The sequence below is a fragment of the Streptomyces sp. NPDC041784 genome (genome assembly GCF_055591025.1).
The window spans coordinates 3,314-58,029 of sequence record NZ_JBVJAB010000027.1 but is presented as its reverse complement, the minus strand read 5'-3'; the positions used below and the strand labels follow the sequence as shown (position 1 = coordinate 58,029).

At 72.4% G+C, this 54,716-nt stretch carries 55 protein-coding genes (1 of these 55 cut by a window edge); 31 read left to right on the top strand and 24 right to left on the bottom strand.

Going from position 1 to position 54,716, the window contains the following annotated elements; all coding sequences use genetic code 11:
• From ACZ6D7_RS37850 to ACZ6D7_RS37840, 3 genes are all read left to right on the top strand, one after another.
• On the top strand, positions 1 to 1,116 hold the 3' portion of the coding sequence (locus ACZ6D7_RS37850) for an ABC-F family ATP-binding cassette domain-containing protein (protein WP_469500836.1). Its footprint begins 483 nt before the window's first position; 1,116 of the gene's 1,599 nt are visible here — the last part of the coding sequence; the start codon falls outside the window, past its left edge; the stop codon is at positions 1,114 to 1,116.
• Between the two features lie 335 nt (positions 1,117 to 1,451).
• On the top strand, positions 1,452 to 1,673 hold the full coding sequence (locus ACZ6D7_RS37845) for a helix-turn-helix domain-containing protein (RefSeq protein ID WP_004002281.1): 222 nt from the start codon (positions 1,452 to 1,454) through the stop codon (positions 1,671 to 1,673).
• A gap of 164 nt (positions 1,674 to 1,837) precedes the next feature.
• Positions 1,838 to 2,641 carry an enoyl-CoA hydratase/isomerase family protein gene (locus ACZ6D7_RS37840; RefSeq protein ID WP_469500835.1) on the top strand — a complete coding sequence of 268 codons (804 nt, stop codon included), beginning with the start codon at positions 1,838 to 1,840 and terminating at the stop codon, positions 2,639 to 2,641.
• 186 nt (positions 2,642 to 2,827) lie between these two features.
• Here the strand turns inward: ACZ6D7_RS37840 and ACZ6D7_RS37835 are convergent, their stop codons facing one another.
• Positions 2,828 to 3,535: a nucleopolyhedrovirus P10 family protein gene (locus ACZ6D7_RS37835; protein WP_469500833.1), complete on the bottom strand. Its 708-nt coding sequence runs from the start codon at positions 3,533 to 3,535 to the stop codon at positions 2,828 to 2,830.
• Between the two features lie 88 nt (positions 3,536 to 3,623).
• Between ACZ6D7_RS37835 and ACZ6D7_RS37830 the strand changes: the two genes are divergently transcribed.
• Genes ACZ6D7_RS37830 through amaP form a run of 5 tightly spaced genes read left to right on the top strand, consistent with a single transcriptional unit; the run spans position 3,624 to position 5,939 of the window.
• On the top strand, positions 3,624 to 4,109 hold the full coding sequence (locus tag ACZ6D7_RS37830) for an Asp23/Gls24 family envelope stress response protein (protein ID WP_469500831.1): 486 nt from the start codon (positions 3,624 to 3,626) through the stop codon (positions 4,107 to 4,109).
• Positions 4,110 to 4,139: 30 nt separating this feature from the next.
• Complete coding sequence (locus ACZ6D7_RS37825; protein WP_124002412.1) at positions 4,140 to 4,325, top strand: hypothetical protein; 186 nt, start codon at positions 4,140 to 4,142, stop codon at positions 4,323 to 4,325.
• Entirely contained in the window at positions 4,322 to 4,705 is a 384-nt protein-coding gene (locus ACZ6D7_RS37820; protein WP_469500829.1) for an Asp23/Gls24 family envelope stress response protein, read from the top strand. Before ACZ6D7_RS37825 ends, ACZ6D7_RS37820 begins: the two co-directional genes overlap by 4 nt.
• The gene (locus ACZ6D7_RS37815; RefSeq protein WP_469500827.1) at positions 4,702 to 5,355 is read left to right on the top strand and encodes a DUF6286 domain-containing protein; all 654 of its coding nucleotides are present in this window, start codon (positions 4,702 to 4,704) and stop codon (positions 5,353 to 5,355) included. Before ACZ6D7_RS37820 ends, ACZ6D7_RS37815 begins: the two co-directional genes overlap by 4 nt.
• Positions 5,352 to 5,939 (top strand): alkaline shock response membrane anchor protein AmaP, encoded by a 588-nt coding sequence (gene amaP, locus ACZ6D7_RS37810; RefSeq protein WP_469500825.1) that lies wholly within the window; start codon positions 5,352 to 5,354, stop codon positions 5,937 to 5,939. Before ACZ6D7_RS37815 ends, amaP begins: the two co-directional genes overlap by 4 nt.
• A 19-nt stretch (positions 5,940 to 5,958) precedes the next feature.
• Here amaP and ACZ6D7_RS37805 read toward each other — a convergent pair whose 3' ends face one another.
• From ACZ6D7_RS37805 to ACZ6D7_RS37785, 5 genes are read right to left on the bottom strand one after another with little or no spacing between them, the layout of a single operon-like run.
• Positions 5,959 to 6,714 carry an SDR family oxidoreductase gene (locus ACZ6D7_RS37805; RefSeq protein WP_469500823.1) on the bottom strand — a complete coding sequence of 252 codons (756 nt, stop codon included), beginning with the start codon at positions 6,712 to 6,714 and terminating at the stop codon, positions 5,959 to 5,961.
• Between the two features lie 5 nt (positions 6,715 to 6,719).
• Positions 6,720 to 8,507: a glycoside hydrolase family 15 protein gene (locus ACZ6D7_RS37800; RefSeq protein WP_469500821.1), complete on the bottom strand. Its 1,788-nt coding sequence runs from the start codon at positions 8,505 to 8,507 to the stop codon at positions 6,720 to 6,722.
• A 34-nt stretch (positions 8,508 to 8,541) separates the two neighbouring features.
• A complete protein-coding gene (locus ACZ6D7_RS37795; protein ID WP_469500819.1) occupies positions 8,542 to 8,850 on the bottom strand; it encodes a hypothetical protein in 309 nt (102 codons plus the stop codon).
• The gene (locus tag ACZ6D7_RS37790; RefSeq protein ID WP_469500818.1) at positions 8,847 to 9,428 is read right to left on the bottom strand and encodes an RNA polymerase sigma factor; all 582 of its coding nucleotides are present in this window, start codon (positions 9,426 to 9,428) and stop codon (positions 8,847 to 8,849) included. The genes ACZ6D7_RS37795 and ACZ6D7_RS37790 overlap by 4 nt, the downstream gene beginning before the upstream one ends.
• Positions 9,425 to 10,981 (bottom strand): sodium:solute symporter family protein, encoded by a 1,557-nt coding sequence (locus ACZ6D7_RS37785; protein ID WP_469500816.1) that lies wholly within the window; start codon positions 10,979 to 10,981, stop codon positions 9,425 to 9,427. The genes ACZ6D7_RS37790 and ACZ6D7_RS37785 overlap by 4 nt, the downstream gene beginning before the upstream one ends.
• Before the next feature lie 226 nt (positions 10,982 to 11,207).
• On the opposite strand from ACZ6D7_RS37785, the gene ACZ6D7_RS37780 reads away from it, so the two are divergent.
• Together ACZ6D7_RS37780 and ACZ6D7_RS37775 are read left to right on the top strand one after the other, a co-directional pair.
• Positions 11,208 to 13,364: a carbon starvation CstA family protein gene (locus tag ACZ6D7_RS37780; RefSeq protein WP_469500814.1), complete on the top strand. Its 2,157-nt coding sequence runs from the start codon at positions 11,208 to 11,210 to the stop codon at positions 13,362 to 13,364.
• Entirely contained in the window at positions 13,361 to 13,552 is a 192-nt protein-coding gene (locus tag ACZ6D7_RS37775; protein WP_469500812.1) for a YbdD/YjiX family protein, read from the top strand. Before ACZ6D7_RS37780 ends, ACZ6D7_RS37775 begins: the two co-directional genes overlap by 4 nt.
• A 66-nt stretch (positions 13,553 to 13,618) precedes the next feature.
• Here ACZ6D7_RS37775 and ACZ6D7_RS37770 read toward each other — a convergent pair whose 3' ends face one another.
• From ACZ6D7_RS37770 to ACZ6D7_RS37755, 4 genes are all read right to left on the bottom strand, one after another.
• On the bottom strand, positions 13,619 to 14,413 hold the full coding sequence (locus ACZ6D7_RS37770; protein ID WP_469500810.1) for an SURF1 family cytochrome oxidase biogenesis protein: 795 nt from the start codon (positions 14,411 to 14,413) through the stop codon (positions 13,619 to 13,621).
• Positions 14,414 to 14,532: 119 nt separating this feature from the next.
• Complete coding sequence (locus tag ACZ6D7_RS37765; protein ID WP_469500808.1) at positions 14,533 to 14,766, bottom strand: hypothetical protein; 234 nt, start codon at positions 14,764 to 14,766, stop codon at positions 14,533 to 14,535.
• 80 nt (positions 14,767 to 14,846) lie between these two features.
• On the bottom strand, positions 14,847 to 15,878 hold the full coding sequence (locus ACZ6D7_RS37760) for a DEDDh family exonuclease (protein ID WP_469500806.1): 1,032 nt from the start codon (positions 15,876 to 15,878) through the stop codon (positions 14,847 to 14,849).
• 117 nt (positions 15,879 to 15,995) lie between these two features.
• Positions 15,996 to 18,596: an MXAN_6230/SCO0854 family RING domain-containing protein gene (locus ACZ6D7_RS37755; RefSeq protein WP_469500804.1), complete on the bottom strand. Its 2,601-nt coding sequence runs from the start codon at positions 18,594 to 18,596 to the stop codon at positions 15,996 to 15,998.
• 198 nt (positions 18,597 to 18,794) lie between these two features.
• On the opposite strand from ACZ6D7_RS37755, the gene ACZ6D7_RS37750 reads away from it, so the two are divergent.
• Both ACZ6D7_RS37750 and ACZ6D7_RS37745 read left to right on the top strand, forming a co-directional pair.
• Positions 18,795 to 19,517, top strand: a complete 723-nt coding sequence (locus ACZ6D7_RS37750; protein ID WP_469500803.1) for a VIT1/CCC1 transporter family protein — start codon at positions 18,795 to 18,797, stop codon at positions 19,515 to 19,517.
• Between the two features lie 104 nt (positions 19,518 to 19,621).
• On the top strand, positions 19,622 to 20,665 hold the full coding sequence (locus ACZ6D7_RS37745; RefSeq protein ID WP_469500802.1) for a zinc-dependent alcohol dehydrogenase family protein: 1,044 nt from the start codon (positions 19,622 to 19,624) through the stop codon (positions 20,663 to 20,665).
• A gap of 262 nt (positions 20,666 to 20,927) precedes the next feature.
• On the opposite strand, the gene ACZ6D7_RS37740 is transcribed toward ACZ6D7_RS37745, so the two are convergent.
• Together ACZ6D7_RS37740 and ACZ6D7_RS37735 are read right to left on the bottom strand one after the other, a co-directional pair.
• Positions 20,928 to 22,307: a CoA transferase gene (locus ACZ6D7_RS37740; protein WP_469500800.1), complete on the bottom strand. Its 1,380-nt coding sequence runs from the start codon at positions 22,305 to 22,307 to the stop codon at positions 20,928 to 20,930.
• A 118-nt stretch (positions 22,308 to 22,425) separates the two neighbouring features.
• Complete coding sequence (locus tag ACZ6D7_RS37735) at positions 22,426 to 23,955, bottom strand: S8 family peptidase (RefSeq protein ID WP_469500798.1); 1,530 nt, start codon at positions 23,953 to 23,955, stop codon at positions 22,426 to 22,428.
• 367 nt (positions 23,956 to 24,322) lie between these two features.
• On the opposite strand from ACZ6D7_RS37735, the gene ACZ6D7_RS37730 reads away from it, so the two are divergent.
• From ACZ6D7_RS37730 to moaA, 3 genes are all read left to right on the top strand, one after another.
• Positions 24,323 to 24,679, top strand: a complete 357-nt coding sequence (locus ACZ6D7_RS37730) for a DUF485 domain-containing protein (protein WP_469500796.1) — start codon at positions 24,323 to 24,325, stop codon at positions 24,677 to 24,679.
• The gene (locus ACZ6D7_RS37725; protein WP_469500795.1) at positions 24,676 to 26,301 is read left to right on the top strand and encodes a solute symporter family protein; all 1,626 of its coding nucleotides are present in this window, start codon (positions 24,676 to 24,678) and stop codon (positions 26,299 to 26,301) included. Before ACZ6D7_RS37730 ends, ACZ6D7_RS37725 begins: the two co-directional genes overlap by 4 nt.
• Before the next feature lie 146 nt (positions 26,302 to 26,447).
• Entirely contained in the window at positions 26,448 to 27,437 is a 990-nt protein-coding gene (moaA, locus tag ACZ6D7_RS37720) for a GTP 3',8-cyclase MoaA (RefSeq protein ID WP_469500793.1), read from the top strand.
• A 46-nt stretch (positions 27,438 to 27,483) separates the two neighbouring features.
• On the opposite strand, the gene ACZ6D7_RS37715 is transcribed toward moaA, so the two are convergent.
• Entirely contained in the window at positions 27,484 to 27,705 is a 222-nt protein-coding gene (locus tag ACZ6D7_RS37715) for a hypothetical protein (RefSeq protein WP_469500792.1), read from the bottom strand.
• A gap of 187 nt (positions 27,706 to 27,892) precedes the next feature.
• Positions 27,893 to 28,339 carry a DUF3099 domain-containing protein gene (locus tag ACZ6D7_RS37710; protein WP_469500789.1) on the bottom strand — a complete coding sequence of 149 codons (447 nt, stop codon included), beginning with the start codon at positions 28,337 to 28,339 and terminating at the stop codon, positions 27,893 to 27,895.
• A gap of 202 nt (positions 28,340 to 28,541) precedes the next feature.
• Here ACZ6D7_RS37710 and ACZ6D7_RS37705 point away from each other — a divergent pair, with 202 nt between their 5' ends.
• Positions 28,542 to 28,823, top strand: coding sequence for a GlsB/YeaQ/YmgE family stress response membrane protein (locus ACZ6D7_RS37705; protein ID WP_469500788.1), 282 nt, complete (start codon positions 28,542 to 28,544; stop codon positions 28,821 to 28,823).
• Positions 28,824 to 28,935: 112 nt separating this feature from the next.
• Here the strand turns inward: ACZ6D7_RS37705 and tyrS are convergent, their stop codons facing one another.
• The 3 genes from tyrS to ACZ6D7_RS37690 are packed head-to-tail and all read right to left on the bottom strand — an operon-like array spanning position 28,936 to position 33,175.
• Complete coding sequence (gene tyrS / locus ACZ6D7_RS37700; protein WP_469500787.1) at positions 28,936 to 30,204, bottom strand: tyrosine--tRNA ligase; 1,269 nt, start codon at positions 30,202 to 30,204, stop codon at positions 28,936 to 28,938.
• 56 nt (positions 30,205 to 30,260) lie between these two features.
• Positions 30,261 to 31,655, bottom strand: coding sequence for a metallopeptidase TldD-related protein (locus tag ACZ6D7_RS37695; RefSeq protein WP_469500785.1), 1,395 nt, complete (start codon positions 31,653 to 31,655; stop codon positions 30,261 to 30,263).
• Positions 31,652 to 33,175 (bottom strand): TldD/PmbA family protein, encoded by a 1,524-nt coding sequence (locus ACZ6D7_RS37690; protein ID WP_469500783.1) that lies wholly within the window; start codon positions 33,173 to 33,175, stop codon positions 31,652 to 31,654. The genes ACZ6D7_RS37695 and ACZ6D7_RS37690 overlap by 4 nt, the downstream gene beginning before the upstream one ends.
• 258 nt (positions 33,176 to 33,433) lie before the next feature.
• On the opposite strand from ACZ6D7_RS37690, the gene fabG reads away from it, so the two are divergent.
• The 3 genes from fabG to ACZ6D7_RS37675 all read left to right on the top strand — a co-directional run bounded on the left by fabG (position 33,434) and on the right by ACZ6D7_RS37675 (position 35,449).
• Positions 33,434 to 34,138, top strand: coding sequence for a 3-oxoacyl-[acyl-carrier-protein] reductase (gene fabG, locus ACZ6D7_RS37685; RefSeq protein WP_469500781.1), 705 nt, complete (start codon positions 33,434 to 33,436; stop codon positions 34,136 to 34,138).
• Between the two features lie 5 nt (positions 34,139 to 34,143).
• A complete protein-coding gene (fabI, locus tag ACZ6D7_RS37680) occupies positions 34,144 to 34,911 on the top strand; it encodes an enoyl-ACP reductase FabI (RefSeq protein ID WP_388401711.1) in 768 nt (255 codons plus the stop codon).
• Between the two features lie 187 nt (positions 34,912 to 35,098).
• A complete protein-coding gene (locus ACZ6D7_RS37675) occupies positions 35,099 to 35,449 on the top strand; it encodes a hypothetical protein (protein WP_469500779.1) in 351 nt (116 codons plus the stop codon).
• 30 nt (positions 35,450 to 35,479) lie between these two features.
• Here the strand turns inward: ACZ6D7_RS37675 and ACZ6D7_RS37670 are convergent, their stop codons facing one another.
• The gene (locus ACZ6D7_RS37670; protein WP_469500777.1) at positions 35,480 to 36,169 is read right to left on the bottom strand and encodes a FadR/GntR family transcriptional regulator; all 690 of its coding nucleotides are present in this window, start codon (positions 36,167 to 36,169) and stop codon (positions 35,480 to 35,482) included.
• 70 nt (positions 36,170 to 36,239) lie between these two features.
• Here ACZ6D7_RS37670 and ACZ6D7_RS37665 point away from each other — a divergent pair, with 70 nt between their 5' ends.
• The 4 genes from ACZ6D7_RS37665 to ACZ6D7_RS37650 all read left to right on the top strand — a co-directional run bounded on the left by ACZ6D7_RS37665 (position 36,240) and on the right by ACZ6D7_RS37650 (position 38,926).
• Positions 36,240 to 37,649, top strand: a complete 1,410-nt coding sequence (locus ACZ6D7_RS37665) for a CynX/NimT family MFS transporter (RefSeq protein WP_469500775.1) — start codon at positions 36,240 to 36,242, stop codon at positions 37,647 to 37,649.
• Between the two features lie 43 nt (positions 37,650 to 37,692).
• Positions 37,693 to 37,803 (top strand): SGM_5486 family transporter-associated protein, encoded by a 111-nt coding sequence (locus ACZ6D7_RS37660; RefSeq protein WP_254876575.1) that lies wholly within the window; start codon positions 37,693 to 37,695, stop codon positions 37,801 to 37,803.
• Between the two features lie 289 nt (positions 37,804 to 38,092).
• Positions 38,093 to 38,302 (top strand): hypothetical protein, encoded by a 210-nt coding sequence (locus ACZ6D7_RS37655; protein WP_469500773.1) that lies wholly within the window; start codon positions 38,093 to 38,095, stop codon positions 38,300 to 38,302.
• A gap of 105 nt (positions 38,303 to 38,407) precedes the next feature.
• On the top strand, positions 38,408 to 38,926 hold the full coding sequence (locus tag ACZ6D7_RS37650) for a SixA phosphatase family protein (protein ID WP_469500771.1): 519 nt from the start codon (positions 38,408 to 38,410) through the stop codon (positions 38,924 to 38,926).
• A 126-nt stretch (positions 38,927 to 39,052) separates the two neighbouring features.
• On the opposite strand, the gene serB is transcribed toward ACZ6D7_RS37650, so the two are convergent.
• Both serB and ACZ6D7_RS37640 read right to left on the bottom strand, forming a co-directional pair.
• Positions 39,053 to 40,264: a phosphoserine phosphatase SerB gene (serB, locus tag ACZ6D7_RS37645; protein ID WP_469500770.1), complete on the bottom strand. Its 1,212-nt coding sequence runs from the start codon at positions 40,262 to 40,264 to the stop codon at positions 39,053 to 39,055.
• 127 nt (positions 40,265 to 40,391) lie between these two features.
• Positions 40,392 to 42,572, bottom strand: coding sequence for a streptophobe family protein (locus ACZ6D7_RS37640; RefSeq protein WP_469500768.1), 2,181 nt, complete (start codon positions 42,570 to 42,572; stop codon positions 40,392 to 40,394).
• A 244-nt stretch (positions 42,573 to 42,816) separates the two neighbouring features.
• Between ACZ6D7_RS37640 and ACZ6D7_RS37635 the strand changes: the two genes are divergently transcribed.
• A complete protein-coding gene (locus ACZ6D7_RS37635) occupies positions 42,817 to 45,330 on the top strand; it encodes an ABC transporter ATP-binding protein/permease (protein ID WP_469500766.1) in 2,514 nt (837 codons plus the stop codon).
• Positions 45,331 to 45,399: 69 nt separating this feature from the next.
• Here ACZ6D7_RS37635 and ACZ6D7_RS37630 read toward each other — a convergent pair whose 3' ends face one another.
• From ACZ6D7_RS37630 to ACZ6D7_RS37620, 3 genes are all read right to left on the bottom strand, one after another.
• The gene (locus ACZ6D7_RS37630) at positions 45,400 to 46,134 is read right to left on the bottom strand and encodes a transglycosylase SLT domain-containing protein (protein WP_469500764.1); all 735 of its coding nucleotides are present in this window, start codon (positions 46,132 to 46,134) and stop codon (positions 45,400 to 45,402) included.
• Positions 46,135 to 46,415: 281 nt separating this feature from the next.
• Entirely contained in the window at positions 46,416 to 47,522 is a 1,107-nt protein-coding gene (locus ACZ6D7_RS37625; RefSeq protein ID WP_469500762.1) for an S-adenosylmethionine:tRNA ribosyltransferase-isomerase, read from the bottom strand.
• Positions 47,519 to 48,217, bottom strand: a complete 699-nt coding sequence (locus ACZ6D7_RS37620; RefSeq protein ID WP_469500760.1) for an SDR family NAD(P)-dependent oxidoreductase — start codon at positions 48,215 to 48,217, stop codon at positions 47,519 to 47,521. The genes ACZ6D7_RS37625 and ACZ6D7_RS37620 overlap by 4 nt, the downstream gene beginning before the upstream one ends.
• A 240-nt stretch (positions 48,218 to 48,457) precedes the next feature.
• On the opposite strand from ACZ6D7_RS37620, the gene ACZ6D7_RS37615 reads away from it, so the two are divergent.
• The 4 genes from ACZ6D7_RS37615 to ACZ6D7_RS37600 all read left to right on the top strand — a co-directional run bounded on the left by ACZ6D7_RS37615 (position 48,458) and on the right by ACZ6D7_RS37600 (position 51,102).
• Positions 48,458 to 49,603, top strand: a complete 1,146-nt coding sequence (locus ACZ6D7_RS37615) for a GAF domain-containing sensor histidine kinase (RefSeq protein WP_469500758.1) — start codon at positions 48,458 to 48,460, stop codon at positions 49,601 to 49,603.
• On the top strand, positions 49,596 to 50,237 hold the full coding sequence (locus ACZ6D7_RS37610; protein ID WP_469500756.1) for a response regulator: 642 nt from the start codon (positions 49,596 to 49,598) through the stop codon (positions 50,235 to 50,237). The genes ACZ6D7_RS37615 and ACZ6D7_RS37610 overlap by 8 nt, the downstream gene beginning before the upstream one ends.
• A gap of 192 nt (positions 50,238 to 50,429) precedes the next feature.
• Positions 50,430 to 50,675: a chaplin ChpE gene (chpE, locus tag ACZ6D7_RS37605; protein WP_469500754.1), complete on the top strand. Its 246-nt coding sequence runs from the start codon at positions 50,430 to 50,432 to the stop codon at positions 50,673 to 50,675.
• A gap of 187 nt (positions 50,676 to 50,862) precedes the next feature.
• Positions 50,863 to 51,102 (top strand): chaplin family protein, encoded by a 240-nt coding sequence (locus ACZ6D7_RS37600; protein ID WP_469500752.1) that lies wholly within the window; start codon positions 50,863 to 50,865, stop codon positions 51,100 to 51,102.
• A 99-nt stretch (positions 51,103 to 51,201) separates the two neighbouring features.
• On the opposite strand, the gene ACZ6D7_RS37595 is transcribed toward ACZ6D7_RS37600, so the two are convergent.
• Positions 51,202 to 52,035: a hypothetical protein gene (locus tag ACZ6D7_RS37595; protein WP_469500750.1), complete on the bottom strand. Its 834-nt coding sequence runs from the start codon at positions 52,033 to 52,035 to the stop codon at positions 51,202 to 51,204.
• Between the two features lie 154 nt (positions 52,036 to 52,189).
• On the opposite strand from ACZ6D7_RS37595, the gene ACZ6D7_RS37590 reads away from it, so the two are divergent.
• The 3 genes from ACZ6D7_RS37590 (at position 52,190) to ACZ6D7_RS37580 (ending at position 54,577) form a co-directional block, all read left to right on the top strand.
• Entirely contained in the window at positions 52,190 to 52,987 is a 798-nt protein-coding gene (locus ACZ6D7_RS37590; protein ID WP_469500748.1) for an ABC transporter ATP-binding protein, read from the top strand.
• A 53-nt stretch (positions 52,988 to 53,040) separates the two neighbouring features.
• Positions 53,041 to 53,472: an NfeD family protein gene (locus ACZ6D7_RS37585; protein WP_469500746.1), complete on the top strand. Its 432-nt coding sequence runs from the start codon at positions 53,041 to 53,043 to the stop codon at positions 53,470 to 53,472.
• A gap of 151 nt (positions 53,473 to 53,623) precedes the next feature.
• Complete coding sequence (locus ACZ6D7_RS37580) at positions 53,624 to 54,577, top strand: SPFH domain-containing protein (RefSeq protein ID WP_469500745.1); 954 nt, start codon at positions 53,624 to 53,626, stop codon at positions 54,575 to 54,577.
• The last annotated feature ends 139 nt before the right edge of the window (positions 54,578 to 54,716 follow it).

Sequence of the window (54,716 nt, the reverse complement as noted above, 5' to 3'; positions counted from 1 at the left end):
GGTCAGCGCCGCCGTGTGGAACTGGCCCGCATCCTGTTCTCCGACGCGGACACGCTCCTCCTCGACGAGCCGACCAACCACCTGGACGCCGACTCGATCGTCTGGCTGCGCGACTACCTCAAGACCTACCGCGGCGGCTTCATCGTCATCAGCCACGACGTCGACCTGGTCGAGACGGTCGTCAACAAGGTGTTCTACCTGGACGCCAACCGCTCCCAGATCGACGTCTACAACATGGGCTGGAAGCTCTACCAGCAGCAGCGCGAGGCTGACGAGAAGCGCCGCAAGCGCGAGCGGCAGAACGCCGAGAAGAAGGCCGCCGCCCTGCACTCGCAGGCCGACAAGATGCGCGCCAAGGCCACCAAGACGGTCGCCGCGCAGAACATGGCCCGCCGCGCCGACAAGCTGCTCTCCGGCCTGGAGGCGGTCCGCCAGTCCGACAAGGTCGCCAAGCTCCGCTTCCCCGAGCCCGCGCCCTGTGGCCGGACCCCCCTGATGGCCGAGGGCCTGTCGAAGTCGTACGGCTCCCTGGAGATCTTCACCGACGTCGACCTGGCCATCGACAAGGGCTCCCGGGTCGTCATCCTCGGCCTCAACGGCGCCGGCAAGACGACCCTGCTGCGGCTGCTGGGCGGGGTGGAGACGCCGGACACCGGCGAGGTCGTCCCGGGCCACGGCCTCAAGCTCGGCTACTACGCCCAGGAGCACGAGACCCTCGACCCCGAGCGCACGGTCCTGGAGAACATGCGCTCCGCCAACCCGGACCTCGACCTGGTCGAGGTCCGCAAGACGCTCGGCTCGTTCCTGTTCTCCGGCGACGACGTCGACAAGCCGGCCGGTGTGCTCTCCGGCGGCGAGAAGACCCGGCTCGCCCTGGCGACCCTCGTGGTCTCTTCGGCGAACGTCCTGCTCCTCGACGAGCCCACCAACAACCTCGACCCCGCCAGCCGCGAGGAGATCCTCGGCGCGCTGCGCACCTACAAGGGCGCGGTGGTCCTCGTCACCCACGACGAGGGCGCCGTTGAGGCGCTCCAGCCCGAGCGGATCATCCTGCTGCCCGACGGTGTCGAGGACCTGTGGGGCGCCGACTACGCGGATCTCGTCGCCCTGGCTTGATCGAATGCGTGATCCACGGCGTATGGATCATTCGGCCTACCGGTGATCCATCATCTGTGTGAGATCTCCTCGTATCGAGGTGTGTCCTACATCGATTTCGCGGCCGATCCCTTTGTCGACAAGGGGTCGGCCGTTGCGCGTCCCTGACCTGCTACTTCGTGGATCAACCCGTTCGGCTGTACGAACGCCGCTTGGCGGAATCACAAGTTCCATTCGTGGAGACGCGCTCCTGTCGTCAAAACCCTGTCGCACGGACCTTGCCGAATGGGTGGCCATCGCGCCCCGGAGGGGTGATCATGAGGGGACCAGAGCGCACTTCCCATGAGGAGGCACGGGTGGCCGAGACTCTGAAGAAGGGCAGCCGGGTGACCGGCGCCGCGCGCGACAAGCTCGCGGCAGACCTGAAGAAGAAGTACGACTCCGGTGCGAGCATCCGGGCGCTGGCCGAGGAGACCGGCCGCTCGTATGGCTTCGTGCACCGGATGCTCAGCGAATCGGGCGTCACGCTTCGTGGGCGTGGCGGAGCGACCCGGGGCAAGAAGGCCGCCTCGTCCTGATCCCGGGCGGCCCGCCGGCTTCGATGGTGGCCACCCGGTCGGTCTCCCCCAGTGTCCTTAAGGGGGCCTGGGGGGACCCTGGATCGGCCGGGTGGTTACTGTGCAGTCACTTAGCTGTTCATCTGGCATGACCGCTGACTGACCGCACTCATCGGAGGCTCCCCATGGCCACGCCCGCCCAGGAACTCGTTCCCTTGCTCGACAAGGACGGCGTACGGCTCACCGTCGACGACGCGCTCGCCACGGTGACGCTGACCAACCCGGCCAAGCGCAACGCGCAGAGCCCCGCGATGTGGCGGGCGCTCGCCGAGGCCGGGCAGCTGCTGCCGGGCTCCGTCCGAGTGGTCGTGCTGCGCGGCGAGGGCAAGTCCTTCTCCGCCGGCCTCGACCGGCAGATGTTCACGCCCGAGGGGATCGAGGGCGAACCGTCCTTCATCGACCTCGCGCGCAGTGGCGACGCCGAACTCGACGCCGCCATCGCCGGGTTCCAGGAGGGCTTCACCTGGTGGCGGCGGAGCGACGTCGTGTCCATCGCCGCCGTCCAGGGCCACGCCATCGGCGCGGGCTTCCAGCTCGCCCTCGCGTGTGACGTGCGCGTCGTCGCCGACGACGTGCAGTTCGCCATGCGCGAGACGAGCCTCGGGCTCGTCCCCGACCTCACCGGCACGCATCCCCTCGTCTCGCTCGTCGGCTACGGCCGCGCGGCCGAGATCTGCCTGACCGGGCGGTCCGTCGGGGCCGAGGAGGCGGTGACCTCCGGGCTGGCGAACATCGCCGTACCGGCGGCGGAGCTGGACGCGGCGGCGGCGGACCTCGCCACCGCGATCCTCGCCGCGCCCCGGGACGCGGTGATCGAGACCAAGGCGCTGCTGCGCGGTGCGCTGGGCCGGGACTACGACGGTCAGCGGGCCGCCGAGCGGGCCGCCCAGGGACGGCGGCTGCGGGACCTGGCCGGCCTGGGCGAATGAGCCCTGCCCGGCGGCGGTTTCGCCAGGGGGTGTCGTTTGGATCAGGTCGGATCAGGCCGCGGCGTCTGGTGCGGTGCATCGCAAGGCGGAGCGTGACCCGCGTACCGGGCGTACTCGGGTGACGCGACAACGCGGCGAGGTGCCGTGCCAGTCGCCGCGGACCCGGGCTGATCCAAACGACACCCTCTAGGTCACCGCGGTGACCAGCACCGCCACCGTCGGGTGATCCGGCAGGGCGGCTCCCACCGCCGTACGGACCTCCCGGGCCACGTCCAGGGCCCGGAGGTCCGCCGCGACCGCGATCTCCACGCGCGCGTGCCCGCGCGGCAGGGCGGTCGCCCCCTGATCGTGCTCCTCCAGGCGCACCGCCCGGCCCAGGACAGCCGTCAGGCCCGTCACCCCCGGCACGGCCAGCGCCGCCGCCGCGGCACGCCCCTCGTCGCCGACGAGCGCCGGCCCGGCCGGGGCCGCCTCCGCGGACACCGCGGGCTCCGGTTCCGGTTCCTCGTCCAGCAGGGCCGTGATCCGCAGGTCCACCTCCGCCACCACCAGGCCCAGCCGCCGCGCCGCGGCCCGCGCCAGCGCGTCCCGCACCCGGCCCGCCGCCGTCGGCAGCGGCTCGGACGCCACCGTCGCGAAGTCCGCCGTCAGCTGCAACGGACCCGGCGGCAGCCCGCTCGGCGGCGGCGGTACGACGGGCTCCCGGGCGTCCGCCGGATCCGCCAGGGCCAGCCGCAGCACCCCCAGTCGCACCCCCGGCAGCTCCCGTACCGCCTCCCGCAGCACCGTCCGCGCCGCGCTCTCCGCGATCCACGTGCCGTCCCGGGGTCCGCCCAGGGGAAGGAGCCTGCCCAGGTCCAGTTGGTGCCGTACGGCACTCGTCCACCCGTCCATTCCTCCAGACTGCCGCATCCCCGGGGCGTGGCGGGGCAACCGCGCTTACCGTGGTCGAAGGGACGACGACCACAAAGGACGTACGGCCATGACTGAGGCAACGGAGCAGAACCGGACGCAGACCACCGACGGCGGCACGGAGACCGTGTCGACCCGCAAGGCCGCCGCCAGGCGCGGCGGCGGGGATCCGGGAACCCGTGGGCGGACCACCATCGCCGACGGGGTGGTGGAGAAGATCGCGGGCCTCGCGGCCCGGGACGTCATCGGCGTCCACGCCATGGGCAGCGGCATCAGCCGCACCTTCGGAGCCGTACGGGACCGGGTGCCCGGCGGGTCCAAATCGGTGACCCGCGGTGTGAAGGCCGAGGTCGGCGAGGTACAGACCGCGCTCGACCTGGAGATCGTCGTCGACTACGGCGTCTCCATCTCCGATGTGGCGCGGGACGTGCGGGAGAACGTGATCGGGGCCGTGGAGCGGATGACCGGCCTCCAGGTCGTCGAGGTCAACATCGCGGTGAGCGATGTGAAGCTGCCCGATGAAGAGGACGAGGAGCCGGAGCCCCGGATCCAGTGACGCGCCGGTCCCTGAGCGGAGGAACGCAGCATGAGCATGGCCGTGGTCGGCATGATCGCCGGTATGGCACTGGGCTTCGCCGGATACTTCGGCGGGTTCGGGGCCTTCCTGCTGGTGGCGGCGCTGGGCGCCATCGGGTTCGTCGTCGGGCGGTTCCTGGAGGGGGACCTGGAGATCGGCGACTTCTTCCGTACCCGTGACGACCGGCGCAGGTGACGCCGGTGAGCGAGGGGGCGGACGCCGTCGTCGGACGCCCCGCCGTCGTCCCGCCCGGTGAGCGCGGCGCGACCCGGATCGCCGACCGGGTCGTCGCGAAGGTCGCCGCGCAGGCCGCCCGTGAGGCGGTCGGCCCGCTCTCGCCGGCCGCATCCCGCCCGCACGCCACCGTCGTCGTCCACCATGGTGCCGCGCACGTCCGGGTCCACCTCGAACTGGACTACCCGACCGACATCGGTACCCGCTGCCGCGAGGTGCGTCGACAGGTCACCGAGCGGGTAGGCGCGTTGGTGGGAATGGACGTCCCGGAAGTCGCCGTCCAGGTCGAACGCCTGCACCGGACGGCGGCCCACGGCGAGGCACACGGGAGGACGCGATGAGCGAGCCCCGGGGCTCGGAGAGCACACTGCCCGTCCTGGAGAAGGCGACGGGGGAGGCACCGGCGCATCCGCCGGAGGAACCGGCCGCCGCCCCCGACCTCGGCGGAGGCGGCCGGTTCTGGTCCGCGCGCCGCGTCCCCGCGGGCATCGTCGCGGCGGCGCTGCTCGTGGTCGCGGGTGCCTTCCTGTACGACGTCGTCGCCGTCCGCGCCGACCGCGAGGCCTCGTCCTGGCGGCGCGGACTGGCCAGGCAGCTCGCCGAACGCCCTCTCGACGACATCTGGGTGCTGGTCGGCGCCGGCGTCGCCGCCGCCCTCGGCCTCTGGCTGATCGTGCTGGCCGCCACCCCTGGCCTGCGGGCCGTCCTGCCGATGCGGCGCACCCACCCCGACGTCCGCGCCGGCCTGCACCGGGACGCCGCCGCCCTGGTGCTGCGCGACCGCGCCATGGAGGTCGCCGGCGTGCAGTCGGTCCGGGTGCGCACCGGGCGGCGCCGGGCCGACGTCCGCGCGGTCTGCCACTTCCGTGACCTGGACGTCGTACACACCGACCTGGACACCGTCCTCACCGAGGCGATCCGTGGTCTGGGCCTGACCCGTCCGCTCGCGCTGTCGGTGCACGTGCGGCGGCCCGGGAAGAAGAAGGGGTGAGGGCCGTGCTCAGGACCGTCAACCGGGTGCTGCTGGGAGTCGTCGGGCTGGTGCTGCTCGCCGTCGGCGGCGCGGTCCTCGCCGTGGGGCTGGGCGCGTCCCCGCCGGCCTGGTGGATCCACGACGGCCCCCACGACGTGCTGCTCAGCACCGCCGAACGCACCCGCTGGCGCACCGAGACCTGGTGGTGGCCGACGGTCATCGCCGTTCTCGCGCTGCTGGTGCTGCTGGCCCTGTGGTGGCTCACGGCGGTGCTGCGCCGCCGCAGGCTCGGCGAGGTCCTGGTCGACACCGGCGACGGCGCGGGCGCCCTGCTGCGGGGCCGCGCCCTGGAGGGCGTCCTGGCGGGCGAGGCGGCCGATCTGGAGGGCGTGGCCCACGCCCATGTCCACCTGACCGGCCGCAGGGACGCCCCGGCGACCCGCGTACGGCTCCAGCTGGAGCCGCACGTGGACCCCGGAACGGCCCTGGACGACCTGACGGCCCAGGCCCTGACACACGCGAGGGACTCGGCGGCCCTGACGTCACTCCCGGCGGAGGTACGGCTCAGGGCGGCCAAGCACAAGGCGGAGAGGGTCAGTTGAGCGTCGGCCGCGGCGCCCCTCAGAACCCGTGCCGCATCCCGCCGTCCACCGGCACCATCACACCGGTCAGGTAGGAGGCGGCGGGGGACAGCAGGAACGCCGCGGTCCGCCCGAACTCCTCCGGCGTCCCGTACCGCCGCAGCGGGATCCGGGACTCGTTCGCGGCCCGGGTGGCCTCCGGATCGGCGGACAGCCCGTCCAGCTCGCGCACCCGATCCGTGTCGATCCGGGCCGGCAGCAGCCCGACCACCCGGATCCCCCGCGGCCCCAGCTCGTCCGCCAGCGACTTCGCGAAGCCCGCGAGCCCCGGCCGCAGCCCGTTCGAGATCGTCAGCCCGGGGATCGGCTCGTGCACCGACCCGGACAGCACGAACCCGATGACCCCGCCCGCCTCCAGCTCGGCGGCGGCGGCACGCGCCAGCCGCACCGCGCCGAGGAACACCGACTCGAACGCCGCCTGCCACTGCTCGTCGGTGTTGTCCGCGACGAACCCGGGCGGCGGCCCGCCCACGCTCACCAGCACGCCGTCGAACCCGCCGAAGGCCTCCCGCGCGGTGGCGATCAGCCGCGCCGCCGCCTCGGGGTCGGCGTTGTCGACGGCGACGCCGACCGCGTTCGGCCCCAGCGCGGCCGCCGCGTCGGCGACCCGCTGCTCGTCCCGCCCGGTCAGCACGACCCGCGCGCCGTCCGCGACCAGCTCGCGCGCGGTGGCGTTGCCGAGGCCGCGGGTGGCTCCGGTGACGACGTACACCCGGTCCTTCAGTCCAAGATCCATGGCGCCTATCCTGCCTCCTCGCCGCCGAACAGGGTGAGGGCGGTGTTCACCAGGCCGATGTGACTGAAGGCCTGCGGGAAGTTGCCGAGGTGGCGGCCGGTGCCGGGGTCGTACTCCTCCGGCAGCAGGCCCACGTCGTTGGCCAGGCCCACCAGCCGTTCGAACAGCTCCCGCGCCTCCTGCGTACGGCCCGTCAGATGCAGGGCGTCGGCGAGCCAGAACGAGCAGGCGAGGAAGGCGCCCTCGTCGCCCGGCAGGCCGTCGACGGCCGTGGTGTCGGTGCTGTACCGGCGCACGAGGCCGTGGTGGCCCAGCTCGGCGCGGATCGCGTCGACGGTGCCGATGACCCGCGGGTCCTCCGCCGGCAGGAAGCCGACGCGCGGGATGAGCAGCAGGGAGGCGTCCAGTTCGAGCGAACCGTAGGACTGGGTGAAGGTGTTGCGCCCGCGGGCGAAGCCCTTCTCGCACACCTCCCGGTGCACCTCCTCGCGCATCGCCCGCCAGCCCGCCAGGTCGCCGGGCAGCTCCGGGTGGTTCTCCAGGGTGCGCACGGCCCGGTCGGCGGCCACCCACACCATCACCTTGGAGTGGACGAACTGGCGCCGGCCGCCGCGCACCTCCCACAGCCCCTCGTCCGGCTCCCGCCAGTGCGCGGCCAGCCACTCCATGAGCGCGCACTGCACCGCCCAGGCGTGCGGTTTGGCCGGCAGGCCCGAGCCGCGGGCCAGCGACAGGGAGTCCATGACCTCGCCGTAGACGTCCAGCTGGAGCTGGTTCACGGCCTCGTTGCCGATGCGTACGGGCAGGGAGCCGGCGTGTCCGGCCAGCCAGGGCAGTTCGAACTCGGGCAGCCGGCGTTCGCCCGCCAGCCCGTACATGATCTGGAGGTCGGCGGGGTCGCCGGCGACGGCGCGCAGCAGCCAGTCCCGCCAGGCCTTCGCCTCGTCCTGGTAGCCGGCGGACAGCAGGGCGTTCAGGGTGAGGGTGGCGTCGCGCAGCCAGCAGTAGCGGTAGTCCCAGTTGCGCACCCCGCCCGGCTCCTCGGGCAGGGAGGTGGTGGGGGCGGCGACGATGCCGCCGGTGGGCCGGTAGGTGAGGGCCTTGAGGGTGATGAGGGAGCGCACGACGGCGTCCCGGTGGGGGCCGTCGTAGCGGCACTTCGCGGCCCACGCCTGCCAGTCCGCGACGCTCACGCGCAGGGCCTCGCGCGGGTCGACGAGGGGCGGGCGGGTCTGGTGGGAGGGGTGCCAGGTGAGCACGAACGCGACCGACTCGCCCGGTCCGACGGTGAACTCCGAGTGGGTCGCGAAGTCCTCGCCCCAGGTCCGCACGGGCGGTTCGCTGCGCAGCCAGACCGCGTCCGGTCCGGCGACGGCCACCCGATGGCCGTCGGACCGGCGCATCCAGGGGACGACCGAGCCGTAGTCGAAGCGCAGCCGGAGCCGGCTGTGGACCGTGACCCGGCCGCGCAGGCCCTCGACGACGCGGACGAGGTCCGGGGCGCGGTCGCGCTGCGGCATCAGGTCGGTGACCCGGACCGCTCCCTCGTCGGTCTCCCACTCGGTGTCCAGGACCAGCGTGTCGGGGCGGTAGGCGCGGCGGGTGCAGGGGCCCTCGACGCCTCTGGGCGCGATGCGCCAGTGGCCGTTCTCCTCGTCGCCGAGGAGGCGGGCGAAGCAGGCGGCGGAGTCGAAGCGGGGCAGACAGAGCCAGTCGACGGAGCCGTCCGTGCCGACGAGGGCGGCGGTCTGTTCGTCGCCGATGAGCGCGTAGTCCTCGATGTGGGGGTGCACGGGGTTGCGGGTTCCCGCCGTGGCCGGGGGGCAATCAGGGGTGCGGCCGGGTGAGTGAGGTGGACCCCACGCCGTCGCCGGTGCCCGAGAAGATCACGCCCGGGTGGGACGGGGCCTGGTTCAGCACCCACAGCCCGATCAGCGTGGCCAAGGTGAAGACGACGGCGACGAGCACGGTGAGCACGAGCCGCCGCCGGCGTTCGCGCCGCACCCATGCGCCCCGGGCCGTGCGGTAGGCGTCGGGGGCGGCCCGCACACCGCCGGCGAGCGCCTCCAGCGCCTCGCGCAGCTCCCGCTCGGTGCGCTCGGTGCGTTCGGTGCGGTCGGGTCCGGTGTCGTTCATCGCCGGGCCTCCATCGCCTGGGTGAGCGCGGCGAGGCCGCGTGAGGTGTGGGTCTTGACGGAGCCGCAGGAGATGCCCATCGCGGCCGCGATCTCGGTCTCCTTCAGCCCGAGCCAGTGGCGCAGCACCAGCGCCTCCCGCTGGCGCGCGGGCAGCTGCTGGAGGGCGTCGATCAGCACCCGCTGGTCGTCGCGGAGCAGTGCCGTGCTCTCGGCGGAGGCGACGAGGTCGTCCGGGAGTTCCAGCGGGGTCTCCGCGTGCCGCCGGGCGACCTGGAGGTGCCGTATCCGCATCCGGGTCAGATTGCAGACGGTGGAGCGCAGATACGCCTCGGCCGCCTCGACGTCCCGCAGCCGCCGCCACTTGCGGTAGATCTGGTAGTACGCCTCGGCCACCACGTTCTCCGGGTCGTCGGCGCCGAGCAGCACGGCGAGCCGCAGCATCGAGGAGTAGTGCAGCTCGAACAGCCGGGCCAGACCGGCCTCGCGTTCCAGGTGGTCCGGGTCGGCCACCGGGACGGCGAGCGGCCGCGCGTAGGGCTCCGGCGCGGGAACGGGTATCGGGGGTCTGCGTCTCACGAGTGGTGCGCTCCCGTCTCGCGGGGCCGCCCCAGGGTCAGCCGGGGCGGCAGGTCGGTCGTGTCGGCGCCGCGCGGGACGCCGAGGCGTTCGAGGGCCGCGGTGCCCGCCACCGCGACGGCCAGATTGAGCAGGAGGGCGGGCAGCCCGGCGTAGACCTCCAGCGGTCCGAAGCCCAGCGGGACGATCGAGGAGAACCCCTCGTGGACGACGAGGAAGGTGCCGGCCGCCATGCCCGCCGCCCACCCGGCGAGCAGCGCGCGCGGATGCAGCCGTCCGGTGAACAGGCCGACGACGACGGCGGGGACGATCTGCAGGATCCACACCCCGCCGAGCAGCTGGAGGTTGATCGCGTCCTGGTCGCGCAGCCCGAACACGAAGGCGACCGCCCCCGCCTTCGCGGTGAGCGACACCGTCTTGGCGATCCGCACCTGCCGTTTGGGCGTGGCCGTCGGATGGACGTACTCGACGTACACGTTCCGCACGAAGCTCGTCGCGGCGGCGATCGACATCACGGCGGCCGGGACCAGCGCGCCCACGGTGATCGCCGCGAACACCAGCCCGGCCAGCGGCGCCGGCATCAGCCGGTCGACCAGCATCGGTACGGCCGCCTCGGCGCCGCCCGCCGGAGCCCGCACGCCCGCCGCGAGCGCCGCGAGGCCGAGGAAGCCGAAGAGGGCGAGCAGACCGGTCCAGGCGGGCAGCGCCACGGACACCTTGCGCAGGGTGCGCTGCCCGTCGGCCGCGAACCCGGCGGTGAGCACATGCGGGTACATCAGCAGCGCGAGCGCGGAGCCGAGCGCGAGCGTGGCGTACGCGGGCTGCTGCTGCGGCGTCAGGACCAGGGGGGAGTGGGCGACGTCCGTGCCGCCCAGCCGTCGCGCCGCGCCCTCGAAGACCGGTCCCGGACCGCCGAGCCGGACCAGGACCAGCCAGCAGACGGCGGTCAGCGAGACGAACACCGCCACCGCCTTCAGCGCGGAGATGACCGCCGGCGCCCGCAGTCCGTGCCGGTACGTCGCCACCGCGAGGCCCGCGAACAGCGCCACCATCACCAGGTCCCCGGCCGCGCCCCGCGGGTACCCGCCCCCGGCGGTCAGCACGGCCCGTATGCCCAGCAGTTGCAGCGCCAGGTACGGCATCGTCGCGAGGATCCCGGTCAGCGCCACCACCAGGGCCAGCGGCGGCGACCCGTACCGCCCGCGCACGAAGTCCGCCACGGTCACATAGCCGTGCCGGCGGGCCACCGCCCACAGCCGGCTCAGCAGGACGAAGGCGAGCGGACAGACGATCACCGTGTACGGCACCGCGAAGAACGCCGACGCGCCGTTGCCGTACGCCAGTCCCGGGACGGCCGTGAAGGTGTACGCGGTGAAGATCGTTCCGCCGAGCAGCAGCCAGGTCCACACCGGGCCGAGCGAGCGGTCGGCCAGTGCCCAGCCCTCCAGGGAGGGGAGCCGGTCGCTGGGGCGCAGCCGGCGCGCGGTCACGGCGAGCAGCGACGCCCCGCCGATCACGGCGAGGAACGTCGTGGTCATGGCGCCGTCGGCCATGGGTCACCGTCCTTGGTGTGCCTGTGCCCTCGCCTCTTGGTTGCGCGGGGGGCCGGTTCGGATGACACGGAACCGGCGGGAAATCTTCTGGAAATCCGCTGTCAACCGTTCTCGGGGGGCGGGCAACTCTTGCACAGACCGACAGCGAACGGGAGTGCCGACCTCGCTGATCTCCGTCGCACCTCGGGTTCCGAGGTGCACCGCCCCGCCCAGGTGAGGAGCCGCCGTGCCTGAGTCCACCCTGCCCGGAAACAGTCGTCCGGTGCCGGAAAAGTCTCGTAAGTCACTTAAGTCCGTGGTGTTGTGGACCGCTGTCGCCCTGCTCGGCGCGGTCGGCTGGGGCGTCCTCGCGCTCTCCCGCGGTGAGGAGATCTCCGCCGTCTGGTTGGTGGTGGCCGCGCTCGGCTCGTACGCCATCGCCTACCGCTTCTACTCGCGGTTCATCGCCCGCCGCGTCCTGGAGGTCGACGACAGCCGCGCCACCCCGGCCGAGCGGCTCGAGGACGGGGTCGACTACCACCCGACCGACCGCCGGGTGCTGTTCGGCCACCACTTCGCGGCCATCGCCGGCGCCGGCCCGCTGGTCGGCCCCGTGCTGGCCGCGCAGATGGGCTATCTGCCGGGCACGGTCTGGATCATCGCGGGCGTGATCTTCGCCGGCGCGGTCCAGGACATGATCGTCCTCTTCCTCTCCATGCGCCGGGACGGCAAGAGCCTCGGCCAGATGGCCCGGGACGAGATCGGCAGGGTGGGCGGCGCGGCCGCGCTGATCGGCGTCTTCGCCATCATGATCATCCTGCTCGCGGTGCTGGCGATGGTCGTCGTCAACGCGCTGGCGGAGTCCGCCTGGGGCACCTTCTCGGTCGCCATGACCATCCCGATCGCCCTCTTCATGGGCTTCTACCTGCGCTATCTGCGGCCGGGCCGGGTCGTGGAGACCAGCTTCATCGGTGTCGGACTGCTGCTCCTCGCCATCCTCGGCGGCGGCTGGATCCAGGACTCCTCCCTCGCCGAGTACTTCATCTGGAGCCCCGAGACCCTGGTCTTCTGCCTGGTCGGCTACGGCTTCGTCGCCTCCGTGCTCCCGGTGTGGATGCTGCTGGCGCCCCGGGACTACCTGTCGACGTTCATGAAGGTCGGCACCATCGCGCTGATGGCCGTCGGCGTCGCGATCGCAGCGCCCACCCTCAGGGCCGAGCCGGTCACCGAGTTCGCCTCGACGGGCGCCGGGCCGGTCTTCGCCGGATCCCTCTTCCCCTTCCTCTTCATCACCATCGCCTGCGGCGCCCTCTCCGGCTTCCACGCGCTGGTCTCCTCCGGCACCACGCCGAAGCTGATCCAGAAGGAGTCCCAGGTCCGGCTGATCGGCTACGGCTCCATGCTCACGGAGTCCTTCGTCGCCGTGATGGCGCTGATCGCCGCCTGTGTCCTCGAACCGGGCCTGTACTACGCGATGAACTCCCCGGCCGCGCTGCTCGGCCCGACCGTGGAGACCGCGTCGCAGGCGGTCAAGGGCCTCGGCTTCGCCATCACGCCAGACCAGCTGACCGCGGCGGCCGAGGCCGTCGAGGAGCAGACGCTGGTCGGCCGCTCCGGCGGCGCGCCCACCCTGGCCGTGGGCATGTCGGAGATCTTCGCGGGGGTGTTCGGCGGCGCCGGGATGAAGGCCTTCTGGTACCACTTCGCGATCATGTTCGAGGCCCTGTTCATCCTGACCACCGTGGACGCGGGCACCCGCGTGGGGCGCTTCATGCTCCAGGACATGCTGGGCAACGTCTGGAAGCCGATCGGCCGCGTCACCTGGAAGCCCGGCATCTGGATCACCAGCGCCCTGGTCGTCGGCGCCTGGGGCTACTTCCTCTACGCGGGCGTCACCGACCCGCTGGGCGGGATCAAGCAGCTGTTCCCGCTGTTCGGCATCGCCAACCAGTTGCTCGCCGCGGTCGCCCTGGCCGTCACCACGACCATGCTCGTCAAATCCGGCAAGGTGCGCTGGGCCTGGGTGACCGGCGTCCCGCTGGTCTGGGACGTGGCCGTCACCTTCACCGCGGGCTGGCAGAAGATCTTCTCTGACAATCCGAAGATCGGCTTCTTCGCCCAGCGGGACGTCTACGCGGACGCCATCGACGCGGGCGAGCTCCTGCCGGGCGCCACGACCATGGACGACATGCACACCATCGTCCTCAACAACACGGTCGACGGCGTGCTCATGGCGGTCTTCCTGCTGCTGGTCCTGATCGTCCTGGTCAACTGCGCGGTGGTGTGCGTACGCGCCCTGCGGGCCGCCGAACCGCTGCCGACGACCGAGGTCCCGTACGTCGAGTCCCGCATCGACCTCCCCGAACAGCGCGCCGACGAGCCGCTGGTGGGGGCGGGCTCATGACCGCCGTCCGCAAGGTGCTCGGCGTCCTGCTCTGGTACGCGCGCGAACTGACCGGCGAGGCCGAGTACGACCGCTGGTGCGCGCGGCACCACCGCCTCCACCCGCACGCCCCGCTGCCGACCCGCCGGGAGTACCAGCGGATCCGCACCCTGCGGCAGGAGTGCGAGTCGCCCGGGCGCTGCTGCTGAGGCCTCCGAGGCCTGTACGGGGGCGACGGAGCGTCGCCGATTCCGGTGCCGGCGCCGGAGTCGGCGTCACGCCGGAGCCGGCGCCGCTTCCTTCCGCTCCCCGGCGACGGCCGCCGCCGCACGGTCACGGCGTTCGCGCCGGACCAGGACGAACCAGCCCACGGGGACGCCCGCGGAGAACAGCCACCACTGGATGGCGTAGGCGTAGTTCAGCGCGGCGTCCTCGTCGCCGGGGGCGCCGATCAGCTCGGGGGTGTCGCCCTTCGGCTCCGGCGCGGTCTGCGCGATGTAGCCGCCGAGCACCTCGGCGCCGAGACGCTCGGCCTCCCGCGCACTGTCGATCAGCATGATCTGCCGGTCCGGCAGCCCCTGGAGGTTCTTGATGCCGCTCGCCGCGGTCGTCTCGTCGGGCATCAGCCGCCCGGTGACGGTGACCTTGCCGGCGGGCGGCGCGGGGATCTTCGGGAAGGCGGTCTGGCTCGGGCCGTCCGCCGGGATCCAGCCGCGGTTGACCAGCAGCACCTTGCCGTCGGTCAGCACGAACGGGGTGAGGACGTGGAAGCCGACCTCCTCGTCGGAGTTGACCCGGCGCCGGACGACGACCTCGTGCGCGGTGTCGAAGGTGCCCGTCGCCGTCACGCTCCGGTACCGCTCGCCGCGGGTGACGGTGTGTCCCGGGGACGTCATCCGCTCCACGGGCACCGGCTTCGCGTGCAGCGCGTCGGAGACGAGCTGGTTGCGCGCGGTGCGCTCCTCGTAGCGGTGCATCTGCCAGAAGCCCAGGCGGATCATCGTGGGGATGAGGAGGAGGGCGACCAGCGTGAGGATCACCCACTGCCGGGACAACAGGAAGCGGTACACCCCACGACCGTACCTCTCGGGTCGTGGGGTGCTGTCGCAGGGGGTGCGCTCTCGGATGCCGGCCCCTGCGCGCCGGCTCGTCCGCGCCGGCTCCTCCGCGCCGGCTCCTCCGCGCCGGCTCAGACCCGGTCGGTGATGCCCACCTTCCCCTCCGCCCGCGCGCAGTGGGCGCCGCAGTACCAGTGGCCCTCGACCTCGACGCCCTGGCCGATGATCTGCACCCGGCAGTGCTCGCAGATCGGGGCCATGCGATGGATCGCACAGGAGAAGCAGTCGAAGACGTGCACCGCGCCCTGCGCGTGCACCTCGAAGGTCATTCCGTAGTCATTGCCGCAAACTTCGCATCTCGCCATGGGCCACAGGGTGAGCGGTCGCCCCCGCGCGGGCGAGCGGCCGGTGGGCGAGTCGCGAGGCAATCACCCGGACGTACGGGTCACCCGTCGGCGGACGCGCCGTCCCCCGCCGCCGGCTCGACGTCGCGCAGGAGCTGTCCGAACGCCGCCTCGTCCACGACCGGCGTCCCGAACTGCCGGGCCTTCACCACCTTCGACGTGTGCGCGTCGGGGTCGTTGGTGACCAGCAGACTGGTCAGCCGGGACAGGCTCGTCGCCACGTGCAGCCCCGCCTCCGTCGCGCGGTCCTCCAGCAGCTCGCGGTCGACCGACGTGTCGCCGGAGAAGGCGACCCGCATGCCCTGTTTGAGCCTTTTGCCGTCCTCGTACCGCCCGGGGTTGGGATGCGGACAGGCGGGCCGCTTGCGGGACGGCCGCCAACTGGTCGGCCGATAGCCGCCGCCGTGGCCGCCGTACCCGCCCGGGCCGCCGGCCTGCTGCCCGATCCGGGGCGCGGGCCGGTCCTGCCACTCCGTCAGCGGCCGGCACTCGTGCAGCGGCAGCCGGACCCCGCCCGCCGCCGCGGCCCGCAGGCTCGGCCGGAACGCCTCCGCGAGCACACGCGCGTCGTCCAGCGCGTGGTGCGCCCGCTGCTGGACGACACCGAAGTGGGCCGCCAGCGACTCCAGCTTGTGGTTGGGCAGCGGCAGCCGCAGCTCCTTGGAGAGCGCGATGGTGCACAGCCGCTGTCGCACCGGGGCCTCGCGCTCCGCGCGCGCGTACTCCCGCGCGATCATCTGCCAGTCGAAGACCGCGTTGTGCGCGACGAGCACCCGGCCCGCGAGCCGCTCCGCGAACTCCCCGGCCACCTCACCGAACAGGGGCGCGCCCTCCAGCACCTCGCTCGTCAGACCGTGGATCCACACCGGCCCCGGGTCGCGCTCCGGGTTGACCAGCGTGTACCAGTGGTCCTCGACCTCGCCGCGCGCGTCCAGCCGGTAGACGGCGGCGGAGATGATCCGGTCGTCCCGGGCCAGGCCGGTGGTCTCCACGTCGACGACCGCGTACCCCTCGGGATACGCGGCCGGCCACTCCACGGGGGAGGACGCTGTGGTCGTCAGGTCTTCGAGCATGGTCACTGAGGATACGGGCCGTCACTGACACTCCGTCGAGGGTGCCCCGCGCGAAGGGGCCCCGAAGGCGCCTCGGTCGTACGGGAGTTCGTTCGCACGCGCGCGTGTACCAGATCGTCAGCCCAGCGCGGCCACCAGGTCCCCCGCGGCGAGCGCGGTCAGTCCGCAGCCGTCGACCGGTCCGGGCAGCAGCCGGTACACCTCCCCGCTCGCGCCCTCCGGCGCCACGCCACCGTGCACCAGTGCCAGCAGCACCCGCTTCCCGGCGGCGGCCTCGGCGGCCCGTTCCTCGACGGAGGCACCGAGGGGGACCTCCCGGCGCCCGGGTGCCTCCAGCGCACGCACGCGTGCCGCGAACGCCGTGACGGGCTCATCGGCGCCCCGCCGGTAGTGCCACAGCTCGTCGGGGGCGCCCGGCACCGGCGCGCGCCGTACCACCGCGACCTCGTCCGCCCGCGCGGCCGCGTGCCAGACGGCCAGGTCCCACAGGGTCGTCCGGCCGGAGGCGAAGTACTGGTGCAGGTCCCGTCCGGCCCGGCCCAGGTCGGCCGCGTGCCGGCGCACGTCGTGATAACCCTCCGCGGCCGACAGATGCAGGTCGGTCCACAGGAACGTACGGCTGCGCAGGTCCACCAGGAGCGGGACGTGGACACGGGAGTCGCCGACCAGGTCGTAGCGCTGCCGGACGGCGCGCGGGTCGTACGACGCGTCGCGCGCCTCCTCGGCGGCCGACGGCAGGGTCATGAAGCCCGCGAAGGCGTCCAGCAGCCGCTCGAAGGGGATGTCGTTGAAGCTGAAGACGACCGGCAGCGCGTAGCGCACGCCGAGTCCGCCGAGCTTCGTCAGGTCCAGGTCGACGTACTCGGTGGCGCCGAGCGGCGCCGGCGCCGACGTCAGGTCGCCGGAGTGCACGGCCCACCGGTCGCCGTGGACCAGCTGGGTGTAGTCGCACAGCCCGGCGAACTCCCAGTCCTCGTCGTACAGCGCCACCGACAGATCGAGGTCCACGCGGGTCTTCGCGGGCTCCGTCCAGTGCAGGAACAGCCGCATGACCTCGCCCTCGGGCAGCGGCTGGGTGCTGCCCCGGGGCACGGAGACCAGGCTCTTGGTGTCGGCGCGCTCGGTGGCCGGCACGGCGAGGCCGGTGAGCGCCGAGTCGAGCACCGCCAGCTCCACGCGCGGGGCGGCGGACAGCCGGCGCACCGCCTCGGCCTCCAGCAGCGCGCACACCGCGCCGGTCAGCGCGGGCGCCAGCGGTACACGCGTGTCGTCGAGGGTGTACGCGTGCGTGACCTGACCGCGCGGGAAGAACACCCGCCGCTCGGCCGGGAGGTGGCGGATCCGCATCCGGCCGAGCGCGGCCAGCAGGGGAGCGGGACCGGCCTGCGGCAGGACATCGCGCAGCACGGCCCCGAACTCCTCCGGCAGGGTGTCGAGCGCACGCAGCCGCAGCAGATGGTCCAGGCGCCGCAGCAGCTCACCGGGCCGCCCTGCCAGCAACGCGAGGGCGCCCTCGGCGTCCTTCTCGGCCAGCGCCTGCTCGACGCGGGCGCTCCAGGTGACGGCACGCACGCGTGCACCGTCGACCCGCACGGCCTCCGGGTGGGCGGCGGCCGTGCGCAGCAGCGCCGCGCCCAGCTCCGTACCGGAGGTGTCGGTCCCGCGCAGGACGGCGAAGGCGAGCGCGGCCTTCGGGTGCCGGGCGTGCCGCTCGTAGGGATGCAGGATCTCCGCCGCCCGCTTCCACAGGACCGGATGCCGCAGCACGTCCTCCACGAGGGAGGGCGCGGGAAGGCCGTCGAGGACGGCGAGCAGCCGGCGGCGCAGCCCGCGCGGCAGCGACCGCAGCCGCGGCGGCTCGATCAGGTCGGCCGCGCCGCCGGACCACACGCACAGCAGCCGCAGCACGTCCGTCGCGGTCGTCAGATGACGGTCCAGCAGCTCCAGGGCGTCGGCCCGCCGCTCCCGCACCCGCAGCATCCGCCCCAGCACCATGGCCTTCGTCTCCCGGACCGGGATGTCCTCGGGGAACCACGCCACGCCCGCCGGGGCGTGCGCCAGCAGCACCGCCAGGTCCTCCCGGTCGCGCGGCGGCAGCGGAGTACGGCGGGCCAGCAGGGTCAGCAGCGCCGTCACGGCGTCCGCGCGGGCGTCCAGGCCCAGCGCCAGCAGCCTCAGCGGCCCCACGGCCATCTCGCGCGTGCGCCGCGGCGGCGCGGGCTTCAGGAAGGGGCCGGCGGGGTCGATACGGCGGTGACAGACCGGGCAGCCCGAGTAGTCCGCGCCGTCCCAGCACTCCCCGCACACCAGATGCGCGCACGGCGCCACCGGGTGCACGCTGCCGACCGTGCCGCACAGCACGCAGGGCTGCTTCGGCCACTGGAGCAGCAGTGTGAACACCCGGTCGATCCACAGCTGGAACGTGTCGTCGGGCACGGATGCCGGGAAGCTGCGGAAAAGCGGCATGTGCGTGCGGTCCGCGCCGAGTTCGGCGTCGATGTGCGCCACCAGCTGCCGTCCGGCGTCGGCCAGCCCGGCGGGCCCGAGCCACGCCAGCGCGGCCCGCAGCCGCGCGTTCGGCGCGAAGCCCCGGTCGAGCAGTTCGGCTTCCAGCGCGCAGAGTCCCTGGTCCGTGGACGGGTCGCCCGGCCGTGGCCCGGCCTGGTCGACGTAGACGGTACGGAGTCGGCGGAGCAGCACGGACGCCAGTACGGACAAGCGGAAATCCCCCGGAGGCGAGGCGACAAGAGAGTGGGAGACGGGGGCGGAGAGTGGGCGCGCTACGGGATTCTCAGGAAGGAAGAAGGAAGCACACCGGCGGAGCCGCCCCCGTGGATCACGACACTAGGCGGCACGAGATTCGCTCCGCCACCGAATTACGACGGGGACGCGCGGCCGGGTGCGACGCTCCGTCCTGTGACGGAACACGAGAGGCGAGAGACCCATGACGAGGCCCACGGCGGCACCCTCGGATCCCGCCTGAACTGGCTGCGCGCCGCCGTCCTCGGCGCCAACGACGGCATCGTCTCCACCGCGGGCCTCGTCGTCGGCGTGGCCGGGGCGACGGCCGACCGCTCGGCGCTGCTGACGGCGGGTCTGGCCGGTCTCCTGGCCGGGTCGATGTCCATGGCGGCGGGGGAGTACGTGTCCGTGTCGACCCAACGCGACTCCGAGAAGGCCGCGCTCGCGCAGGAGCGGCGGGAACTGCGCGAGCAGCCGGAGGCCGAACTCACCGAACTGGCCGAGCTGTTGGAGGAACGGGGGCTGACCCGCGAGGTGGCCCGCGAGGCCGCCGTCCAGCTGACGGAACGCGACGCCCTGAGGGCCCACGCGCGCGTGGAGCTCGGCATCGACCCCGACGACCTCACCAACCCCTGGCACGCGGCCTGGGCGAGTTTCCTCGCGTTCACCGCGGGCGCGCTGCTGCCACTCCTGGCCATCGTCCTCCCCCCGTCCGGCTGGCGTCTGCCGGTGACCGTCGTCTCGGTCCTGCTCGCCCTCGCCTGCACGGGCTGGAGCAGCGCCCGCCTGGGGTCGGCGGCACCGGGGCGGGCGGTGCTGCGGAACGTGGGGGGTGGGGCGTTGGCGATGGGAGTGACGTACGGGGTGGGGGTTCTGCTGGGGGCGGCGGGGGTGTGAGCGGCGGAGGTGTGAGGCGGCGGGGGCTCGTGACGGCGTACCGTGAAGTGCGCTCGACCACCCCCTGAGCGCACCGACGCAACCGCACGAGAAGGACCCTCGCCATGCGCGCCACCACCATCCACGCCCCGTTCGACATGCGCGTGGAGGACGTCCCCGAGCCCGTGGTGCAGCTGCCCACCGACGCCGTGGTCCGGGTGCTGCGCGCTTGTATCTGCGGCAGCGACCTGTGGGCGTACCGCGGCGAGGCGGCCCGCCGGCCGGGGCAGCGGATCGGCCACGAGTTCCTGGGCGTGGTCGAGGAGACCGGCTCCGAGGTGGGCACGGTGAAGGCCGGCGACCTGGTCGTCGCGCCCTTCATGTGGTCCGACGGCGTCTGCGACTACTGCCGCGAGGGCCTCACCACCTCCTGCGAGCACGGCGGCTTCTGGGGCTCCGTCGGCTACGACGGCGGCCAGGGCGAGGCCGTGCGCGTGCCCTTCGCCGACGGCACCCTCGTCCAGCTGCCCAAGGACGCGGCCTCCGACGACCGTCTGCTGTCCGCGCTGCTCACCCTGTCCGACGTGATGGGCACCGGCCATCACGCCGCCCTCGGCGCGGGCGCCCGGCCGGGGGCCACCGTCGCCGTCGTCGGGGACGGCGCGGTCGGCCTGTGCGCGGTCCTCGCCGCGAAGCGACTCGGCGCCGAGCGGATCATCGCCCTCGGCCGTCACCAGGTCCGTACGGACATCGCCCGCCGCTTCGGCGCCACCGACGTCGTCGCCGAGCGCGGCGAGGAGGCCGTCGAGGCCGTCCGCGCACTCACCCGCGGCCAGGGCGCGCACGCCGTCGTGGAGGCCGTCGGCACCGAGCAGTCCATGCGGACGGCCGTCGGCATCACCCGCGACGGCGGCGCCATCGGCTTCGTCGGCGTCCCGCACGGCAGCGGCACCGGACTCGACCTCGGCGTCATGTTCGACCGCAACCTCGCCCTGCGCGGCGGCGTCGCCCCGGTCCGCGCCTACATCCCCGAGCTCCTGCCCGACATCCTGGACGGCACCATCGACCCGTCCCCGGTCTTCGACCTCACCGTCGACCTCGAGGGCGTACCGGCGGGCTACAAGGCGATGGACGAGCGCACCGCCCTCAAGGTCCTGGTCACCAACTGACCCGACCACACGACCGACGGCCCACCGACGCGGCGAGGGCCACGCGCCGGCGCGCCGGAAACGCTTCCCCGGGCCCCGGCGGCCCCGTCCGGTCGCCGGGCTCGCCGTCGAAGGTCACCGGCGGCAGCGCGTACCGCAGGGTCCCGAGCGGGCTGCCGGCTCTGAGCGCCGCGCGCCGGGAGGGTCCTTGGCGGTCCTGCCCGTCGCGCCCGGTCCCCGGTGACTGGGCGGTCTTCCGACCCGGCGTGGGCCGCGTGCGGGTTCACTCCCAGCGCGCCGGATCCGCTCCCCACGGCCCCGGCGGTCGCGTCCAGTCGTGCGGGCCGCCGTCGAAGGTCACCGGTGGTGGCGCGTATCGCAGTCGGCCGAGCGGGCTGTCGGTCTCGGCGAGGCGGGTGTCGGGCTCTTCGAGGTTCTCGCCGTCGGGTCCGGTGTCCGTCTTCCGGCTCGCCATGAGCCACGCCGCCGTCCGTGCCAGCGCCACCCGTACGAAGCGGCTCCCGCCGTCGTACGACCGCTCGGTCAGCGCCCGCAGCACGGCCGCCGCCAGCAGATAGCCGGTGCCGTGGTCGAGGGCCTGCGCGGGCAGCGCGCCGGGCCGCCACGGTGACCCCTCGACGGCCGCGACGCCCGTGGCCACCTGCACCAGGCTGTCGAAGCCGCGCCGCCCGCCCCACGGCCCGTCCGCGCCCCACGCCGACACCTGCGCCACGACCAGCCCGGGCCGGCGCCCGGCCAGTGCCTCGGGGGAGAGGCCGAACCGGTCCAGGGAACCCGGCCGGTAACCGGTGACGACGACGTCCGCCGCCGCCAGCAGCTCCTCGAACGCGCGCCGGTCCGCCGTCAGGTCCAGCAGCGCCGACCGCTTCCCGAAGCCGGTGTCGGCGTGCTGGTCGGGCAGCTCCGGCAGCCGGGGCGCGTCGAGCCGCAGGACGTCCGCGCCGAGCAGGGCGAGGGTGCGGGTGGCGACCGGCCCGGCCAGGACCCTCGTCAGATCCAGGACGCGCAGTCCGGCGGCGGGCAGCAGGGGACCGCCGGCGCCCTGATCCCGGAGCGGCGGGAGCGCACGCGCGTGTGCCGCGTCCAGCCGGCCCCGTTCGACCAGCGGCAGCCCGGCGACCGCGGCCGCCTGCTCGTGCGCCGCCCACTCCTCGGGCGTACGCAGGGCGATCGCCAGGCCCCCGGCCGCGTACACCGCGTCCTCGACGTCGAGCGCGGACCGTCCGGCGAGCGCCGCCTCGACGGCGGCCGGGTCCTCCGGCACGCCCAGCGCCCTGAGCAGCCGTTCCCGGTGGTGCGGGTAGTTGGCGTGCGTACGCACCCACCCGTCGGCCGTCCGCCAGAACCGCGACAGCGGCGCGAACAGCAGCGGCGCCCGTCCGTCGACCAGCAGCTGCCGTTCACTGGTGAACGCGGTCGCCACCGCCCCGTCGTCCACCCGCACCCCGGGCACCCGCGCGAGACCGGCCCGCCGCGCCCCCAGCTCCGCACCGGCCAGCGCGCACGCGCCCACGCAGGCGCGCGCCAGCTCCCGCACGGGCAGCCGCGCCGGCAGCGTGCCCTTCCGTACGACGGTCGACACACGCGCGAGGAGGGCGGGATCGCCGCCCAGTTCCGACCAAGCGAAGTTGATTTCCGTCATGACTGCATCATGCAGTATTGATTCAATCAACATGGGCAGGGAAATGGGCATCGGAAAGGGGCAGCGGAAAGGGCCGGACGGATGCACCGCCCGGCCCTCGGAACCACCCGCTACGCGCCTACTTCACGGCACGCAGCGCGTTCACGATGCCCCAGCCGTAGAAGCCGTTGACCCGCGCGTTGCCGGCGCAGGTCGCGTCCTGCGTGCCGTCACCGTTCTGGTCGTACGACTCGGGGCAGCCCGGGTTGTCCGCCTGGGCCTTGAGCAGGGCCTGGAGCTGCGCCGGGGACGCCCACGGGTGCTCGGACTTCAGCAGCGCGGCGACACCCGCGGCGTGCGGCGAGGCCATCGAGGTGCCCTGGAGGAAGCCGTAGGAGTTGTTCGGCATCGTCGACAGGATGCGGCCGTTCTTCGACGGCGTGTCCGGGATCTGGTAGAGCCGGTCACCGCCCGGCGCGGCGATGTCGACGACACCCTTGCCGTACGAGGAGTAGTACGACTTGACGCTGTTGACGCCCGTCGCGCTCACCGTGACGACGCCCGGCAGCTGGGTCGGCACGTCGAAGCACTCGTGCGGGTCGATCGTCCGCTCGTACGGCGTCGTGTCGTCGGGGCTGCTCGCGTCCACGATGGCGTCGGAGTCCAGGTCGTGGTTGGAGTTGCCCGCCGAGGCCAGGTTGAGCGTGCCCTTCTTCTGGGCGTACAGCTGGGCCCTGTTGACCGCGTCGACGATGGCCTTCTGGTCCGGGTCGTCCATGCAGTTGTACAGCCACGGGTCCACGTAGTAGCTGTTGTTCGTGATCTCGACGCCATGGTCGGCGGCGAAGACGAAGGCGCAGACGACGTTCTCCGGGTAGAAGAGGCCGTCCTTCGGGTCGCTCACCTTGATGCCGGCCACCTTGACGCCCGGCGCGACACCGGCGACGCCGATGCCGTTGCGGGCCGCGGCGATCTCACCGGCCACGTGGGTGCCGTGGTAGTCGTCCGCCGTGTACGGGCGCCAGGCGCCCTCGGCGGTGTCCGCGACGCCGCCGACGCAGTTCGCCGACTGGGACGCGGAGAAGTTCGGCGCGAGGTCCGGGTGGGTGTCGTCGACGCCCGTGTCGATCACGGCGACGGTCACCTTGCGGCTGCCCGGGTTGATCTGCGCGGCCTTGTCGGCGCCGATCGCCCGCAGGTCCCACTGGTCGGCCTCGAGGGGCTCGCTCTCCGGGGACGTGGCGGACGCGGCCTCGATCTTCGCGGCCTGCGCCTCCGACAGCACCTGCGCGGCGCCGTCGTCGGTGGTGTCCGCGACGCTCAGCGGGCCGGTACGGGTGGCGCCCGCCGACTGCACGCCGCGCACCGCGCGTATCTGCGGACCGAAGTCCGGGTTGGCCGAGTGCACGACGATGACGCCGATCTTGTCGTACGTCGCGACGACGGTGCCGCCGGCCGTGGCGATCGCCTTCTTCACCGACTCGATCGTGCGGCGGTCCACCTTGGTGTTGACGACGTACGCCAGGTTCACGGCGTCGGCCGTCTGGGTGGCGGACGTCGTGACGGGCGCTGCGGTGGCCGCCGTCGGCAGGAAGCCGAGGGAGGCGGTCAGCGACAGCACGACGGGCACCGCGAGAGCGAGGCGACGTCTGGAAGGCAGATGAGCCATGGGGTCTCCACATCATCCGGAAGCGAGACCGGCCCGGACGCAGGTGGCGCCTGGGCAGGTACATGACGGGTGGTGCTCGCCCGAAGCTATCTCCCCGACTCACGGGCCAGCAATGACCTTTGGCGACGACTTCCGGCGAGAACGCGACGCGGCCGTCCCGGACGGCCGCCGTCACCGTCCCCGAAAGGCCTCACCACCGTCCCCCGGAAAGCCTCACCGCCCTCCCCGAAACGTCCCCACAACGACTTTCGAAACAACCCGATCGAGTTGAACCGGCCCTAGCGCGCCGCCGTGACCTTGGACAGGGAGCCCGTGGACGATCGAGCCTCCCCGTACACCCCCGCCGCCCGCAATGCGAGGAGACTCCGTGGCCACCGAGACACCGCCCCCCTCGAATACCCAAGCCCAACTCCCCTCCACCGAGGAGTTCGTCGCGGTGCAGGAGAGCGCGGAGTTCGGTGAACTGCGTCGCTCCTACCGCGGCTTCGCCTTCCCGCTGACCGTCGCCTTCATCGCCTGGTACCTCCTGTACGTCCTGCTCTCCAACTACGCGGGCGACTTCATGGGCACCAAGCTCTTCGGCAACATCAACGTGGCCCTCGCCCTGGGCCTCGCCCAGTTCCTCACCACGTTCCTCATCGCCTGGTGGTACGCGCGGACCGCCGCCGCCCAGTTCGACCCCAAGGCCGACGCCATCAAGTCCCGGATGGAGGGCGGCGCATGAGCCCCGCACAGCAGACCCTGCTCGCCGCCGGCGAGGCCAGCGAGCACCGCCCGCTGATCATCACCCTGTTCGCGGTGTTCGTCGTCGCGACCCTCGTCATCACCGTCTGGGCCGGCCGCCAGACCAAGGACGCTGCCGACTTCTACGCCGGCGGCCGCCAGTTCACCGGCTTCCAGAACGGCCTCGCCGTCTCCGGCGACTACATGTCCGCCGCGTCCTTCCTGGGCATCGCGGGCGCCATCGCCCTCTTCGGCTACGACGGCTTCCTGTACTCCATCGGCTTCCTGGTCGCCTGGCTCGTCGCCCTGCTGCTGGTCGCCGAGCCGCTGCGCAACTCCGGCCGCTACACGATGGGCGACGTCCTCGCCTACCGCATGCGCCAGCGCCCGGTCCGCACGGCGGCCGGCACCTCCACCATCGTGGTCTCGATCTTCTACCTGCTGGCCCAGATGGCGGGCGCGGGCGTCCTGGTCTCCCTGCTCCTCGGCATCACCAGCGACGGCGGCAAGATCGGCATCGTCGCCCTGGTCGGCGTCCTGATGATCGTCTACGTCACCATCGGTGGCATGAAGGGCACCACCTGGGTGCAGATGGTCAAGGCGGTCCTGCTGATCGCCGGTGCCCTGCTGCTCACCTTCCTGGTCCTGCTGAAGTTCGACTTCAACGTCTCCGACCTGCTCGGCAGCGCCGCCGACAACGCCGGAAAGGGATCGGCCTTCCTGGAGCCCGGCCTGAAGTACGGCGCCACGGGCACCACCAAGCTGGACTTCATCTCGCTCGGCATCGCCCTCGTCCTGGGCACCGCGGGCCTCCCGCACATCCTGATCCGCTTCTACACCGTGCCCACCGCCAAGGCCGCCCGTAAGTCGGTCATCTGGGCCATCGGCCTGATCGGCGCCTTCTACCTGATGACCCTCGCCCTCGGCTTCGGCGCCGCCGCGCTGATCAAGCCGGAGGAGATCATCGCGTCGAACAAGGCGGGCAACACGGCCGCGCCACTGCTGGCCCTGCATCTGGGCGGGGTGGACTCCAGCTGGGGCGCGATCCTGCTGGCCACCATCTCGGCGGTCGCCTTCGCCACCATCCTCGCGGTCGTCGCGGGCCTCACCCTGGCCTCGTCCTCCTCCTTCGCGCACGACATCTACGCCAACGTGATCAAGAAGGGGCAGGCCTCCGAGAAGCAGGAGATCAACGCGGCCCGTTGGGCCACCGTCGGCATCGGCGCCGTCTCGATCCTCCTGGGCGCCCTCGCCCGCGACCTGAACGTCGCCGGCCTGGTCGCCCTCGCCTTCGCCGTCGCCGCCTCCGCCAACCTTCCGACGATCCTCTACAGCCTCTTCTGGAAGCGGTTCACCACCTCCGGGGCCCTGTGGTCGATCTACGGCGGACTCGTCACGGCGGTCGGCCTGGTGCTGTTCTCGCCGGTCGTCTCCGGCAAGCCCACCTCGATGTTCCCGGACGTCGACTTCCACTGGTTCCCGCTGGAGAACCCCGGCATCATCTCGATCCCGGTCGGCTTCCTGCTGGGCGTCGTCGGCACCCTCCTGTCGAAGGAGGAGCCCGACCAGGGCAAGTACGCCGAGCTGGAGGTCCGCTCCCTGACGGGCACCGGAGCCCACTGACCCCCTCCGGGCCGCGGCCGCGTCGTAGCTCCCTACGACGCGGCCGCGTCTTACCTCGTGGGATCGGGCCCTGTTGATGTCGGTGGCGTCACGTAGGCTCGCAGATGACGGAGAACACGCGATCCGCTGCGAGGGAGGGGGCCCACGTGCTCATCGACACCTACGGCCGAGTGGCCACCGACCTGAGGGTCTCGCTGACCGACCGCTGCAACCTGCGCTGTACGTACTGCATGCCCGAAGAGGGCCTCCAGTGGCTGGCCAAGTCCGACCTCCTCACGGACGACGAGATCGTCCGCCTGATCGACATAGCGGTCTCGGGACTCGGCATCGAAGAGGTCCGCTTCACCGGCGGCGAGCCCCTGCTGCGCCCCGGCCTGGTCGGCATCGTCGAGCGGGTCGCGGCCCTGACACCGCGCCCCCAGATGTCCCTCACCACCAACGGCATCGGCCTGAAGCGCACCGCCACCGCCCTCAAGGCCGCGGGCCTGGACCGGGTCAACGTCTCCCTCGACACCCTCCGCCCGGACGTGTTCAAGACCCTCACCCGCCGGGCCCGCCACCAGGACGTCCTCGACGGCCTCGAAGCCGCCCGCGACGCCGGCCTGACGCCGGTGAAGGTCAACTCCGTCCTGATGCCGGGCCTCAACGACGACGAGGCCCCCGACCTCCTGGCCTGGGCCGTGGAGCACGACTACGAGCTGCGCTTCATCGAGCAGATGCCCCTCGACGCCCAGCACGGCTGGAAGCGCGAGGGCATGGTCACCGCGGGAGACATCCTGGCCTCGCTGCGCACCCGCTTCGACCTCACCCCCGAGGGCAAGGACGAACGCGGCGCGGCCCCGGCCGAACGCTGGCTGGTCGACGGCGGCCCGCACCGCGTCGGCGTCATCGCCTCCGTCACCCGCCCGTTCTGCGCCGCCTGCGACCGCACCCGCCTCACCGCCGACGGCCAGATCCGCACCTGCCTCTTCGCCCGCGAGGAGACGGACCTGCGCACCGCCCTGCGCTCCGACGCGCCCGACGAGGAGATAGCCCGCATCTGGCGCCTCGCCATGTGGGGCAAGAAGGCGGGCTCCGGCCTCGACGACCCCACCTTCCTCCAGCCCGACCGCCCGATGTCGGCGATCGGCGGCTAGGGCCTTTCCTGGAGGGGACACCCGGACCCTCGGACCCCTGGACCTCTTAGGGCGTCGTCCCGTCCGACTCCCACTCCGTCAGCGGGACGACATCCTTCAGAAAGCCCCGTACGCCGAGGAACTGCGACAAGTGCTCACGGTGTTCCTCGCAGGCCAGCCATGTCTTGCGGCGGTCCGGGGTGTGGATCTTCGGGTTGTTCCAGGCGAGCACCCAGACGGCATCGACGCGGCAGCCCTTGGCGGAACAGATGGGGGTCTCGTCAGTCACAGGTCCGTCTCACAGATGCGCACACAAAGGCGACGCCGAGCAGCCACGGGGGGAGCTGCCCGGCGTCGGTCCGTCGCTCCGACGGGGGATGCGGAGCGCGTACGAAGTATGTCACGGCCGACCCTTCACAGGGGACCTCAACAGCATGATTGATCTGAGGTTTTATTGAGCTTGGCGCACAGCCGGTTCACTGTGTGCGCTCAGTCCGGTCGGACACCGTGTCCGCCCGGCCGGACGCCCTCTCCTCCCGGAGGGGTTCCGCGACGGGCTCCTCTTGCGCCGTGCGTTCCTCCCCCGAAGGGGATCCCGCCGGGGCCTCGTCCGCCCGCGGCGGCGCGATCATCGGCTGGACGGGCGTGCTCACGAACGTCGACGGCAGCCCCGGCGCGTTCTCCCGCCCCGCGTTGGCTATCACCACCGCGATATAGGGGAGCAGTGCCCCCAGGACGATCGCCACGAACGCAACATGCCGCTCCACGTTCCACAGCACCGCCGCCAGGATCACCGACACCGTACGGATCGACATCGAGATGATGTACCGGCGCTGCCGGCCGCGCACATCCTCCTGCAGCCCCTGCCGGGCCCCGGTGATCCGGAACACCTGGACGTTGCCGCCGCCACCCTGCTTCCGCATCGCATTCCACCATCCGCCCGCGTCACGCTCTCCCCGGGCTCCCACGTTACGCCGCGGCTCCGCCGCCTTCGAGACCGGGGCGCCCAGGGCCTGGGCGAACCTCCTGCGCCGCCCCGCGTACAGCCGTACCCGACATGCGCCGTACGGGGGACGGCCCGAGACTGAGGGCAATGCTCACGTCGAGCCGTACGAGGAGGCAGCCATGGGCTGGTTGTGGGCGATCATCGTGGGATTCGTGCTGGGTCTGATCGCCAAGGCGGTCCTGCCCGGCAAGCAGCACAGCCCGCTCTGGCTGACCACCATCTTCGGCATTCTGGGCGCCGTCGTCGGCAACGCGATCGCCCGGGGCTTCGGCGTCGAGGCCACCTCGGGCATCGACTGGTGGCGCCACCTGTTCCAGCTGGCCGCCGCGATCGTCATCGTCGCGCTGGGCGACAGGGCGTACATGGCGACGCTGGGCAAGAACAAACAACAGCGGGCGTGAACCCGGCGTGCCTGAAGGGGCGCGGGGAACCGCGCGAGCGACCACGGCCGAGGCCGCGGTCCGCGGCAGCAACGTCGCCGTCACCGCCGCCGATCCCGCACCCCTACGGCGCTCAGGCCCCGGTGACCTCGACGGCCGCCAGGTTCTTCTTCCCCCGCCGCAGCACCAGCCACCGCCCGTGCAGCAGGTCCTCGGCCGCCGGGACGGAGTCCTCCGCCGTGACCTTCGCGTTGTTCACGTAGGCCCCGCCCTCCTTCACGGTGCGCCGCGCCGCGGACTTGCTGGCCACGAGGCCGACCTCGGCGAACAGGTCCACGACCGGACCCAGCTCGGCGACCTGGATGTGCGGCACCTCGGACAGCGCCGCGGCCAGCGTCCGGTCGTCGAGGTCCGCCAGCTCGCCCTGCCCGAAGAGCGCCTTCGACGCGGCGATCACCGCGGCCGTCTGGTCCGCGCCGTGCACCAGCGTCGTCAGCTCCTCGGCCAGCGCCCGCTGCGCCGCCCGCGCCTGCGGCCGCTCCTCGGTCTGCTTCTCCAGCTCTTCCAGCTCCTCACGGGAGCGGAACGACAGGATGCGCGAGTACGTCGAGATGTCCCGGTCGTCCACGTTCAGCCAGAACTGGTAGAACGCGTACGGCGTCGTCATCTCCGGGTCGAGCCAGATGGCGCCGCCCTCGGTCTTGCCGAACTTGGTGCCGTCCGCCTTGGTCATCAGCGGCGTCGCCACCGCGTGCACGTTCGCGTGCGGCTCCAGCTTGTGGATCAGGTCCAGCCCGGCCGTGAGGTTGCCCCACTGGTCGCTGCCGCCCTGCTGGAGCGTGCAGCCGTAGAGTCGGAAGAGCTGGAGGAAGTCCATGCCCTGGAGGATCTGGTAGCTGAACTCGGTGTAGCTGATGCCCTGGTCGGACTCCAGCCGGCGGGCCACGGAGTCCTTCGTCAGCATCTTGTTGACGCGGAAGTGCTTGCCGATGTCCCGCAGGAACTCGATCGCGGAGAGACCGGCGGTCCAGTCGAGGTTGTTGACCATCACGGCCGCGTTCTCGCCCTCGAAGGACAGGAACGGTTCGATCTGGCCGCGCAGCTTGTCGACCCAGCCCGCGACCGTCTCCGGGGCGTTCAGGGTGCGCTCGGCGGTCGGGCGGGGGTCGCCGATCAGACCCGTGGCGCCGCCGACCAGCGCCAGCGGCCGGTGACCGGCCTGCTGGAGCCGGCGCACGGTGAGCACCTGCACCAGGTGCCCGACGTGCAGGGACGGCGCGGTCGGGTCGAAGCCGCAATAGAACGTGACGGGACCGTCCGCGAGCGCCTTGCGCAAGGCGTCCTCGTCGGTGGACAGGGCGAACAGGCCCCGCCACTTCAGCTCGTCGACGATGTCCGTCACGGTTCTCGTATCTCCTTGATGATCCTCGGGCAGTCGCACGACTGCCGGGTACGAGGTTATACGCCCTGACTGACAGAGCTCATATTGAAATCGGGCACCCGCAGCGCGGGCATCGCGGCCCTGGTGAACCAGTCGCTCCACTCCCGGGGCAGCGTCTTCTCCGTGCGCCCCGCCTCCGTGGCCCGGCCCAGCAGCCCGACCGGCGACTCGTTGAACCGGAAGTTGTTCACCTCGCCCACGACCTCGCCGTCCTCGACGAGGTAGACGCCGTCCCGGGTCAGCCCGGTCAGCAGCAGGGTCGCCGGGTCCACCTCGCGGATGTACCACAGGCAGGTCAGCAGCAGCCCGCGCGTGGTGGACGCGACCATTTCCTCCAGCGAGCGGTCCGCGCCGCCGTCCAGGATCAGGTTCTCGCCGGCGGGCGCCACCGGCAGGCCGGTCAGGCCCGCGCTGTGCCGGCTGGTCGTGAGGTGCTTCAGCTCGCCCTCGCCGATCCACTCGGTGGCCCGCAGCGGCAGCCCGTTGTCGAACACGGACTGGTCGCCGCCGGAGGAGTGCGCGATGACGAACGGCGCCGACTCCAGGCCGGGCTCGTTCGGGTCGCTGCGCAGGGTCAGCGGCAGCGCGGACAGCTTCTCGCCGAGGCGCGTTCCGTTGCCCGGCTTGGAGAACACCGTCCGGCCCTCCGCCGCGTCCCGGCCCGACGCCGACCAGAACAGGTAGATCAGCAGGTCCGCGACGGCCGTCGGCGGCAGCAGCGTCTCGTACCGCCCGGCGGGCAGCTCGACCCGCCGCTCGGCCCAGCCCAGGCGTACGGCCAGCTCGGCGTCGAGCGCCCCCGGGTCGACGTCCTTGAAGTCCCGCGTGGAGCGGCCCGCCCACGCCGAGCGCGTACGGTCCGGCGACTTGGCGTTCAGCTCCAGCGTCCCGGTCGGCTGGTCGTGCCGCAGCCGCAGCCCCGTCGAGGTGCCCATGTACGTCGTCACCAGCTCGTGGTTGGCGAAGCCGTACAGCTCCCGGCCACCCGCACGCGCGCGTGCGAACGCCTCTCCGAGCGCCGGGGCGAACTCGGCGAACACCGCGGACGACGTCTCCGTCGGGCCCTCCGTGAAGTCGGGGGACTCCGCCACCCCCGTGACCAGCGGCTGCGCGTCCTCGGCGGGCCCGGCGCCGCGCGCGGCCGCCTCGGCGGCCCGGACGAGGGGCTCCAGCTCGTCCACCGTCACGGCGGACCGCGAGACCACCCCGGAGGCCGTGCCCTCCTTGCCGTCCACGGTCGCGATCACGGTGAGGGTGCGCCCGCGCGTGACACCGTTCGTGGTGAGCGTGTTGCCGGCCCAGCGCAGGTTCGCCGTCGACTCCTCGTCGGCGATCACGACACAGCCGTCGGCCCGGGACAGCTCGAGGGCGCGCTCGACGACCTCGTGCGGCTTGTGGGTACGGGCGCTCATCGACCGGCCTCCTGCGTGGTGTTGAGGATGTTGACTCCCTTGAACAGCGCCGAGGGGCAGCCGTGCGAGACGGCGGCGACCTGCCCGGGCTGGGCCTTGCCGCAGTTGAAGGCACCGCCGAGGACATAGGTCTGCGGCCCGCCCACCGCCGCCATGGACCCCCAGAAGTCGGTGGTCGTCGCCTGGTAGGCCACGTCCCGCAGCTGCCCGGTGATCCGCCCGTTCTCGATCCGGAAGAACCGCTGCCCGGTGAACTGGAAGTTGTACCGCTGCATGTCGATGGACCACGACCGGTCCCCGACGACGTAGATGCCCCGGTCCACGCTGCCGATGAGGTCCTCGGTCGACATCCCGGCCGGGTCCGGCCGCAGCGACACGTTCGCCATGCGCTGCACCGGCACATGTCCGGGGGAGTCGGCGAAGGCGCAGCCGTTGGACCGCCCGAGCCCGGTGAGCTTCGCGATCCGCCGGTCCAGCTGGTAGCCGACGAGCGTGCCGTCCTTCACCAGGTCCCAGGACTGTCCCTCGACGCCCTCGTCGTCGTAGCCGACGGTCGCCAGACCGTGCTCGGCCGTGCGGTCACCGGTGACGTTCATCAGCTCGGAGCCGTACCTCAGCTTGCCGAGCCGGTCGAAGGTGGCGAAGGAGGTGCCGGCGTAGGCGGCCTCGTAGCCGAGCGCCCGGTCCAGCTCGGTGGCGTGGCCGATGGACTCGTGGATGGTCAGCCACAGGTTGGACGGGTCGACGACCAAGTCGTACAGCCCGGCGTCGACGCTCGGCGCCCGCATCTTCTCGGCGAGCAGCTCCGGGATCCGCTCCAGCTCCTCGTCCCAGTCCCAGCCGGTCCCGGTGAGGTACTCCCACCCCCGCCCGACGGGCGGCGCGATGGTGCGCATCGAGTCGAACTCGCCGCTGGACTCGTCCACCGACACCGCCGTCAGCGCGGGGTGCAGCCGCACCCGCTGCTGGGTGGTCACCGTCCCCGCCGTGTCGGCGTAGAACTTGTTCTCGTGCACGGTGAGCAGCGAGGCGTCGACGTGGTTGATCCCGTCGGCCGCCAGCAGCCGCGCGCTCCACTCCGCGAGCAGCGCCGCCTTCTCCTCGTCGGGCACGGTGAACGGGTCGATCTCGTACGACGACACCCATGTCTTCTCGGCGTGCACCGGCTCGTCCGCCAGCTCCACGCGCTCGTCCGACCCGGCCGCCCTGATCACCTGCGCCGACAGCTTCGCCATCGCCACGGCCTGCGAGGCGACCTTGGCGGCCGCGTCCATCGTCAGGTCGACGCCCGACGCGAACCCCCACGTCCCCCCGTGCACCACCCGCACCGCGAACCCCAGGTCGGTCGTGTCCGACGACCCGGACGGCTTGGCGTCCCGCAGCCGCCACGACGCACTGCGCACCCGCTCGAACCGGAAGTCCGCGTGCTCCGCCCCGAGCGCACGCGCGCGTGCGAGAGCGGCGTCGGCGAGAGCCCTCAGCGGTAGCGCCAGAAATGACTGATCGACCTCATGGGCCACGAGGGCCTCCCCTTGTCACGGTCGGAAGAGATGGGTTCGTCCGCAGTGAATCATGCAGGGTCGACGCACCGTCATCCAACGGATTCGGCCGCTCTCACCGGGCCGGGCCGACTGTAGGAATCCGACAGCCAGCTCTCCGAGCCACTGTCGGTGCCCGAATGTCCGCATGCCGGAGCGGACCGATAGGTTTCGAGGTAAACCGCCTGCCGTCCAGGTTTCGGGCGGGTGTGTTCAGACCCCTATCGAAAGGGTGATCCGTTGAGCCGCTCGGTTCTCGTCACCGGAGGAAACCGGGGCATCGGCCTCGCCATCGCCCGCGCGTTCGCCGACGCCGGCGACAAGGTCGCGATCACGTACCGCTCGGGCGAGCCCCCGGCCGGCTTCCTGGCCGTCAAGTGCGACATCACGGACCCGGAGCAGGTGGAGCAGGCCTACAAGGAGATCGAGGCCGAGCACGGCCCGGTCGAGGTCCTGGTCGCCAACGCCGGCGTCACCAAGGACCAGCTTCTGATGCGCATGTCCGAGGAGGACTTCACCTCGGTCATCGACACCAACCTCACCGGCACCTTCCGCGTCGTCAAGCGTGCCAACCGCGGCATGCTGCGCGCCAAGAAGGGCCGCGTCGTCCTGATCTCCTCGGTCGTGGGCCTGCTCGGCTCCGCGGGACAGGCCAACTACGCCGCCTCCAAGGCCGCTCTCGTCGGCTTCGCGCGCTCCCTCGCCCGTGAGCTGGGTTCGCGCAACATCACCTTCAACGTCGTCGCACCCGGCTTCGTGGACACCGACATGACCAGGGCGCTCACCGACGAGCAGCGCGCGGGCATCGTCTCGCAGGTGCCGCTCGGCCGGTACGCCCAGCCGGAGGAGATCGCCGCGACGGTGCGGTTCCTCAGCTCGGACGACGCCTCGTACATCACTGGAGCCGTCATCCCCGTTGACGGCGGACTGGGAATGGGTCACTGATCACCATGAGCGGAATTCTCGAGGGCAAGCGCGTCCTGATCACCGGTGTGCTGATGGAGTCCTCCATCGCGTTCCACACCGCCAAGCTGGCCCAGGAGCAGGGTGCCGAGATCATCCTGACCGCGTTCCCGCGGCCCACCCTGACCGAGCGCATCGCCAGGAAGCTGCCGAAGCCCACCAAGGTCATCGAGCTGGACGTCACCAACGACGAGCACCTCGGCCGCCTCGCGGACATCGTCGGCGAGGAGCTGGGCGGCCTCGACGGCGTCGTCCACTCCATCGGCTTCGCCCCGCAGGACGCCCTCGGCGGCAACTTCCTCAACACGCCGTTCGAGTCGGTCGCCACGGCCATGCACGTCTCGGCGTACTCCCTGAAGTCGCTCACCATGGCCTGCCTGCCGCTGATGCAGAACGGCGGCTCGGTCGTCGGCCTCACCTTCGACGCGCAGTACGCGTGGCCGCAGTACGACTGGATGGGCCCGGCCAAGGCCGCCCTGGAGGCCACCAGCCGCTACATGGCGCGCGACCTGGGCAAGCAGAACATCCGCTGCAACCTCATCTCGGCGGGCCCGATCGGCTCCATGGCCGCCAAGTCCATCCCGGGCTTCGCCGACCTGGCCGCCGTCTGGGACAGCCGCTCCCCGCTGGAGTGGGACCTCAAGGACCCCGAGCCGGCCGGCCGCGGTGTCGTCGCCCTGCTGAGCGACTGGTTCCCGAAGACCACGGGCGAGATCATCCACGTGGACGGCGGGCTGCACGCCATCGGAGCCTGACGCCGCCGCCGAGAGCGACGACCGAAGGGGACGCCTGAAGGGGGAGGGCCCGCGCTGTTTCGGCGCGGGCCCTCCCCCTTCACCCGTTCGGCCCAGCCGGCCGGGCGGCAGGGGCTGCGACCAGGCACGCTGGAGTACGCGTTCACACACGCGCTTCCCTCCCCAGCTCTGCCGAGGAGGTTCCCTTGTGCGCCTGTTCCGTAGCCTCGCCCCAGTGACCGCAGCCGTCGCCCTCGTTCTCGGTCTGCCGTACGAGGCGCTTCCCCACGCGCGCGTGGAGCACACCGCGCGGTCCGAGCAGCCCGAGCCGTTCGGCGCGGAGTGCCGCACCACCGTCCGCGGCTCCCATGTCGTCGCCTACTGCCACAACCCCTACGCCGAGACCGACCGCGTCCGTCTGCACATCGAGTGCGACCGCTGGTGGGACCTCGACACCGACGGAGCCCCCGCCGATGCCGGGCCCGCCATGACCGTACGGCTGACCGGCCGCTGCTGGAAGGAGGTCCGCTCGGCCTGGGTCAGCCATGAGAAGGGCTGAAGGCGGGCCCTGGGCGGCCAGCGGCCCTCGTCAGCCCTCGGTCGTCGTGAACCGCCCCGGGCGGCACAGGAACGGGTAGCCGGCCGCCTCGGCCGCCGCCGTCTCCGTGTCGCCCGCGCGGATCGCGTCCACCAGTCGCGCGTGGTCCATGTGCGTCTCCGGCGTCAGCTCCTCGCCGATGTCCCCGCGCAGCCAGTCCCGCAGCACCTCGCCCAGGTCGGCGTACATCGCCGTCATGACGTCGTTGTGGGAGGCGGCCACCACCGCCAGGTGGAAGGTCGCGTCCGCCGTCACGAACGTCTCCGCGTCGCCCGACTCCCACGCCTCCTCGCGCCGCACCAGGAGCGCGTCCAGCTGCTTGAGGTCCTTCTCGGTGCGCCGCTCGGCCGCCAGCCGCGCCGCGCTCGACTCCAGGGTGGCGCGCAGCTCGGCGATGTGCCGGGGGTCGGCGTCGGCGAAGCGGCGGTGCATCACGCCCGCCAGCTCGCTGGTCGCGACGACGTACGTGCCCGAGCCCTGCCGGATGTCCAGCAGTCCGTTGTGCGCGAGGGCGCGGACGGCCTCGCGCACCGTGTTGCGGGCCACGCCCAGCTGCTCGACCAGCTCGGGCTCGGTCGGGATGCGCGAGCCGACCGGCCACTCGCCCGAGGTGATCTGGGTGCGCAGCGCGGCGATGACCTGTTCGGACAGCGCCGAGCGGCGGGGATGACTCAGGGGCATGGCACACCTTCGCACGGGCGGGACGGAGCGGACGTACCCGGGGATGGACAACCAATCATCCCATGATTCTATGATGTGCGGCATGGCGCGCGAGGAAACCCGGACCACGACGTCCACCCCCATCCGCCGCTCCCCGGCCGGCCTGTCCGCGGACGACGGCCCGCAGGCGGCCACACACGCGTGGACGGCACGGCTGCTCATGGCCGGCATCGTGCTGGCCGCCCTCAACCTCCGCCCCGCCATCACCAGCCTCGGCGCCCTCCTCGAAGAGGTCCGCGACGGGCTCGGCATGAGCGCGGGCCTGGCAGGGCTCCTCACCTCCGTGCCGCCGCTCTGCTTCGCCGTCTTCGGCATCACGGCCCCCCGCCTCGCCCGCCGGTTCGGGCCCGCCGCGGTGGTGTGCGCCGGGATGGCGGCCATTGCCGCGGGCCTGCTCATACGGCCGTACGCGGGCGGTACGGCCGGCTTCGTGGCCGCCAGCGCCCTCGCGCTCATGGGCATCGCCGTGAGCAACGTCCTGATGCCGGTCATCGTCAAGCGCCACTTCCCCGACCGGGTCGGCTCCATGACCGGCCTGTACTCGATGGCCCTCGCCCTCGGCACCTCGACCGCCGCCGCGGTCACCGTCCCCCTGACCGATGCGCTGGGCGGCAGTTGGCGGACCGGCCTCGCGGTGTGGGCGGGCCTGGCCGTGGCCGCCCTCCTGCCGTGGCTGGCGTTCGTCCGGCAGCGCCGGGAGACGACGGGGAGCGGCGTGGGTGGCGCCGGGAGCGCCGCCGGTAGGGCGAACGGGTCCGCGGACGGAGCGGAGCGCTCCGCCCCGCAGCCCCACGCGCGCGTGACGGAACCCCGCGCGCGCGTGACGGAACCCCACGCGCTCGGGGCGGAACCCCCGCTGCCCATCACCCGCAGCCGTACCGCGTGGGCGCTCGCCGTGTTCTTCGGGCTCCAGGCCACCGCCGCCTACATCACCATGGGCTGGATGGCGCAGATCTTCCGGGACGCGGGCGTGCCCGCCGCCACGGCCGGGCTGCTCCTCGCCGTCACCATGGTGATGGGCGTGCCCCTGTCCTTCGTCATCCCGCGCCTCGCCACCCGGCTGCCGCACCAGGGCCCGATCGTGATCGCGCTCGGCGTCTGCGGCCTCGCCGGATACGCCGGCCTGTACCTCGCGCCCGCCGGGGGCGCCTGGCTCTGGGCGCTGCTGCTCGGCGTCTCGAACTGCGCCTTCCCGCTGGCCCTCACGATGGTCGGCATGCGCGCCAGGACCGGCGCCGGAGTGGTCCGGCTGTCGGCGTTCGCGCAGAGCACGGGCTACCTGATCTCGATCCCCGGCCCGCTCCTGGTCGGCGTGCTCTACCAGCACAGCGGCGGCTGGGGAGCGCCGCTGGCGCTGATGGCAGCGCTGATGCTCCCGCAGATGATCGTGGGCGTGCTCGCGGGCCGCGACCGCACGGTGGAGGACGAGACCGCCCGCTGACCCCGCCGGAACCGGGGCGCACGCGGAATGCGAGACTGGGCCCATGCTCGACCCGAACCCGCAGAACGGCCAGAAGAAGATGCTCCTCGTCTTCGGCTCGTTCCTCGCCATCTTCGTGATCATCGCCGTCATCGCGACGATCGCCTCGCCTTGACGATCGCCTCGCCTCGACGCCCCCCTCGTCTTGACGAGCGGATCGCTGTGACGATCCCTTCGCCTTGACGATCGTCTCGCCCTGAGCCCTGAACGATCCCCGCCGTGCCGTCACCGTCCGGGCTCCCGGGACGGCGATGGTGGGGATAACCCCCCTGTCCCCTAGGGGGTGAGGGTCAGGGTCAAGTGGGTGGATCACCGGATGGGTCGGAGGCCGCGGATTCCGTAACTTCGAGATTGTGACCGCGCCAGGCGGGCCACGGACCACTCGAAGACCTGCGGAGGCACCCATGTCGGCCCAGACGCACACCCGGCCCCACCCGGCCGCTGCCGCGGGCGGCGTCGGCACCCGGCTGCCCTGGTGGGCCCTCGCCCTGCCCACGCTCGCCTTCATCGTCCTGCTCACGCTGATACTCGACCCGGCCGACGCCCACGCGGCCGGCGGCGACCCGGCGATCACACATCTCGTCGAGCGCGTGCGGCAGCTCGTCGCGCGGTAGCCGTGTCGATCACGCCCCAGTGTGCTCCTCGCACCCCCGGGGGGTGAGAAAGCCGCATGTCAACTCCCTGCGCCCCATGGCCTGTTTCATGCGAAGCTGGGAGCCATGAGCGTCGCAGAACCCCGCAGGATCGTCCTCTTCCGCCATGCGAAAGCCGACTGGTCACAGGAGACCGACCATGAGCGGCCGCTCGCCGACCGGGGCCGCCTGGACGCGGCAGCCGCCGGCCGCATGCTTGCCGAGACCGGCATCCCCCTCGACCTGGCCCTGTGCTCCACCGCGGCCCGGACCCGCGAGACCTGGAAGCTCGCGGTCCAGGAGCTCCCACACCGGCCGAAAACCGTCTACGAGGAGCGGATCTACGAGGCGTCCCCGGGCGAGCTGATCGCCCTGCTCAACGAAACCCCGGACGACGTCCACAGCCTCGTCCTGATCGGCCACAACCCGGGTGTCCACGGTCTCGCCGACATCCTGGCCGGCTCCGTCGAGGGCGACGAGGGCGAGCGGATGAACCGCCACGGCTTCCCGGCCGCCTCCTTCGCCGTCCTGACATTCGACGGCTCCTGGAAGTCCCTGGAACCGGCCGCGGCCACCCTCACCGACTTCTGGGCGCCGTTCGAGTGACCGCCGCGGCCCGGACACCCTCCGTCCCGGGACCTCGGACACGCATCAGGGCCCGGCACCGCGCCGGCGCCGGGCCCTCCTGGTCCGCACGCGGGGCGTTCCCGCCCCGTCACGCCCAGGGCGCTCCTACTCCTCGTCGTGGGTGTCCGCCGCCTCGACCTCTTCGCGGGTGATGCCCAGCAGATACAGCACGGTGTCCAGGAACGGCACGTTCACCGCCGTGTGCGCCGCCTCCCGCACCACCGGCTTGGCGTTGAAGGCGACCCCGAGCCCGGCCGCGTTCAGCATGTCCAGATCGTTCGCACCGTCACCGATCGCCACGGTCTGCGAGAGCGGTACGCCCGCCTCGGCGGCGAACCTGCGCAGCAGCCGCGCCTTGCCCGCACGGTCCACGATCTCGCCGGTCACCCGGCCGGTCAGCTTCCCGTCGACGATCTCCAGCGTGTTGGCCTGGGCGAAGTCCAGCCCCAGCCGCTCCTTCAGATCGTCGGTGACCTGAGTGAAGCCACCGGAGACCACACCCACCTGGTAGCCGAGCCGCTTCAGCGTCCGGATCAGCGTGCGCGCACCCGGCGTCAGCCGCACCTCGGCGCGCACCTTGTCCACGACCGAGACGTCCAGCCCCTCCAGCAGCGCCACACGCGCGTGCAGCGACTGCTCGAAGTCCAGCTCACCGCGCATCGCCGCCGCGGTCACCTCGGCGACCTTGTCCTCACAGCCCGCGTGCGCGGCGAAGAGCTCGATCACCTCGTCCTGGATCAGGGTGGAGTCCACGTCCATCACGACGAGCCGCTGGGCCCGCCGGTGCAGGCCCGCGTCCACGACCGCGACGTCCACGCCGAGCGCGGCCGCGTCCGTGACCAGGGCCGGGCGCAGCTGCGAGGTCTCCACACCGGAGATCGCGAACTCGACCGCCGTCACGGGGTACTTGGCGAGCCGGAAGATACGGTCGATGTTGCCGCCGGCCCGGGTGATCCGCGCGGCGATGGCGGCGGTCGCCTCCGCGGTGAGCGGATGGCCGAGCACGGTCACGAGGGAGCGTCCCAGGCCACGCGGCCGGTTGTCGCCGAGGCCCGAGATGATCTCCGCCTGCATCTTGATCGACTCGGCCCAGCTGTGGACCGTCGACCGTAGGTCACCCTCCCGCCCGTGCGGAGGTTCGGTCACGAGCGCGCACAGCACCATGCGGCCACGCGTGACGACCTGCTCGATGTCGACCACGTCGACGGAGAAGGCGGCGAGGGTGTCGAAGAGGCCGGCCGTGATGCCCGGCCTGTCCTTGCCGAAAATCTTGACGAGGAGAGTAGGGACGTCTGAGGACGAAGTCTGCGCGCTCATGATGTACCCCACCGTATCCGGCACCCCGTGCCGAACGCCGCTCAGGTCCGCCCAGCGGACAGGGAACAGTGGACGTCGTGCGGGTGAAGGGTGCCTTACGGCCGCTCCCGCGCGCCCGCCGCACCCTTCACCGCGGCTTCTTCGGCCCCCTCGGAGCGGGCGGCGGTGGCGGGGGAGGGGGCGGCGGACCGTCGTCCGGCCCGGCCCCGCGCGGCCGCCGAGGAGGCAGCGGCCCCATCGGACGTACGACGGTCGGCGCGCCGTACACGTCATCCCCCTGACCGGGCGCCCCACCGGACCCCGGCCCCGGTGACGAGGGCCTGCCGGACCCCGACCCCGACCCCGACCCCGGCGACGACGGCCCCCCGGCCTCCGGCCCGGGCCGCGCCCCACCGGCACTGCGCCCCTCACCCACCGAGGGCTCACCCGGCCGCGCACTCTCGTACGACCTCGCCTGCGGACCCCGGCCGCCGCCACGGTCACTCCGACCGCCGCCGCGCCCCCCACCTCCGGCGTTCCCCGCTCCCCGCCCCTCACCGGCCTGCCCTTCACCGGGCCGCCCCTGACCAGCCCGCCCCTCACCCGGCAGTCCCTGGCCAGGCCGCGCGTCCTGCGGCCCCCGCACCTCCTCCGGTACCCGCAGATACGGGTTGGTCGCCGGATTCGGCGCCCGGTACGACGCGTTCGGCGCGTACGGCCCGGAGCCCTCGCCCCCGCCCTGACGCAGCCCCGCACCCGCCTCGGGCGGACCCCCGACCCCCGCACCTGCCCCCGGCCCGATTCCCGCCCCAGCTCCCGACCCGGCCCCCGCTCCAGCCCCCGGCCCGACGCCCGACCCGGCCCCCACGTCACCCAGTGCCAGCCGCGCCGCCCGCCGGCCCGCCGCCCCCGTGGCGCACGCCAGCAGCGCACCCGCGGCCCCCGCACCCGCGCCCCACGCCGCACCGAGAAGCAGCGCCAGGCCGGCGTTCCCGTGCAGCTCGATCCCCGCACCGAACGCGTCGAAGCCGAGCACGGACAGCGAGGCGTCCACGGACACGGCAGCGAGCCACCCCAGCAACGGCAACGCCACCGCGGTCACGATCCCCAGCCGCAGCGCACACCGCCCCACGAACCCGGCGACACCACCACCCCCGGGCCCGGCCCCGGGCAGCTCACGCCCGCCCGTGCCGCCCCCCACCGGCGTCCGCACCGCGCTCAGCACCCCCGCCAGCAGCATCATCACCGCCGTGGCCACGCCCAGCAGCCACACCCGCCCGTCCAGCTCGGCCAGGCGGCCCAGCGTCACCGACTGACCCGAACGGGAGCCGAGCAGGTCGTCCAGCGGGTCCGGGAGGACCTGGGTGAGAACGCCCGTGGCGCCGCCGTCCCAGGGCACGAACAGGCCGATGGACAGGCCCAGCCACACCCCGTTCGGGGCGCCGAGCAGAGCCGCTCCGGCGATCCGCTTCGGATGCGCGTCGCCGATCGCCGCGTACGCCGCCGCCGCGAGCCCGGCCGCCACGGCCACCAACACCACGGTGACCAGGGCGGACACGGCCGGCCGTACCACGCGGTGCACCGCCTCCCACCCGCGCGGGAGCGGTGTGCGGCGCGAGGCCAGCAGGGCGATCAGTAGGATCCCGGCGGACCAGGCGAGCCCGCCGAGCAGGGTGGGCGCGGTGTCGACGGTGAACCCCACCGCCGCCTTCGCGTCGACCAGATCCCCGATCCGGTCGGGCAGCAGCCCCCCGATGTCCCCGATGTCCCCGAGCCCGGGGATCTCCAGACCGCCGCCCCCGCCGCCCCCGCCTCCGCCTCCGCCGGGCAGGTCGTCCAGCCCGAGCGCGCCGCCGTCGAGCGTGATGACGTCGTGGCCCGCCCAGGCCAGCCCGCCGAGCATCGCCACGAACAGCGCGACCACCGCGCCCGCGCGGGAGAGCAGTTCGGCCGGTGCGACCACAACTCCGGCCGTGCGCAGGGACCGTAGGAAGAACCACGACAGCAGCAGTGCCCCGACCAGGCTCACCCCCAGTGGCGCGATCTCGATGGCCGTGTTCGCCTCGGCGCCCGTCAGCCCGAACGCCGACACATCGCCGGACGGCGTGACCGAGCCGCCGGCCCCGAGGGCCACGACGGCCGCCGTCATCGGGCCCAACGAGCCCGCCGTGTCCGCGCCCAGCAGATGCAGACCGAGCGCGGCCGTCCCGGCCATCCCGATCAACGCCCAGCTCACCGCGGCGATCGCGGACAGCAGTACGTCCACCCACGGCACGCTCCCGCCGTACGCCACGCCCTTGTTGCTCCCGACCCCTGTGCCCGCACTCATGCAGACCCCCCGATCCGCGCGCGGCGGCGAAGATCGCCGCTTCCGTCCCCCTCGCGTGCCTTTACCACTCTCCGGGCCGTTTTCAACCCCGTCAACGGGAACGGCCGATGCGCCCGCGCAGGCTCTTCACAAGGCCCGACTTTCGGTCAGGGGGCCGGGCCTGAAATAGTTCCCGACGATGTTCGACATCCCTAGACTCCCTGTGATGGGGCGTAACTCGGGGGACTACTCAGTGGGGCATGGAGTGCCGGAACTCGTACTGGAATTGAACGGACGCACCTGGACGCTCGATCCGTCCAGGCCATACACCCTCGGACGTGATCCGCAGGGGGACCTCGTGTTCGAGGACGCCAGGGTCTCCTGGCGCCACGCCACGGTCAGCTTCAACGGCCGTGGTTGGGTGATCGAGGACCACGGCAGCACCAACGGCACGTTCGTGCAGGGCCAGCGGATCCACCAGCTGGACATCGGCCCCGGCACGGCGGTGCACTTGGGCAACGCGACCGACGGCCCGCGCGTGAACGTCTCGGGAGCGCAGGCGCCCGTCGCCCAGCCCCAGCAGCAGCCGTACGCCGCGCAGGGCGCGAACCAGGCGTGGGCCCAGCAGGCGCCCCAGCCGCCGGCCGCGAACACCGCGCAGCCCGGCTGGCAGCCGCCGCAGCAGCCCGCCGCACCGCGGATCCCGCAGCAGGGCCAGGGCCCCGGCGTCGGCGCGGGGGCGCCGCCGGTCTACGGCGACCGCAGCCCCACCACGTTCCACCAGTTCTCCCTGGGCCGCGTGATGCGCATCGGCCGTGCCCTGGAGAACGACCTGGTCGTCTCCGACCTCCAGGTCTCCCGCAACCACGCCGAGTTCCACTCGACGCCCGACGGCCGCATGGAGATCCGCGACCTCGGCTCGCACAACGGCACGTACGTCAACGGTCAGCCGATCGCCAAGGGCGGCACCCAGCTGCTCGGCCCCACGGACATCGTCGGCGTCGGCCACTCGACGTTCCGGATCGTCGGCGACCGGCTCGAGGAGTTCGTCGACACCGGTGAGGTCTCCTTCTCCGCCCGCCACCTCACCGTCACGGTCGACGGCGGCAAGCAGATCCTCAAGGACGTCTCCTTCGGCGTCCCGGAGAAGTCCCTGATCGCGGTCATCGGACCGTCCGGTTCCGGCAAGTCGACGCTGCTCAAGGCGCTGACCGGCTACCGCCCCGCCAACCAGGGCGACGTCCTCTACGACAACCGCAACCTGTACAAGCAGTTCGCCGAGCTGCGCCAGCGCATCGGTCTGGTCCCGCAGGACGACATCCTGCACAAGGAACTGACCGTCAAGAAGGCCCTCAAGTACGCGGCCAAGCTCCGCTTCCCGGCCGACACCACGGGTGTCGAACGCGACGCCCGGATCGACGAGGTGCTGCGCGAGCTGAAGCTGGACATCCACAAGGAGAAGAAGGTCACCTCCCTCTCCGGCGGCCAGCGCAAGCGCGTGTCCGTGGCCCTGGAGCTGCTCACCAAGCCGTCCCTGATCTTCCTGGACGAGCCCACCTCGGGCCTCGACCCGGGCATGGACCGCGACGTCATGCAGCTGCTGCGCGGCCTCGCCGACGACGGCCGTACGGTCCTCGTCGTCACCCACTCGGTGGCCGAACTCGCGATCTGCGACAAGCTCCTGGTGATGGCGCCGGGCGGCGCGGTCGCCTACTTCGGTCCGCCGGAGGAGGCGCTGAACTTCTTCGGCTACGACACCTGGGCCGATGTCTTCTCCGCCTTCGAGAACTACCGCGACTACGACTGGGCGGGCCGCTGGAAGGGCTCGCAGCACTACCAGATGTACGCCGCGGACATCGACGCCATCGCGCCGCAGTCCGTACAGGTGCCGCCGATGCAGGCGATGAAGCCGCCGAAGCCGCAGGGCTGGATGTCCCAGTTCGTCACGCTGGTGCGCCGCTATGTCTCGGTGATCGTCTCCGACAAGGGCTTCCTGGCCCTGATGGTGATCCTGCCGGGCGTCCTCGGCGCGGTGAGCCTGCTCATCGACTCCGGCAAGGGGCTGCTGCCCAACGCGCCCAACCCGCAGACCGGCCGGATCATCCCCAACGGCACGGCCACCACCGTCCTGCTGATCCTCGCGGTCGGCGCCTGCTTCGCGGGCGCGGCGAACTCCGTCCGTGAGCTGATCAAGGAACGGGTCATCTACGAGCGGGAGCGCGCGACCGGCCTGTCACGGTCGGCGTACCTGATGTCCAAGGTGTTCGTGCTCGGCGTGATCACCGTGCTCCAGGGTCTGATGGTCGGCGTCATCGGCTTCTCCAGCCGGGAGATCCCGGCGGAGGGCCTGGTGCTCGGCAGCGCGACGCTGGTCGAGCTGTCCATCCCGATCATGGCGCTGGGCTTCACCTCGATGATGTTCGGCCTGATCATCTCCTCGCTGGTGAAGACCGCCGAGAAGACCATGCCGCTGCTGGTGATGTTCGCGATCATCCAGGTGGTGTTCACGGGCTGTCTGTTCACGCTGAACGGCTCGATCGGCGTCAACGAGTTCTCGTATCTGATGCCGTCGCGCTGGGCGGTGGCCGCCGCGGGCGCCACGCTGGACTTCAACAAGATCAGCCCGCCCTCGGACGGCGGCGACACCGACCCGCTGTGGAACCACACGGTCGGCGCCTGGGGCCTGGACATGGCCGCCCTGATCGCCATCGGCGTGATCTGCGGCTTCTTCGTGGCCCGCTTCCTGCGCCGCCACGAGCCCGAGGTCATGCGCAAGTAGCCCGTTCCGTACGACCGCGAAGGGCGGCGCCCCAGGACGGGGCGCCGCCCTTCGGCGTGCGGCAGCGGGTCAGTACGCGCTGTTGACGTTGTCGATCGAGCCGTACCGGTCGGCGGCGTAGTTCGCCGCGGCGGTGATGTTGGCGATCGGGTCGTAGATGTTCCAGGAGGTGCCGGCCACGTGGTAGGCGTTGAAGGTCGGCTGGATCACCTGGAGCAGGCCCTTGGAGGGCACGCCGTTGACGGCGTTGATGTCCCAGTTGTTGATGGCGTTCGGGTTGCCCGAGGACTCGCGCATGATGTTGCGGTGCAGCCCGCTGTAGCTGCCCGGGATGCCCTTGGCGTTCATGATCTCCAGGGACTTGCGGATCCAGCCGTCCAGGTTGTTGGCGTAGCTCTTGACGGCGATCTGGCGGACCGCGACGCGGTGCGTGGAGCGGCTCGCGCCCTCCTTGGCGTCACGCGCGGCGGCGGCCTTGCGGGCGGCGGCCACGGCGGCCGCCTTCCTCTTCGTGGCGGCGGCCTTGGCGGTGGCCGCGGCGGCGGCCTTCCTCTTGGCCACGGCGGCCACCGCGGCCTCCTTCTTCGCCTCGATGGCCTCGACCTTCACGCTCGTGCCGGCCAGCTGGTCGGTCACGCTGCCCTGGACGTCGCGCACGGGCTCGGAGCTGTACGCCACGCGGGCCGAGGGGGCGGCGTCCGTCGTGGTCGTCTGCGCGTCGGCCGGCACCACGGAGAAGGCGAGGGCGGCGGCACCGAGGGTGGCGACACCGGCGATCGCGATCTTGTGAGTGTTCTTGGGCATGGCGGATGGACCTCTTCGAATAGCGCGGAGGTCGCTCTCCTCGTCCGGCGGCGGACAGCGGGTGCTTGAGGCACGAGTGCCGCGGGCGAGAACCCGCGGCACTGAGCGACGGCAGCCATTCTTAGCGGCCGCAAAATGACCAGGCAAAGGTGTGATCCACTATCCCCGATAGTGGATCAGGGAAGGGCAAAACGGGACAGACTGCACAGTCCGTCCCGTTCACTCAGGATCCCCTTATCTCCTATGACCCCTAGTAGGTGATGTGCGCCCTATGTGCGGGCTCACACCCGCCTACCCTCGTTCTCACACGCAGTTGCTGAAGCAATCCCCAGCGTGAGGTTCTCGGCCGGCAGGACGAGATGCACGTCCCCGAACTCGTGCCACAGGTAGAGCTCGCGCTGCGCCTCGTCGTAGCCCCGGTCGATCGCGGCCCGCCCCGCCACCGCCTCCAGCATCAGCAGATGCGAGGCCTCCGGCTCGTGCAGCCCGGTCAGCAGCCCGTCCACCACCCGCACCCCCCGCTCGGGCGTCACGACGAGATCCGTCCACCCCGCACGCGCGCGTACGACCCCGTCCGCACCCGCCGCCGACTCCACCGCCCGCACCGCCGTCGTCCCCACGGCGATCACCCGCCCTTCCCCCGCCCGCACCGCGTTGATCAGCCGGGCCGACGCCTCCGGCACCGCGAACCGCTCCGGATACGGCGGCTCGTGCGCCTCCGCCGAGGCCACCCCGGTGTGCAGGGTGACCGGCGCGAACTGCACCCCACGGCTCACCAGCTCCGCCACCAGCCGCGCGGTGAACGGCCGCGCCGCACTCGGCATCTCCGCACTGCCCGAACCGTCCGCCGACGGCAGCGCGAACACCGTCTGGTACACGGACAGCGGCTGGTCCCGCTCGGTGTAGGAGTAACGGATCGGCCGCCCGTGCTCCCGCAGCAGCCCCGGCACCGCCCCGCCCGACACCCGCGCCCACCACAGCCGCCCGCTGCCCGGGCTCAGCGCCTCCTCCAGCACCAGCAGCACACCCCCGGGCAGCCGCACCTCCGTGCCCGCCGGACCTCCCGCACGCGCGCGTGTGGTGCCCTTCCCGTCCGGATCCCGCAGCTCGACGGCCCACCGCCCGTCGTCCCCGCGCGTGGAGAAGTGCACCACCACAGGCGCGTGCCCGACCCGCCCGTCCACCGCCGCCGCCAGCGTGGGCGAGGTGTTCACCACCAGCAGGTCCCCGGCCCGCAGCAGACACGGCAGCTCCCGGAACGCGTGATGCGCCACCTCCGTCCCGCGTGACACCAGCAGCCGTACGTCGTCCCGGCCCCGCCCGGGCCCGCGCTGCTCGGCCGGCACCCGCGCCGACAGCTCCTCGGGCACCCGCACCGCCAGCGTCATCGCCGGCCCTCCGACAGCGCCGGAGCCGCATACCGCCCGCTCGCCGGCCGCTCGTCCAGCAGCCGCAGGAAGCCCGGCACCACACTGCCCGGCTCCGGCCGCGCCCCGTCGTCGTCCGGCACAGCCGCCGCGTACAGGTCCGTTGCCATGTCCCCGGGGTCCACCGCCCACACCCGCAGCCCCGGCTCCTCCTCGCCGAGCACCGCCGCGAGATGGTCCAGCGCCGCCTTGGAGGCCCCGTAGCCGCCCCACGTCTCGTACGCCTCGGCGGCCGCGTCCGAACTGACCGTGATCACCGCACCCGCCGGCGCCGCCCGCAGCAGCGGCAGCGCCTCCTGCACCAGGCCCAGCGCCGCCACGACGTTCACCTCCAGCGCCCGCCGCAGCCCGGCCGGCGGCAGCGCCTCCAGCCGCACCAGCGGCTCGGCGCCCAGCGCGCTCGCGTTGCTCACCACCAGGTCGCAGCCGCCGAGCCCCCAGGCCGCCGCCACCAGCGCCGACCGGTGCGCGGCGTCGGTGACGTCCCCCGCGATCGCCCGGACCACGGTCCCGTGCCCCTCGACCGCGGCCGCCGCCTCCTTCAGCGCCTCCTCCGTCCTGGCGTCCAGCACCAGATCCCAGCCCCGCGCGGCCAGCCCTTCGGCCAGCGCCCGCCCGAGCCCCTTCGAGGCCCCCGTGATGATCGCTACCGGCATGACAACCGTCCCCTCGTCCGACCGCCTCCGTCGGCGGTGACCCCACCGTAGGAACCGGCCCCCCGGGCCCGCCTCGGACGCGGGACGGGGTCCGCCGGGGCCCTTCGTCGTACGCCGCCGCGCCCGGTCCCCGCGCCCTACGCCGTCGTACGGGGGACCTCCGTCCTAGGCCTGTGGGCCTACCCCCGGGCCGTCACTGGTCCGATCCGCGCTGTCACACCCCGCCGGTACCGTGAGGGCATGAGTCAAGGTCCCCGGTCCGGCCTCGCCGCGGTCAGTTCCGCGCTGCTGGCCATGAGCAGGCATCTCGAGGTGCGCGACGTCCTCAAGACGATCGTCGCCTCCGCCCGGGAGCTGCTCGACGCGCAGTACGCCGCGCTCGGGGTCCCTGACGACCACGGCGGCTTCGCCCAGTTCGTCGTCGACGGCGTCAGCGACGAACAGTGGAAGGCCATCGGCCCCCTGCCCCGCCAGCACGGCATCCTGGCCTCGATGCTGCACGAGGCCCGCCCCGAGCGCCTCGCCGACGTGCGCAAGGACCCCCGCTTCGAGGGCTGGCCGTCCGCCCACCCCGAGATGTCCGACTTCCTGGGCCTGCCCATCCGCGACGGCGACGAGATCATCGGCGCGCTGTTCCTGGCCAACAAGCATTGCCCGAAGCCGGAGGGCAGCTGCGGCTTCACCGAGGAGGACGAGGAACTGCTCGCCATCCTCGCCCAGCACGCGGCCATAGCCCTCACCAACGCCCGCCTCTACGAGCGCAGCCGCGAACTGACCATCGCCGAGGAGCGCTCCCGGCTCGCCCACGAGCTGCACGACGCGGTCGCCCAGAAGCTGTTCTCCCTTCGCCTGACGGCCCAGGCCGCCGCCGCCCTCGTCGACCGCGACCCCTCCCGCGCCAAGGGCGAGCTGCAGCAGGTCGCCACACTCGCCGCGGAGGCCGCCGACGAACTGCGCGCCGCCGTAGTGGAGCTGCGCCCCGCCGCCCTCGACGAGGACGGCCTCGTCGCCACCCTGCGCACCCAGATCCAGGTCCTCGACCGCGCCCACACCGCGCGCGTGACGTTCACCAGCCGCGGCGTCCGCGCCCTGCCCGCCGCCCAGGAGGAGGCGCTGCTGCGCGTCGCCCAGGAGGCCCTGCACAACGCCCTGCGCCACTCCGGCGCGGAACACGTCGACGTGACCCTCCACAAGCGCGGCACCGACACGGTCCTGCGCATCACCGACGACGGCAGCGGCTTCGAGCCCGCCACGATCCGCCGGGCCGGCCGCCACCTCGGCCTGGTGTCGATGCGGGACCGGGCCGGCGGCGTCGGCGGCACGCTCACGGTGGAATCGGCGCCCGGCAAGGGCACCACGATCGAGATGGAGGCCCCCGGTGGCTGACGCAATCAAGGTGCTGATCGTCGACGACCACCAGGTCGTCCGCCGGGGCCTGCGCACCTTTCTGGAGGTCCAGGCCGACATCGAGGTCGTCGGCGAGGCCGCCGACGGAGCCGAGGGCGTCGAGCGCGCCGAGGAGCTGAAACCCGACGTCGTCCTGATGGACGTCAAGATGCCCGGCATGGACGGCGTGGAGGCCCTGCGCAGGCTCCGTGAGCTGGACAACCCCGTGCGCGTCCTGATCGTCACCAGCTTCACCGAACAACGCACGGTGGTCCCGGCCCTGCGCGCCGGCGCCGCCGGGTACGTCTACAAGGACGTGGACCCCGACGCCCTCGCCGGCGCCATCCGCTCCGTCCACGCCGGGCACATCCTGCTCCAGCCGGAGGTGGCGGGCGCCCTCCTCGCCCAGGAGGAGTCCAACTCGGGCCAGGGCAGAGGCGGCTCGCTCACGGAACGCGAGCGCGAGGTGCTCGGCCTGATAGCGGACGGCCGCTCCAACCGCGAGATCGCCAGGGCCCTCGTCCTCTCCGAGAAGACCGTCAAGACCCACGTCTCGAACATCCTGATGAAACTCGACCTCGCCGACCGCACCCAGGCCGCGCTCTGGGCCGTACGCCACGGCGTGACCGGCTGAAACGCTCTCCGCACGGCCCCACGGAGGCGATCCGGAGGGCGATACGGACGGCAATACGGAGGGTTCCGCTCCGGGCTGAGATTCATACCGTCGTGGGAATGTCCCCCGAACGGCGCAACCTCCGGGGAGCCCCGCCGTTCTCCAGTGCGTGCCGCGGCGACTGCCGCGGCCGTCGCTAGGAGGACTCGAGAAGTGAAGAACCTGAAGAAGGCAGCGGCCGTGACGATGGTGGCCGGCGGCCTCGTGGCCGCGGGGGCCGGCATGGCCTCCGCCACCGACGGCGCCACGGCCCACGGCGCGGCCAAGGGCTCGCCGGGCGTCGTCTCGGGCAACGTCGTCCAAGCCCCGGTGCACATCCCGGTCAACGCCGTCGGCAACAGCGTCAACGTGATCGGCGTGCTGAACCCGGCCTTCGGCAACCTGGGCCTCAACCACTGAGGTCCCGCCGTACCGACCTCCGGCCTCCCTCGGCGCCCACACGAGGGAGGCCCGTCCGTTTGTCACCCCAATGATCCGAACGGGCAGTCCTCCGGCTTTGCCCCGCACCGTTCCCGATCACCGCCGCGTTGATCAGCGCACGGCCCGCGGGTCGGGTCGGACACGTACACGCAGGAGGATCTCACCCATGAACATCGCCAAGAAGGCTGCCGTGGCCCTCTCCGTCGCCGGCATCGCCGCCGGTGCCTCGGCCGGCGCCGCTGTCGCCGACTCGGGTGCAGAGGGCGCGGCCGTGAAGTCGCCGGGCGTCGTCTCCGGCAACGTCGTCCAGGTCCCCGTCCACGTCCCCGTCAACGTGGTCGGCAACACCCTCAACGGCTTCGCCCTGCTGAACCCCGCGTTCGGCAACACCGGCGTGAACGACTGACGTCACCGCACACCGCGAAGGGGCCCACGTGTCGACGACGACACGAGGGCCCCTTCGCATGCGCCGGACCGGCGACACCGCCGGTCCGGCGGCCCGCGCTCATCCCCGCTCCCGCTCCTCCACATACGCGTTGTACGCCGCGACCTGCGCCCTGCGAGCCGTACGCTCCACCGGCCGCAGCGCCTCCGCCCGCGCCGCCATCTCCCCGGAGCTGACCGCGCCCCCGTGCCCGCTCTCACCAGCCAGAGACACCAGCAGCCCCACCCGCTGCGCCAGCTCCAGCACCCGCACCGCCCGCGGCGGATACCCCGGCGCCAGCACCTCCCGCCCCCTCCCGCCCGTCGCCCGACCACCGCCCCTCAACGAGGCGCTTCGCGCCGTCCCATCGACTTGCGCCCGGTACGCGTCGATCGCCGCCTCCGCCACCGGCCCCGACCCGGCGACGTCCAGCCGCGACAGCACCGCCGTCGCCTCCCGCAACGCCTCCGCCAGCTCCCGCTCGGCCTCACCCAGCGACGGCACATCGGCCGGCGGAGCCTCCCGCACCGGCAGGCAGTGCCACACCACCTCGACATGCACATCACCGGCGGGGCCGGCCTCGGACACCTCCGGCACCAGACCCAGCGCGGCCCCGTGACAGACCACCGCCTCCTCGGCCTCGATCGCCCGCGCGTTGAACTCGGGCGGCCCGCTCAGCCCCAGCGGATGCCCCGGCGCGGGCAGCGCCACCCGCAGCCCGGTCACCCCCATCGCCCGCAGCCGGCCGAGCGCGAGCGTGAGCCCGACCGGCCCCGACTCGCCGGGCAGTCCCTCCACCCGGTGCACGGCGTCCTCACCGACGACGGCGAGTACGGCGTCGTCCGGCGAGACAAGTCCGGCCAACAGGGCATTTCCCCAAGCTGCAAGGCGACCAGAGCGCGATTCCGAGAGCATGTCTCCACCCTAAGGACCGGACCGATGGAACGGCCCCCCCGACCGGTGGCGTAGATTTTCCCGAGGGGCCGCGCCCACCCAAGCGCGGCGGTCCGAGCCACCGGCGCCCGCGACAACCGAGACCGGCCACACTGCAAGGGGAGACAACGCGCCAATGAGCGATGTTCTGGAGCTTCAGGACGTATCCGTGGTCCGCGAGGGCCGGGCTCTGGTGGACCAGGTCTCCTGGTCGGTCAAGGAAGGCGAGCGCTGGGTCATCCTCGGCCCCAACGGAGCCGGCAAGACGACTCTTCTGAACATCGCCTCCACCTACCTCTTCCCCAGCTCCGGCACCGTCTCCGTCCTCGACGAGACCCTCGGACAGCCGGGCACCGACGTCTTCGAACTGCGCCCCCGCATCGGCATGGCCGGCATCGCCCTCGCCGACAAGCTCCCCAAGAGCCAGACCGTCCTCCAGACGGTCCTGACGGCCGCGTACGGCATGACGGCCGCCTGGCAGGAGGAGTACGAGGACATCGACGAGCAGCGCGCCCGCGCCTTCCTCGACCGCCTCGGCATGAGCGAGTACCTCGAGCGGAAGTTCGGCACCCTCTCCGAGGGCGAGCGCAAGCGCACCCTCATCGCCCGCGCCCTGATGACCGACCCCGAGCTGCTGCTCCTCGACGAGCCCGCCGCCGGTCTCGACCTCGGCGGCCGCGAGGACCTCGTACGCCGGCTCGGCCGCCTCGCCCGCGACCCGATCGCCCCCTCCATGATCATGGTCACCCACCATGTCGAGGAGATCGCCCCAGGCTTCACCCACGTCCTCATGATCCGTCAGGGCAAGGTCCTCGCAGCCGGCCCGGTCGAGCTCGAACTCACCTCCCGCAACCTCTCCCTCTGCTTCGGCCTCCCGCTCGTCGTGGAACAGGTCGGCGAACGCTGGACCGCACAGGGCCTGCCCCTGTCCTGACCGCCCCTCCCGCGCCCTGTCGGCGGCACGGCACTCGGACCTACCATGACCGTGTGAACGACATCGAGGCGTGGGTGTGGTGGCTCGTCGGCGCGGCAGCGCTGGGAATCCCGCTCGTGGTGACCGCGATGCCGGAGTTCGGCATGCTCGCGGTCGGCGCGGTGGCCGGTGCGATCGCGGCGGGACTCGGCCTCGGCGCCGTGGCCCAGGTCCTCATCTTCATCGCCGTGTCGGTCGCCCTGATCGCCGTCGTACGGCCCATCGCGGCCCGCCACAGCGCACAACGCCCCCGACTCGCCACCGGAGTGGACGCGTTGAAGGGGAAGCAGGCCGTCGTACTGGAGCGCGTCGACGGCTCGGGCGGCCGGATCAAACTCGCCGGAGAAGTCTGGTCGGCGCGCGCCCTCGACACCGACCGCGCCTACGAGGTCGGTCAGGAAGTCGACGTCGTGGAGATCGAGGGGGCCACGGCGATCGTCATCTGACCTTGTACAACTCCCGTACGACGCAAGTGAACCGAAGACCTCCCGAGGTACACGACGGTCTGTCACACTCGACCAGCAAGATCTTCAACAGCCATAAGATCTTCCAAAAGGCGCTCGAGTCGGAGACGCGGAAAAGGGGACGGGGAGCACGATGGAACCAGTCATCATCGTCTTGATCATTCTGGTGGTGTTGGTCTTCATCGCCCTGATCAAGACGATCCAGGTCATTCCACAGGCCAGCGCCGCCATCGTCGAGCGATTCGGCCGCTACACGCGGACGCTCAACGCCGGCCTCAACATCGTCGTCCCGTTCATCGACACCATCCGCAACCGCATCGACCTGCGCGAACAGGTCGTCCCGTTCCCGCCGCAGCCGGTGATCACCCAGGACAACCTGGTCGTCAACATCGACACCGTCATCTACTACCAGGTGACCGACGCCCGCGCCGCGACCTACGAAGTCGCCAGCTACATCCAGGCGATCGAGCAGCTCACCGTCACCACGCTCCGCAACATCATCGGTGGCATGGACCTGGAGCGGACCCTCACCTCCCGCGAGGAGATCAACGCGGCCCTGCGCGGCGTCCTCGACGAGGCCACCGGCAAGTGGGGCATCCGCGTCAACCGCGTCGAGCTGAAGGCGATCGAACCGCCCACCTCCATCCAGGACTCGATGGAGAAGCAGATGCGCGCCGACCGCGACAAGCGCGCCGCGATCCTCACCGCCGAAGGTACGCGCCAGGCGGCCATCCTCACCGCCGAGGGCGAGAAGCAGTCCCAGATCCTGCGCGCCGAGGGTGAGGCCAAGGCCGCCGCCCTGCGCGCCGAGGGCGAGGCCCAGGCCGTCCGCACGGTCTTCGAGGCCATTCACGCAGGCGACCCAGACCAGAAGCTCCTCTCCTACCAGTACCTCCAGATGCTCCCGAAGATCGCCGAGGGAGACGCCAACAAGCTCTGGATCGTGCCCAGCGAGATCGGCGACGCCCTCAAGGGCCTGTCCGGCGCCATGGGCAACTTCGGTGGCCTGGGCGGAGGTTCGAGCTCGTCCGGCGGCAGCTCCGAGAAGAAGATCCCGGAGCGCAGGGAGAAGCCGTCGATCGACTGACACCGCGCGGACGTGGGGGGGGGGGGGCCCCCCCCGGGGGGGGGGGGCCCCCCCCCCCCCCCCCCCCCTCACCACTACGGGGCCAACCCCTACCGCCGGTCCGGCCGCCCCTCCTCCCCCCCCCACCCCCTCATCTCCT

What these genes read in the sequence shown, in the direction of transcription:
- ACZ6D7_RS37840 (WP_469500835.1), top strand. Translation starts at nt 1,838, where the DNA reads ATGGCCACGCCCGCCCAGGAACTCGTTCCCTTGCTCGACAAGGACGGC.
- ACZ6D7_RS37835 (WP_469500833.1), bottom strand. Translation starts at nt 3,535, where the DNA reads ATGGACGGGTGGACGAGTGCCGTACGGCACCAACTGGACCTGGGCAGG.
- ACZ6D7_RS37830 (WP_469500831.1), top strand. Translation starts at nt 3,624, where the DNA reads ATGACTGAGGCAACGGAGCAGAACCGGACGCAGACCACCGACGGCGGC.
- ACZ6D7_RS37825 (WP_124002412.1), top strand. Translation starts at nt 4,140, where the DNA reads ATGAGCATGGCCGTGGTCGGCATGATCGCCGGTATGGCACTGGGCTTC.
- ACZ6D7_RS37815 (WP_469500827.1), top strand. Translation starts at nt 4,702, where the DNA reads ATGAGCGAGCCCCGGGGCTCGGAGAGCACACTGCCCGTCCTGGAGAAG.
- ACZ6D7_RS37805 (WP_469500823.1), bottom strand. Translation starts at nt 6,714, where the DNA reads ATGGATCTTGGACTGAAGGACCGGGTGTACGTCGTCACCGGAGCCACC.
- ACZ6D7_RS37795 (WP_469500819.1), bottom strand. Translation starts at nt 8,850, where the DNA reads ATGAACGACACCGGACCCGACCGCACCGAACGCACCGAGCGCACCGAG.
- ACZ6D7_RS37785 (WP_469500816.1), bottom strand. Translation starts at nt 10,981, where the DNA reads ATGGCCGACGGCGCCATGACCACGACGTTCCTCGCCGTGATCGGCGGG.
- ACZ6D7_RS37775 (WP_469500812.1), top strand. Translation starts at nt 13,361, where the DNA reads ATGACCGCCGTCCGCAAGGTGCTCGGCGTCCTGCTCTGGTACGCGCGC.
- ACZ6D7_RS37765 (WP_469500808.1), bottom strand. Translation starts at nt 14,766, where the DNA reads ATGGCGAGATGCGAAGTTTGCGGCAATGACTACGGAATGACCTTCGAG.
- ACZ6D7_RS37760 (WP_469500806.1), bottom strand. Translation starts at nt 15,878, where the DNA reads ATGCTCGAAGACCTGACGACCACAGCGTCCTCCCCCGTGGAGTGGCCG.
- ACZ6D7_RS37745 (WP_469500802.1), top strand. Translation starts at nt 19,622, where the DNA reads ATGCGCGCCACCACCATCCACGCCCCGTTCGACATGCGCGTGGAGGAC.
- ACZ6D7_RS37740 (WP_469500800.1), bottom strand. Translation starts at nt 22,307, where the DNA reads ATGACGGAAATCAACTTCGCTTGGTCGGAACTGGGCGGCGATCCCGCC.
- ACZ6D7_RS37735 (WP_469500798.1), bottom strand. Translation starts at nt 23,955, where the DNA reads ATGGCTCATCTGCCTTCCAGACGTCGCCTCGCTCTCGCGGTGCCCGTC.
- ACZ6D7_RS37725 (WP_469500795.1), top strand. Translation starts at nt 24,676, where the DNA reads ATGAGCCCCGCACAGCAGACCCTGCTCGCCGCCGGCGAGGCCAGCGAG.
- ACZ6D7_RS37710 (WP_469500789.1), bottom strand. Translation starts at nt 28,339, where the DNA reads ATGCGGAAGCAGGGTGGCGGCGGCAACGTCCAGGTGTTCCGGATCACC.
- ACZ6D7_RS37705 (WP_469500788.1), top strand. Translation starts at nt 28,542, where the DNA reads ATGGGCTGGTTGTGGGCGATCATCGTGGGATTCGTGCTGGGTCTGATC.
- ACZ6D7_RS37695 (WP_469500785.1), bottom strand. Translation starts at nt 31,655, where the DNA reads ATGAGCGCCCGTACCCACAAGCCGCACGAGGTCGTCGAGCGCGCCCTC.
- fabI (WP_388401711.1), top strand. Translation starts at nt 34,144, where the DNA reads ATGAGCGGAATTCTCGAGGGCAAGCGCGTCCTGATCACCGGTGTGCTG.
- ACZ6D7_RS37670 (WP_469500777.1), bottom strand. Translation starts at nt 36,169, where the DNA reads ATGCCCCTGAGTCATCCCCGCCGCTCGGCGCTGTCCGAACAGGTCATC.
- ACZ6D7_RS37665 (WP_469500775.1), top strand. Translation starts at nt 36,240, where the DNA reads ATGATGTGCGGCATGGCGCGCGAGGAAACCCGGACCACGACGTCCACC.
- ACZ6D7_RS37660 (WP_254876575.1), top strand. Translation starts at nt 37,693, where the DNA reads ATGCTCGACCCGAACCCGCAGAACGGCCAGAAGAAGATGCTCCTCGTC.
- ACZ6D7_RS37655 (WP_469500773.1), top strand. Translation starts at nt 38,093, where the DNA reads ATGTCGGCCCAGACGCACACCCGGCCCCACCCGGCCGCTGCCGCGGGC.
- ACZ6D7_RS37650 (WP_469500771.1), top strand. Translation starts at nt 38,408, where the DNA reads ATGAGCGTCGCAGAACCCCGCAGGATCGTCCTCTTCCGCCATGCGAAA.
- serB (WP_469500770.1), bottom strand. Translation starts at nt 40,264, where the DNA reads ATGAGCGCGCAGACTTCGTCCTCAGACGTCCCTACTCTCCTCGTCAAG.
- ACZ6D7_RS37640 (WP_469500768.1), bottom strand. Translation starts at nt 42,572, where the DNA reads ATGAGTGCGGGCACAGGGGTCGGGAGCAACAAGGGCGTGGCGTACGGC.
- ACZ6D7_RS37630 (WP_469500764.1), bottom strand. Translation starts at nt 46,134, where the DNA reads ATGCCCAAGAACACTCACAAGATCGCGATCGCCGGTGTCGCCACCCTC.
- ACZ6D7_RS37625 (WP_469500762.1), bottom strand. Translation starts at nt 47,522, where the DNA reads ATGACGCTGGCGGTGCGGGTGCCCGAGGAGCTGTCGGCGCGGGTGCCG.
- ACZ6D7_RS37620 (WP_469500760.1), bottom strand. Translation starts at nt 48,217, where the DNA reads ATGCCGGTAGCGATCATCACGGGGGCCTCGAAGGGGCTCGGGCGGGCG.
- ACZ6D7_RS37615 (WP_469500758.1), top strand. Translation starts at nt 48,458, where the DNA reads ATGAGTCAAGGTCCCCGGTCCGGCCTCGCCGCGGTCAGTTCCGCGCTG.
- ACZ6D7_RS37600 (WP_469500752.1), top strand. Translation starts at nt 50,863, where the DNA reads ATGAACATCGCCAAGAAGGCTGCCGTGGCCCTCTCCGTCGCCGGCATC.
- ACZ6D7_RS37595 (WP_469500750.1), bottom strand. Translation starts at nt 52,035, where the DNA reads ATGCTCTCGGAATCGCGCTCTGGTCGCCTTGCAGCTTGGGGAAATGCC.
- ACZ6D7_RS37590 (WP_469500748.1), top strand. Translation starts at nt 52,190, where the DNA reads ATGAGCGATGTTCTGGAGCTTCAGGACGTATCCGTGGTCCGCGAGGGC.
- ACZ6D7_RS37580 (WP_469500745.1), top strand. Translation starts at nt 53,624, where the DNA reads ATGGAACCAGTCATCATCGTCTTGATCATTCTGGTGGTGTTGGTCTTC.